At 65.7% G+C, this 56,200-nt stretch carries 52 protein-coding genes and 1 tRNA gene (1 of these 53 cut by a window edge); 36 read left to right on the top strand and 17 right to left on the bottom strand.

Going from position 1 to position 56,200, the window contains the following annotated elements:
• The 6 genes from hisD to ACQR1F_RS22085 all read left to right on the top strand — a co-directional run.
• On the top strand, positions 1–48 hold the 3' portion of the coding sequence (gene hisD / locus ACQR1F_RS22110; protein WP_315801486.1) for a histidinol dehydrogenase. The gene continues 1,248 nt to the left of window position 1, outside the view; the window shows 48 of its 1,296 coding nt (coding positions 1,249–1,296); the start codon falls outside the window, past its left edge; its stop codon occupies positions 46–48.
• Entirely contained in the window at positions 45–551 is a 507-nt protein-coding gene (locus ACQR1F_RS22105) for a UPF0262 family protein (protein WP_015663966.1), read from the top strand. Before hisD ends, ACQR1F_RS22105 begins: the two co-directional genes overlap by 4 nt.
• Positions 552–605: 54 nt before the next feature.
• A complete protein-coding gene (locus ACQR1F_RS22100; protein WP_316182256.1) occupies positions 606–1,076 on the top strand; it encodes a low molecular weight phosphatase family protein in 471 nt (156 codons plus the stop codon).
• A 181-nt stretch (positions 1,077–1,257) separates the two neighbouring features.
• Positions 1,258–1,887 (top strand): Maf-like protein, encoded by a 630-nt coding sequence (locus ACQR1F_RS22095; protein ID WP_006613056.1) that lies wholly within the window; start codon positions 1,258–1,260, stop codon positions 1,885–1,887.
• Positions 1,888–1,935: 48 nt separating this feature from the next.
• Entirely contained in the window at positions 1,936–2,133 is a 198-nt protein-coding gene (gene yacG / locus ACQR1F_RS22090; protein WP_434838069.1) for a DNA gyrase inhibitor YacG, read from the top strand.
• 174 nt (positions 2,134–2,307) lie between these two features.
• A tRNA-Phe gene (locus tag ACQR1F_RS22085) sits at positions 2,308–2,383 on the top strand.
• 811 nt (positions 2,384–3,194) lie between these two features.
• Here the strand turns inward: ACQR1F_RS22085 and ACQR1F_RS22080 are convergent.
• Together ACQR1F_RS22080 and ACQR1F_RS22075 are read right to left on the bottom strand one after the other, a co-directional pair.
• Positions 3,195–6,338, bottom strand: a complete 3,144-nt coding sequence (locus ACQR1F_RS22080) for a tetratricopeptide repeat-containing protein (protein ID WP_434913859.1) — start codon at positions 6,336–6,338, stop codon at positions 3,195–3,197.
• Between the two features lie 50 nt (positions 6,339–6,388).
• Complete coding sequence (locus tag ACQR1F_RS22075; protein ID WP_434913858.1) at positions 6,389–7,621, bottom strand: TIR domain-containing protein; 1,233 nt, start codon at positions 7,619–7,621, stop codon at positions 6,389–6,391.
• A 1,181-nt stretch (positions 7,622–8,802) separates the two neighbouring features.
• Here ACQR1F_RS22075 and aqpZ point away from each other — a divergent pair.
• On the top strand, positions 8,803–9,555 hold the full coding sequence (aqpZ, locus tag ACQR1F_RS22070) for an aquaporin Z (RefSeq protein ID WP_434913857.1): 753 nt from the start codon (positions 8,803–8,805) through the stop codon (positions 9,553–9,555).
• Between the two features lie 24 nt (positions 9,556–9,579).
• Here the strand turns inward: aqpZ and ACQR1F_RS22065 are convergent, their stop codons facing one another.
• Complete coding sequence (locus tag ACQR1F_RS22065; protein ID WP_434848452.1) at positions 9,580–9,990, bottom strand: flagellar basal body rod protein FlgC; 411 nt, start codon at positions 9,988–9,990, stop codon at positions 9,580–9,582.
• 116 nt (positions 9,991–10,106) lie between these two features.
• Positions 10,107–10,430, bottom strand: a complete 324-nt coding sequence (locus ACQR1F_RS22060) for a hypothetical protein (RefSeq protein WP_434913856.1) — start codon at positions 10,428–10,430, stop codon at positions 10,107–10,109.
• A 286-nt stretch (positions 10,431–10,716) separates the two neighbouring features.
• Between ACQR1F_RS22060 and ACQR1F_RS22055 the strand changes: the two genes are divergently transcribed.
• The 10 genes from ACQR1F_RS22055 to glgA all read left to right on the top strand — a co-directional run bounded on the left by ACQR1F_RS22055 (position 10,717) and on the right by glgA (position 22,706).
• Complete coding sequence (locus ACQR1F_RS22055; protein WP_434847105.1) at positions 10,717–11,664, top strand: sugar-binding transcriptional regulator; 948 nt, start codon at positions 10,717–10,719, stop codon at positions 11,662–11,664.
• 200 nt (positions 11,665–11,864) lie between these two features.
• The gene (locus ACQR1F_RS22050) at positions 11,865–13,154 is read left to right on the top strand and encodes an ABC transporter substrate-binding protein (protein WP_434913867.1); all 1,290 of its coding nucleotides are present in this window, start codon (positions 11,865–11,867) and stop codon (positions 13,152–13,154) included.
• 502 nt (positions 13,155–13,656) lie between these two features.
• Positions 13,657–14,529, top strand: coding sequence for a carbohydrate ABC transporter permease (locus ACQR1F_RS22045; RefSeq protein WP_434913855.1), 873 nt, complete (start codon positions 13,657–13,659; stop codon positions 14,527–14,529).
• 4 nt (positions 14,530–14,533) lie between these two features.
• The gene (locus tag ACQR1F_RS22040) at positions 14,534–15,364 is read left to right on the top strand and encodes a carbohydrate ABC transporter permease (RefSeq protein ID WP_316218065.1); all 831 of its coding nucleotides are present in this window, start codon (positions 14,534–14,536) and stop codon (positions 15,362–15,364) included.
• Between the two features lie 15 nt (positions 15,365–15,379).
• Positions 15,380–16,387: an ABC transporter ATP-binding protein gene (locus tag ACQR1F_RS22035; RefSeq protein ID WP_316237196.1), complete on the top strand. Its 1,008-nt coding sequence runs from the start codon at positions 15,380–15,382 to the stop codon at positions 16,385–16,387.
• A 47-nt stretch (positions 16,388–16,434) separates the two neighbouring features.
• A complete protein-coding gene (locus ACQR1F_RS22030) occupies positions 16,435–17,208 on the top strand; it encodes an SDR family NAD(P)-dependent oxidoreductase (protein ID WP_434838060.1) in 774 nt (257 codons plus the stop codon).
• Positions 17,209–17,236: 28 nt separating this feature from the next.
• Complete coding sequence (locus tag ACQR1F_RS22025; RefSeq protein WP_434838059.1) at positions 17,237–18,883, top strand: FGGY-family carbohydrate kinase; 1,647 nt, start codon at positions 17,237–17,239, stop codon at positions 18,881–18,883.
• Between the two features lie 2 nt (positions 18,884–18,885).
• Positions 18,886–19,833 carry a carbohydrate kinase family protein gene (locus ACQR1F_RS22020; protein WP_434838205.1) on the top strand — a complete coding sequence of 316 codons (948 nt, stop codon included), beginning with the start codon at positions 18,886–18,888 and terminating at the stop codon, positions 19,831–19,833.
• A gap of 144 nt (positions 19,834–19,977) precedes the next feature.
• Positions 19,978–21,243 carry a glucose-1-phosphate adenylyltransferase gene (gene glgC / locus ACQR1F_RS22015; RefSeq protein WP_434838058.1) on the top strand — a complete coding sequence of 422 codons (1,266 nt, stop codon included), beginning with the start codon at positions 19,978–19,980 and terminating at the stop codon, positions 21,241–21,243.
• A complete protein-coding gene (gene glgA, locus ACQR1F_RS22010) occupies positions 21,240–22,706 on the top strand; it encodes a glycogen synthase GlgA (RefSeq protein ID WP_434838057.1) in 1,467 nt (488 codons plus the stop codon). The genes glgC and glgA overlap by 4 nt, the downstream gene beginning before the upstream one ends.
• A 26-nt stretch (positions 22,707–22,732) precedes the next feature.
• Here the strand turns inward: glgA and ACQR1F_RS22005 are convergent, their stop codons facing one another.
• On the bottom strand, positions 22,733–23,770 hold the full coding sequence (locus ACQR1F_RS22005) for a zinc-dependent alcohol dehydrogenase family protein (protein ID WP_434838056.1): 1,038 nt from the start codon (positions 23,768–23,770) through the stop codon (positions 22,733–22,735).
• A gap of 256 nt (positions 23,771–24,026) precedes the next feature.
• Here ACQR1F_RS22005 and ACQR1F_RS22000 point away from each other — a divergent pair, with 256 nt between their 5' ends.
• Positions 24,027–25,499, top strand: coding sequence for an N-acyl-D-amino-acid deacylase family protein (locus tag ACQR1F_RS22000; protein WP_434913854.1), 1,473 nt, complete (start codon positions 24,027–24,029; stop codon positions 25,497–25,499).
• A gap of 1 nt (position 25,500) precedes the next feature.
• Here the strand turns inward: ACQR1F_RS22000 and ACQR1F_RS21995 are convergent, their stop codons facing one another.
• Genes ACQR1F_RS21995 through ACQR1F_RS21985 form a run of 3 tightly spaced genes read right to left on the bottom strand, consistent with a single transcriptional unit; the run spans position 25,501 to position 28,178 of the window.
• The gene (locus ACQR1F_RS21995) at positions 25,501–26,244 is read right to left on the bottom strand and encodes a CoA-transferase (protein WP_434913853.1); all 744 of its coding nucleotides are present in this window, start codon (positions 26,242–26,244) and stop codon (positions 25,501–25,503) included.
• A complete protein-coding gene (locus tag ACQR1F_RS21990; protein WP_434913852.1) occupies positions 26,241–27,059 on the bottom strand; it encodes a CoA transferase subunit A in 819 nt (272 codons plus the stop codon). Before ACQR1F_RS21990 ends, ACQR1F_RS21995 begins: the two co-directional genes overlap by 4 nt.
• A gap of 57 nt (positions 27,060–27,116) precedes the next feature.
• Positions 27,117–28,178 (bottom strand): LacI family DNA-binding transcriptional regulator, encoded by a 1,062-nt coding sequence (locus ACQR1F_RS21985; protein ID WP_434913851.1) that lies wholly within the window; start codon positions 28,176–28,178, stop codon positions 27,117–27,119.
• Between the two features lie 122 nt (positions 28,179–28,300).
• On the opposite strand from ACQR1F_RS21985, the gene ACQR1F_RS21980 reads away from it, so the two are divergent.
• Positions 28,301–29,602: a M24 family metallopeptidase gene (locus ACQR1F_RS21980; protein ID WP_315758877.1), complete on the top strand. Its 1,302-nt coding sequence runs from the start codon at positions 28,301–28,303 to the stop codon at positions 29,600–29,602.
• A gap of 154 nt (positions 29,603–29,756) precedes the next feature.
• Positions 29,757–30,722 carry an NAD(P)-dependent oxidoreductase gene (locus tag ACQR1F_RS21975; protein WP_434913850.1) on the top strand — a complete coding sequence of 322 codons (966 nt, stop codon included), beginning with the start codon at positions 29,757–29,759 and terminating at the stop codon, positions 30,720–30,722.
• Here ACQR1F_RS21975 and ACQR1F_RS21970 read toward each other — a convergent pair.
• From ACQR1F_RS21970 to ACQR1F_RS21960, 3 genes are all read right to left on the bottom strand, one after another.
• Entirely contained in the window at positions 30,719–32,041 is a 1,323-nt protein-coding gene (locus ACQR1F_RS21970; RefSeq protein WP_316237191.1) for a tetratricopeptide repeat protein, read from the bottom strand. The two genes, ACQR1F_RS21975 and ACQR1F_RS21970, sit on opposite strands and share 4 nt — an antisense overlap.
• A gap of 1 nt (position 32,042) precedes the next feature.
• Positions 32,043–33,053 carry an aldo/keto reductase gene (locus tag ACQR1F_RS21965; RefSeq protein ID WP_434913849.1) on the bottom strand — a complete coding sequence of 337 codons (1,011 nt, stop codon included), beginning with the start codon at positions 33,051–33,053 and terminating at the stop codon, positions 32,043–32,045.
• Between the two features lie 232 nt (positions 33,054–33,285).
• Positions 33,286–33,708, bottom strand: coding sequence for a PaaI family thioesterase (locus ACQR1F_RS21960; RefSeq protein WP_315804635.1), 423 nt, complete (start codon positions 33,706–33,708; stop codon positions 33,286–33,288).
• 81 nt (positions 33,709–33,789) lie between these two features.
• Between ACQR1F_RS21960 and ACQR1F_RS21955 the strand changes: the two genes are divergently transcribed.
• Positions 33,790–34,419: an NUDIX hydrolase gene (locus ACQR1F_RS21955; protein ID WP_316181086.1), complete on the top strand. Its 630-nt coding sequence runs from the start codon at positions 33,790–33,792 to the stop codon at positions 34,417–34,419.
• A 25-nt stretch (positions 34,420–34,444) separates the two neighbouring features.
• A complete protein-coding gene (locus ACQR1F_RS21950; RefSeq protein ID WP_316218053.1) occupies positions 34,445–35,626 on the top strand; it encodes a hypothetical protein in 1,182 nt (393 codons plus the stop codon).
• An 18-nt stretch (positions 35,627–35,644) separates the two neighbouring features.
• Here the strand turns inward: ACQR1F_RS21950 and ACQR1F_RS21945 are convergent, their stop codons facing one another.
• On the bottom strand, positions 35,645–35,947 hold the full coding sequence (locus ACQR1F_RS21945) for a hypothetical protein (protein WP_315804632.1): 303 nt from the start codon (positions 35,945–35,947) through the stop codon (positions 35,645–35,647).
• Positions 35,948–36,116: 169 nt separating this feature from the next.
• On the opposite strand from ACQR1F_RS21945, the gene ACQR1F_RS21940 reads away from it, so the two are divergent.
• The 5 genes from ACQR1F_RS21940 to ACQR1F_RS21920 all read left to right on the top strand — a co-directional run bounded on the left by ACQR1F_RS21940 (position 36,117) and on the right by ACQR1F_RS21920 (position 41,210).
• Positions 36,117–36,593, top strand: a complete 477-nt coding sequence (locus ACQR1F_RS21940; RefSeq protein ID WP_315804631.1) for a hypothetical protein — start codon at positions 36,117–36,119, stop codon at positions 36,591–36,593.
• Between the two features lie 209 nt (positions 36,594–36,802).
• Positions 36,803–37,765: a TAXI family TRAP transporter solute-binding subunit gene (locus tag ACQR1F_RS21935; RefSeq protein ID WP_315804630.1), complete on the top strand. Its 963-nt coding sequence runs from the start codon at positions 36,803–36,805 to the stop codon at positions 37,763–37,765.
• A gap of 156 nt (positions 37,766–37,921) precedes the next feature.
• The gene (locus ACQR1F_RS21930) at positions 37,922–40,015 is read left to right on the top strand and encodes a TRAP transporter permease (protein ID WP_434913866.1); all 2,094 of its coding nucleotides are present in this window, start codon (positions 37,922–37,924) and stop codon (positions 40,013–40,015) included.
• A complete protein-coding gene (locus tag ACQR1F_RS21925; protein ID WP_315804629.1) occupies positions 40,012–40,386 on the top strand; it encodes a DUF1850 domain-containing protein in 375 nt (124 codons plus the stop codon). The genes ACQR1F_RS21930 and ACQR1F_RS21925 overlap by 4 nt, the downstream gene beginning before the upstream one ends.
• Positions 40,387–40,409: 23 nt before the next feature.
• Complete coding sequence (locus ACQR1F_RS21920; protein ID WP_434913848.1) at positions 40,410–41,210, top strand: SDR family NAD(P)-dependent oxidoreductase; 801 nt, start codon at positions 40,410–40,412, stop codon at positions 41,208–41,210.
• Positions 41,211–41,322: 112 nt separating this feature from the next.
• On the opposite strand, the gene ACQR1F_RS21915 is transcribed toward ACQR1F_RS21920, so the two are convergent.
• Positions 41,323–42,093 carry a hypothetical protein gene (locus tag ACQR1F_RS21915; protein WP_434913847.1) on the bottom strand — a complete coding sequence of 257 codons (771 nt, stop codon included), beginning with the start codon at positions 42,091–42,093 and terminating at the stop codon, positions 41,323–41,325.
• A 34-nt stretch (positions 42,094–42,127) separates the two neighbouring features.
• Between ACQR1F_RS21915 and ACQR1F_RS21910 the strand changes: the two genes are divergently transcribed.
• The 6 genes from ACQR1F_RS21910 to ACQR1F_RS21885 all read left to right on the top strand — a co-directional run bounded on the left by ACQR1F_RS21910 (position 42,128) and on the right by ACQR1F_RS21885 (position 48,212).
• Positions 42,128–42,298, top strand: coding sequence for a hypothetical protein (locus ACQR1F_RS21910; protein WP_434893171.1), 171 nt, complete (start codon positions 42,128–42,130; stop codon positions 42,296–42,298).
• A gap of 118 nt (positions 42,299–42,416) precedes the next feature.
• Positions 42,417–43,166 carry a tetratricopeptide repeat protein gene (locus tag ACQR1F_RS21905; protein WP_315804685.1) on the top strand — a complete coding sequence of 250 codons (750 nt, stop codon included), beginning with the start codon at positions 42,417–42,419 and terminating at the stop codon, positions 43,164–43,166.
• A 98-nt stretch (positions 43,167–43,264) separates the two neighbouring features.
• Entirely contained in the window at positions 43,265–44,647 is a 1,383-nt protein-coding gene (locus ACQR1F_RS21900; RefSeq protein ID WP_434913846.1) for a tetratricopeptide repeat protein, read from the top strand.
• A 122-nt stretch (positions 44,648–44,769) separates the two neighbouring features.
• Complete coding sequence (locus ACQR1F_RS21895; protein WP_315804624.1) at positions 44,770–46,674, top strand: propionyl-CoA synthetase; 1,905 nt, start codon at positions 44,770–44,772, stop codon at positions 46,672–46,674.
• A 350-nt stretch (positions 46,675–47,024) separates the two neighbouring features.
• On the top strand, positions 47,025–47,297 hold the full coding sequence (locus ACQR1F_RS21890) for a hypothetical protein (RefSeq protein WP_315804623.1): 273 nt from the start codon (positions 47,025–47,027) through the stop codon (positions 47,295–47,297).
• Between the two features lie 183 nt (positions 47,298–47,480).
• The gene (locus ACQR1F_RS21885; RefSeq protein ID WP_315804622.1) at positions 47,481–48,212 is read left to right on the top strand and encodes an OmpW/AlkL family protein; all 732 of its coding nucleotides are present in this window, start codon (positions 47,481–47,483) and stop codon (positions 48,210–48,212) included.
• A 299-nt stretch (positions 48,213–48,511) separates the two neighbouring features.
• Here the strand turns inward: ACQR1F_RS21885 and ACQR1F_RS21880 are convergent, their stop codons facing one another.
• Entirely contained in the window at positions 48,512–49,207 is a 696-nt protein-coding gene (locus ACQR1F_RS21880) for a DUF1013 domain-containing protein (protein ID WP_434913845.1), read from the bottom strand.
• A 268-nt stretch (positions 49,208–49,475) separates the two neighbouring features.
• On the opposite strand from ACQR1F_RS21880, the gene ispH reads away from it, so the two are divergent.
• The 3 genes from ispH to rnhA all read left to right on the top strand — a co-directional run bounded on the left by ispH (position 49,476) and on the right by rnhA (position 52,027).
• On the top strand, positions 49,476–50,444 hold the full coding sequence (ispH, locus tag ACQR1F_RS21875) for a 4-hydroxy-3-methylbut-2-enyl diphosphate reductase (protein ID WP_315716301.1): 969 nt from the start codon (positions 49,476–49,478) through the stop codon (positions 50,442–50,444).
• A 147-nt stretch (positions 50,445–50,591) separates the two neighbouring features.
• Complete coding sequence (locus tag ACQR1F_RS21870) at positions 50,592–51,566, top strand: homoserine kinase (protein WP_434913844.1); 975 nt, start codon at positions 50,592–50,594, stop codon at positions 51,564–51,566.
• Positions 51,563–52,027 (top strand): ribonuclease HI, encoded by a 465-nt coding sequence (gene rnhA, locus ACQR1F_RS21865; RefSeq protein WP_315736125.1) that lies wholly within the window; start codon positions 51,563–51,565, stop codon positions 52,025–52,027. The genes ACQR1F_RS21870 and rnhA overlap by 4 nt, the downstream gene beginning before the upstream one ends.
• Before the next feature lie 181 nt (positions 52,028–52,208).
• Here rnhA and ACQR1F_RS21860 read toward each other — a convergent pair whose 3' ends face one another.
• From ACQR1F_RS21860 to ACQR1F_RS21850, 3 genes are all read right to left on the bottom strand, one after another.
• Positions 52,209–52,694 (bottom strand): peroxiredoxin, encoded by a 486-nt coding sequence (locus tag ACQR1F_RS21860; RefSeq protein ID WP_315758853.1) that lies wholly within the window; start codon positions 52,692–52,694, stop codon positions 52,209–52,211.
• A 154-nt stretch (positions 52,695–52,848) separates the two neighbouring features.
• On the bottom strand, positions 52,849–54,540 hold the full coding sequence (locus ACQR1F_RS21855; protein ID WP_434913843.1) for a long-chain fatty acid--CoA ligase: 1,692 nt from the start codon (positions 54,538–54,540) through the stop codon (positions 52,849–52,851).
• Between the two features lie 187 nt (positions 54,541–54,727).
• Positions 54,728–56,146, bottom strand: coding sequence for a serine hydrolase (locus tag ACQR1F_RS21850; RefSeq protein ID WP_434913842.1), 1,419 nt, complete (start codon positions 56,144–56,146; stop codon positions 54,728–54,730).
• Between the last annotated feature and the right edge of the window lie 54 nt (positions 56,147–56,200).

Genomic DNA, 56,200 nt, shown 5'->3' with positions numbered 1-56,200 from the left:
CTCGACGCCCATTCACGCTCCGTGGGAATACGCCTCAATCTGCCATGACCCAGCACCCGCCAGGCGACGACCGGACCAATCGCATCGTGGCGGTGACGCTCGACGAGGAGTCGATCGGCCGCTCCGGTCCGGACATCGAGCATGAGCGGGCGATCGCGATCTACGACCTCGTCGAGGAGAATTTGTTCGCGCCCGAGGGCGCCGACGGCGCCGGCCCCTTCACCCTGCATCTCGGCATCACCGCCAACCGGCTGATGTTCGACATCCGCAGGGAGGACGGCACGCCGGTGGTGACGCACCTGTTGTCGCTGTCGCCGTTCCGGCGGATCGTGAAGGACTACTTCATGATCTGCGACAGCTACTACCAAGCGATCCGCACTGCGACGCCCGACAAGATCGAGGCGATCGACATGGGCCGCCGCGGCATCCATGACGAGGGCTCGCGCACCCTGCAGGAGCGGCTCAAGGGCAAGGTGCGGGTCGACTTCGAGACCTCGCGCCGGCTGTTCACTTTGATCACGGTGCTGCACTGGAAGGGCGAGGGCCAGTGATGCCGCCGGCCGCGATGCGCGCCTCCCAGCTTTCGGCCAAGGGCGCGTAGGCGCATGGCCGAGGGGCCGCCGCGCGCGCGCCAGCCGCAGGCGGTGCTGTTCGCCTGCGGCCAGAACAGCGTGCGCTCGCCGATGGCCGAGAGCCTGCTGCGCCAGATGTTTCCGCAGGCGCTGTACGTCCGCTCCGCCGGGGTCAAGAAGGGCGAGCTCGACCCATTCGCGGTGTCGGTGATGGCCGAGCTCGGCCAGGACATCTCGCAGCACAAGCCCACCACCTTCGAGGAGCTCGAGGACTGGGAGGGCCTGAACTTCGACCTCATCATCACCCTCTCGCCCGAGGCGCATCACAAGGCGCTGGAGCTGACCCGCACCATCGCCGCCGACGTCGAATATTGGCCGACGCCGGACCCGACCGGCGCCGACGGCAACCGCGAGCAGAAGCTGTCAGCCTATCGCGAGGTCTGCGACGGGCTGTTCACGCGGATCCGCAAGCGCTTCGGCAAGCCCGGGCCCGCCGGTCTGTAGATTTTCGGTTCCAGCACAGGTGTCATCGAACCGAAATACCAACGTCGTCCCCCGCTCAAATTCGCGCCGTAGAGCAGGCCTGTCGCAGCCTTGTCGCAGCCTTCGGGTTGTGGAATGACAGCCCTTCCGATAGGTTCCGCGCGCCCGCCCCGCCGCTTCCGAATCCCTCAGCGAAATCAGCATGCTCGGCCGTCCCAAAATCGTTCTTGCATCCGGTTCGCCCAGGCGTCTGGCGCTGCTCAACCAGGCCGGCATCGAGCCCGACGCGCTCCGCCCCGCCGATGTCGACGAGACGCCGAAGCGCGGCGAGCTGCCGCGCGCCTGCGCCAACCGTCTCGCCCGCGCCAAGGCCGATGCGGCGCTGAAATCGGTCCAGCTCGACGATGAGCTGCGCGGCGCCTTCATCATCTCCGCCGATACCGTGGTCGCCGTCGGCCGCCGCATCCTGCCGAAGGCTAACCTGGTCGACGAGGCCTCGCAGTGCCTGCGGCTGCTGTCGGGCCGCAACCATCGCGTCTACACCGCGATCACCCTGGTGACGCCGAAGGAGGCGTTTCGCCAGCGCCTGGTCGAGACCCGCGTCCGCTTCAAGCGGCTCAGCGAGGACGACATCCAGGCCTATATCGGCTCCGGCGAATGGCGGGGGAAGGCCGGCGGCTACGCCGTCCAGGGCATCGCCGGCTCGTTCGTGGTGAAGATGGTCGGCTCCTACACCAATGTCGTCGGCCTGCCGCTGTACGAGACCACGACGCTGCTCGCCGGCGAGGGCTTCCCGATCCGCTTCGGCTGGCTGAACACGGTCGGCGTCTGACGCGAACGAGGGGATGCATCGGTCGCCGCGCGCGCCTAGATAGCGGCCATGCCCGACGAATCGACCAGCCCGAAGACCGCCACCCCGGCCAAGCCCGTCCGCCGCTGCCCGATCTGCAACCGGCCGGCCGCCGAAGGCTCGCGCCCGTTCTGCTCGCCCCGCTGCCGCGACGTCGACCTGCATCGCTGGCTGAGCGGCTCCTATGTCATTCCGGCCGCCGAAGGCGACGAGGACGACGTCGAATAGATCAATATTCTCATGCTGTTGCGGCGGCGGTGCCGGGCGGCATCGGCGCGCACTCGGCGTGGCTGCGCAACCGCAAAAGGAATGTGAAAACTTCGCCTCAGGGCGGTAGACAGCGCCGCCCGCTCTGACTATAACCCGCCGGCTCGCCGGGCTTTTCTGCCCTTCACGAGACCTGCCCAGGTAGCTCAGTTGGTAGAGCATGCGACTGAAAATCGCAGTGTCGGTGGTTCGATTCCGCCCCTGGGCACCACGCTTCGCCCTTCGGGCTACGCGTGGCGCAGCCGCGCAGTAGTCCGCAGGGCGAAGCGTGCCCGGCGTAGCGCCTTCGCGAAGCCGGGCGTTTGAGCCCCCAGCTCTTGCTTGAGCCCCCCGCTCTCTGATCTCCGATCAACCCTGTCAAACAGCCCGCTACTCGCCGCAGCCGTAGCTCGCGCCCATGCCGCCGCGATCTCGCGGCCAAATCAGCCCGAGCTCTGCTGCAGTTGGCGTCCTCTTGAAAAGAGAGGGCGCAGGGAAGGCCGAGTGCCGACTGGCACCCATGGCCCCCGTGCGAAAGAAGTGCACGGGGCAGGAACCACAGGCTCAGCCGGAATCCACCCGGCCTTCCCTGCGCAATGGGTTTACGGCTGCTCCGTGCTCTCCCAGGGGACCGGGCTTGTTGCCCCCGTCATCGGGATGTCGCCGACCAAGACACCAGCATCGGGGTGTCGGGACCACACGGCTTGACCGTCCGCGCAACGACGTTCGTCCGCACCTCCATGAGATGCTGCGTCGCCCCGCGGCCATCGCCCCCCGCCGCAACGTCCCGTGACGATCGCGATACGCCCCTCTCAGTGCGGGCGGGATGGCCAGAAATGTGGAGGTGATTTGCCCGACGGCGCAAGCGGAATCACTGCGGCAGAGTGGCACGACGGGCAGTTTGTGCAGACCGGGAATGCGTTGGCCGATGGAATCCGAGTCTGGAAGAAATGTGCACTGTTACGGCGATTCGAGCTCGAAGATGAAAGGTCCCCTTGATTGCAACAACTTCTCCATCGACGGAGCGCGCAGAAACTCGGATTCTATTGCAACCTATTTAGCCGACCCATCCTTAGGAAAATTTGATCAGTCACCCTGAGATGGAATTGCGCGGGGATCCAGAGGACGAGGCTGAGAATGCCCATCGAGATTCGACCCGCGTGCTCGCGAACTGAAGGTGATGCGAGCGGAATCACGAGAACAACAAGCAGGGGAATCACCCATCCGTTCACCGAGATGTTTATTGTGGCGGGTCCGCCGTTATGGATTAGCCAAGCGGCTGCCAGCACAATTCCTGCAGCGGCAGTAAGAGAGATGATCAGAGGTAGAACACGGCACAGCGAGCAGATTCTAGACATCCGGCTGCCTGCACTTCCGAGCAGTCGCAATAGGTATCTGTAGTTTTTGTCCGAGGTCATGGAATCTCGTAGCACTGACTCAATGGCCAGAAAGTCCCATTCGACACTTTCTTGAGTGTGGATGGGGAGGACCTGAACTTGAGGTAAGTAGTACTCGGTCATGCGATAGCCGCTGGCCATCAGGGCGTACGCCTCGACCTCGGAGAAGCTGTCAAGGTCAGTGCGAATCCCTGCAAGAAGTTCCTGAACTCGCTTCCGAATACCGTATTCGGTCACCGGTTCGTCTGTTTGGTTTGAATCATCGCGCGGCTCTTCGCATCCCAACCAGTCGATCGGTACGACATCGAGATCCTTTTTAAGGTGAATGAACATCATTCCCTTGAGCAGGCCGCCTCTTTCCATGGTCTCTAAGCGGGCATATTGCTCCTGTCGAACGCGTTCCATAAGAATGGAATTGCTCCGCGTTAGCGACGCTAGCGTGCCCCCACCAGGATCTGGCGCAAATGCGGTTTGTCCCGAGGCGTCGCTCACGAGAACAACGCTGCAGCCTTGTTCGAAGAGGCTCGCGATCCCCTGGTTATCGTGCACTCCGCCGTCGACCTGTCTCAGTATAAGTGGCTCGGACTTTTTACCTCGTTCTTCGAGACGATATAGACCATCGATTCTGATTGGCTCGAAGAGGCCGGGCACGCACGCAGAAGCAACAACAGCCTGAGAGAGGCTGGTCGCTCGGTGCTCTGGTGGCGCCTCACTATGGTACATTCTTCGGAGCCGGTTCGTGCCGTCTGCATTGGGATCGATTCCCCAAGGAGACTCACCCATGAAGCTCGTCGTATATTGCCAAGCATGTCCCGTATTCAGCGTCGTGGAATTGAGTATCAATACTGGAACTTTCGTTTGACGACGCCAGTTGTATTTGTTCGGCTCGAAATCCTCTTCTCCTCCGTAAGGCTGGATTTTCAGATCTTTGAGAAGCAACGGGCCCTTCGGCTTGCGCTCACTCACTGCGTTCGTCCACACCCTTGCGAAGAGCTGGGCCTCGAGGAGTTCGCCTAGTCGAACCGTTCGCGTGTAGGCGCGGCTAACGATTGAACGCAGGAGCGGTAGAGGGTTGGCAAATACGCGCATCCGTATATTTGTCTGCACGCCGGCCAAAAAATCCGCCGCTACGCGCCGAATTAGCCTAATGTACGCATCGCGTAGCTCGATGTCGTTCAAATTCTCAAGCCCCTCGGTCTCCATCGTCTCCCGTAGCTGAAGGTAGTAGTGGGCGCCGATGATTGAGCCACCGGAAACACACGAAAGGACCTCCACGCGGCGCAGGACATCGAGCTCGGCCAGTTTTGCAAGCACCCCGATATGAAAGAGCGAAGCACGAAAGCCGCCACCGGACAGGGCCAGGCCGACCTTTCCAATAAAGGCGCTTTCGCGTGCGGCGGCGGAGCCAACAAAAGCGTCGAGCGCCTTCGCAGCCTTCGCTACCACGGGCTCGTTCGGTGATGGGATGCCTCGGTTCTGGAGCTGACAGAGCGTCGCAAGCTGTGTGGCGGTGCTCCGGAATTCCCAATCAGGGACGCTTGGGAGAGCCTTGGCCGCCGAGAGCCAGCGCTCGGCCTCGTCGTACCTTCCTAGTCCAAACAGCGCATCGGAAAGCGTGACAAGATACCACCAGTTGTTGTTGAGCGTGGGATCTGTGGTGCGCAACGGTAACAGCTTCGCCACGACGGCCTCTCGTATCGCTCTGGCCTCCATTCGGCGTCCCTCGACCGATGGCGTCCCTTCAGATGATTCGATGTCGGCAAGTTGGTCCAAAACGAACGCGGCGTTGATCGCGCTGTAGCCATAATCCTGCTCCGGACCAACCTCGAAGCCACGACGGTAGTAGTGATATGAACGTTCCAGTTGGTCCTTTTGCCCGGTGGCCTGCCAGCGGCGCTTGCAGATGGCGCCCACGATGCCGAGAGTCTCCTGGTCGGAGGTGTTCGCGATATCGAAGGTTCCTTTGAGGATCGCAAGCGCTTGATCAAGAGCCTTCAATACGGGCAAATCAGGATCTTTGTAGGTGCACAGCGCGTGCTGCTGGGCAAACCAAACCCGAAGAGCGACTTCAGAGGTCGACTCTTCACGAATTCTCGCGAGGACTTTCCGCGCCACGCCGAACCTGTCCTCGTTCTTCAGGCTGACCACCAAATCCTTCACCCGTTCGGGCGAGAGCTGATGGCCTCGCAGGTACTCCTGTGCTTCATTGGCAGCAGAGCGCGTGAGAATGACCCGCCCCTCAAACCCCGCCTCCGCCGCCAATTTCCGGAATTGACCGGTTATATCGCTTTCGGATCTGGCTGACCCCTCCCAGACAACTGCGGCGACGAGCCGATGCAGAGCACCCTCTCCTGCAAGCGTCCTGGCCTCGCGGATGACGGCTTCGTTCACGGCGGCATAGGCGGCAGCGTCGCTGGTGTGATTGCCGGAGAGCACGATCAGGTCTCCTGCGGCGTCGGCAGCCGAGACGAGACGGTCAAATAGCCGGCCCCAATCGCCCGGTCGGTCGATCACTGAGGTTTGTCGAAATCGCTCCAGCGGAGCCGGCACGACAATTCGACGTCGTAAACCGAGACGCTCCGCCTCCTCGAGTGCAAGGAGGTCAGCGCCGCAGGCGGCGGAGCTGACGATGGTGACGACGCATTCTCTGGTGAGCAGGTCGGCAAGCCGTTGGCGTACAACCGGGATGCTTTCGGGCGCAAAGCGAGAGGGAGCGGTATCAGCGCCATCGATCCGCCGTCCGGCGAGCGCGAGTACCGAGGATTTCTTGCGGAATGTCGAGCTCAGCAACTTGGCACCTTTTGAGTCGCATCGTCCTCGTGGCAGCCTCCTACAGAGAGCTAGCGGGCCTGTTCCTTCCAGCCGCTGTCTGCCAAAGGATCGTCGATATATGCATCTTGTACATTGTCGAAGATCTGACAGTTCTTCGCCTGCCCGCTCCCTCTTAAGAAGCTGAACGCCAAACATCGCCGGTCGCCGGCGCAAGCCACTTGGCACGCCGTCAGGTCGGAGACGTTGGCGGTTGCAATCGGTCGTGCATCAAACCGATGATTATGAACAGTAGCCAATTGTACTGGCAGCGTTGAACGGGTCGGCAGCGCGAAAGGTTTCTTGATGCCGATTGCGGAGCGCGGCTCAAGTACGGACGTTGAGATTTTCCGCTTTAGAAAGCACATTTTATTCCAGCGATCGAAGCTGAATGCGACGCATGCCGGGTTCGCGTCGCACTGCAAGGCGCAGGCGTTGATTTCCGAATCGCGAATGCCAGCTTGGCCATCAGGTTGCACGATGTCTTGTTTATCAATGTCTTGGTTGTATTGCAGTGTGTAGTTATCGAGGCGACTCGGCGGCGTCTCGTTCGCTGGCGGGACTTCCGGAGCCTGTTTGGCCGTCGTCGCTCCGAGAGGCTCCTTGGGTGTTGTCACTCCGGCAACCTCCTTGGCTGTTGTCACTCCGAAGGGCTCTTTGGCGGCCGTATTCTGGTGACGTGCATCATACGAATTATCGCGATTCGAGCTGTCTTGCGGGCCCAGGAATTGATAGGCAGCTGCGCCCGCTACCACGATCGCTGCGCCAGCAATTGCCAGCGCCCACCGGCCCCGCGGCGCACGAAGTTTCGGGACAGAGGGCAGAATCGGCGGCGGTTTTCCGGGGTGTGCCTCTTCAGGCGTTTTCGACGGGGAGGCGATAAGCTGCGAAATATCATTGATCAGCCTCTGGAACGCTTGGGTCGGCTCCGTGGCCTTCCAATCCGACAGATCCGCAGCTTGAAGACTCCGAAATCCGAGAGGAGCCTCGACAACACCTTCGATAAACACCGGGACCAGTATCCCTCGCCGCTTTGCATCGTCCGCCTCTTCCTGCACCCAGCTGGAGGCGATCGAGGCCTTGGACCAGATGACAACGACACAGCGCGCCTCGTTGAGTTCTCGTCCGATAGTATCGCGAAATGTCTTGCCGATCGGAATAGTCCGATCCCAAAAGATCGACCAGCCGCGGCCTTCAAGTGCGCGCGCAAGCATTTCAGCCCACGCCCGGTCTTCGTTCGCATAGCTGACGAAAACATCGCTCATAGCGGCGTCCGGTAGATTGGCATCAGCGTCGAAGTCGAGATAAATGGCGCAAGGCAACGAGGCCGCTGATGACCAAGGCCTCGAGTAGGAAAGCCAAAAATTTCTGACTGATTGCGGAATGCCGCTTGAGTATGGTCCATACGGACGCTCTCTCTGGAGTTCCAAACGAACAATAGACCAGCCACTCGGTACAACCATTGCGCTAAATCAACATCAGCTGGGTAATGCACCTTGAGATTGTTTGATGGGAGACCCAGACCTTTGGCGGTTTGGGATGCCGGCTGCTTGAGGAGCCGCGTCGGTCGTGCGGCAGCCGACGTTCGAAAGCCTCCGGAGACCTCAGCCGAAATCAATCAAAGGTCTTCGCATGTGAGTTCGCGAGTGCGAAGGCGGAGCACTGCAGAAGCTGGGATACGGTGACAGTCCAGCACTGTCACCGTAATTTTGGGCCTGCACTGCATTCCTCTCCCGGGGCTTGCGGCGTCAGGGATGCGCGCATCCGGTTAGATGTCGATGTGACCTCTCTCACAGCCCGCCACGCGATGGCGCGTCAATGTCGTCCCATGTGGTCCTGGCACGTCGAGCAAGGGAGGTGATGACATGCGCTGGAGCGACTCAGCCAAGGGATTTGCGGTCGTCCTGGTGGTGACCGTCGCCGGAGTTCTGTCCACGACCTATGTCGACCACCGATTTGCCGCGCTCGAAGCATCGTCGGACGCGACAACGAGTCCGTCCCCGGCATCCGCCGCTTGCGTCGGCGACGATGGGCGCTGGCACAATTGGCCATGGGCGAACGTGCCGATGCTCTCGCCGGCGTGCCGGCAAGATCGATAGCGCGTCGGGCGGATGAGCGGAGCGTCATCCGCCCTGCGGGATCATCGATGTCGGCTTTGGACCGTGGGCCGCAAGCTCGATGAGCAGCTCCTCGCCAATCCAGCGGGTCCATGGCACGAACGAGCGAATGAGGGCCGGCGACCGTTGGCATAGCAACGCAAGCCGGCGGCGGATGACGCTGCGCTCATCCGCCCTACGAACTCCGCCATCTGGTGCGGACTCAAAGTTGCAGGCATCCCACGGCCGACCGCGAATCCGCCTTTGACTCCAGGTTGTCGAAGTGATCATCTTCGCCACTGACGGGAGAGGCAGGCTCCAGCCAATCACACGCACCCAGGGAGGCGATGATGAACGGCAACAACAACAAGCTCGTGGCGGAGGCGATCGGGACGTTCTGGCTCACCTTCGGCGGTTGCGGCAGTGCGGTGATCGCGGCCGGGGTGCCCGATGTCGGGATCGGGATGCTCGGCGTGGCGCTGGCGTTCGGGCTCACGGTGGTGACCATGGCCTATGCGATCGGGCACATCTCGGGCTGTCATCTCAATCCGGCCGTGACGGTCGGGCTGGCGTGCGGCGGGCGGTTCCCGACCGGCCTGATCGTGCCCTACATCCTCGCGCAGGTGGTCGGCGCGATCGTCGGTGCGGCCGTGCTGTATGCGATCGCCAGCGGGGCGCCGGACTTCAGCACGGCCGGCGGCTTTGCCGCCAATGGCTACGCGGAGCATTCGCCGGGCAAATATGGGCTGGGGGCCTGCCTGCTCAGCGAATTCGTGCTGACGATGATGTTCCTGTTCGTGATCATGGGCGCGACCCATGGCAAGGCGCCGGCCGGATTTGCGCCGCTGGCGATCGGGCTCGCGCTGACGCTCATTCACCTCATCAGCATCTACGTCACCAACACCTCGGTGAACCCGGCGCGCAGCACCGGGCCGGCGCTGTTCGTCGGCGGCTGGGCGCTGGCGCAGCTCTGGCTGTTCTGGGTGGCGCCGCTGCTCGGCGGCGCGGCCGGCGGCTTCATCTATCGCTGGCTGAGCCCGGAGCCGGCCGGCGAGGTGACCGGCGAGCGCGCCGGGCAGGGCGTGGTCGCGAAGAGCGCCTAGCGAGATTTTCCCACGCGGTCGCGCTCACACCTTCATGTCGATCACGGTGCGGCTCATCTCGTCGCTCGCCTTCAGCACTTTCGCGTTCGCGGCAAAGCTGTATTTGGCGACGAGCTGGCTGATCATCTCCTGCGCGAGATCGACGTTGGGCGCGGCGACCAGGCCGTCCTTGTTGGCGAATGGCGCGGAGGGATCGTAGCTCGCGGACGTGCCCGAGCTTGAACGCGCGATGGTCGTCTGCGTGCCGCCGCCGGCGACGTCGCTCTGCACCAGCGCGAGCGGGTCGTAGGCCTTCGGCGCGCCGGCCGGCAGCGAGCCGTCGGCATTGGGCAGCGCGCCCGTGCTCCGGGCATTGGCGATGTTCGAGGCGGACACCTCGAGCCGGCGCGAGGCGGCCTGCATGCCGGAGACTGCGATGGTGGCGGTGGGGCTCATGGCGGCGCTTGCTGGTGACGTGATGCGTCAGCTAAGCCCGCGGCGCACCAAGCAAGCGTCAAGACCGCCGATGAGACTCGAGCGTCCGGCGTAAGGTCCTGTTCACCATCACGATCTCAACCCGGCCTGTTCGGATCATCGCGCAGCAGCGCCAAGGCGCTGGGCACGTCCTTGGCTGCGGAGACGAGTACATATTCGCCACGCGCCGCGCGGACGCCGCCGGTGACCGCGACCGCCCGCTTCGGGCACAGGCCGAAGCAGCTCGTCATGACGATGCGCGCCGGCTTCTCGCCTGCGCCGTGACCAGGGCTGTCGTGGGATTTCAGCGCGTGCTTGATGGCCTTCCTGATTTCCTTGGGGTCATCGCTGCGCTTCAGGCATTTGCGGCAGACGAGCACCGGAGCGGCGCGGCGGGGGCGGACGAGAGCTGGGAGGGCCATGCCTCCGAGCTAAGCGGCCGGCCGAGGCGCCGCATCCCTCGCGGATGCGCAGCCGTCGTGCGGCGAGCGAGGTTCCGGGGCTTGGGTTGCAACCTTCCGAGCCTGGGCTATTGCCCATGATCGGGGCATATGATCTGGTCTGAATGACCCCGCCGCGTCCGGCTGGGGATGGTGGCGGGCTTCGGTTCCCGGCGCCGTGGCGGCCATGCCATAGTGCCGGCCGATCACCGTCGCGCCCCTGCTCGGCCGGGGGACGACGTGTCTGAGAAGGAGACCGCTCTGCGTCATGGCAGGCGACAGCGAAAAATCCCGGCTCGACGACGCCGCCCGCGCCGGCTGGCTGTATTTCATCGCCGGCCACACCCAGGACGAGATCGCCCGGATGCTGCAGGTGTCGCGCGCCTCGGCGCAGCGGCTGGTGTCGCTGTGCCTCGCCGAGCGGCTGATCACCTTCCGACTCGAACACCCGATCGCGTCCTGCATGGCGCTCGCGGCGCAGCTCAGGGAGCGGTTCGCGCTGGTGCATTGCGAGGTGGTACCGACCGATCCGGCCGCCCCGGCGGGCGCCGCGGGGATCGCCGAGCGCTGCGCCAACCTGCTGGAGACGACCTTGCGCGCCGAGACGCCGGTCATCATTGCGCTCGGAACGGGGCGGGCGGTGCGCGCCGCGGTCGAGCGCGTCTCGCCGGTCGACCGTCCCGAGCACCAGATCGTCTCGCTGGTCGGCAACATCCTGGCCGACGGCTCCGCCAGCTTCTTCGACACCGTCGGCCGGCTCGCCGACCGCACCGGCGCGCGGCATTATCCGATGCCGCTGCCGTTCCTGATGGGCAGCGAGGACGAGCGCGACCGCATGGTCCGGCTGGATGCCATCGCCAAGGTCAAGGCGGTCGCCGACAAGGCCGATCTCAAGCTGGTCGGCATCGGCCAGATGGACCAGAAGGCGCAGATGCATGTCGATGGCTTCGTCACCCGCGACGAGCTCACCGAGATGATGCGGCTCGGGGCCATCGGCGAGATCACCGGCTGGGCCTATGACGCCGGCGGCAAGGTGATCGCTGGCGGCACCAACCGCCGGCTCACCAGCATTCCGCCCGAGGTGCCGGCCCGCGCCATGACCATCGCGGCGGCGCTGGGGCCGGCGAAGATCCCGGCGATCCGCGCCGCACTGACCGGTCGTCTCATCAATGGCCTGATCACCGACGAGGCCACGGCGCGCGCCGTCCTGGGGTGAATGCCCGCGGCGCTGCGCTTCCTTCTATCAACGTCCGATCTCTGTCGCGGCGCACAACCTGTGGGCGCCGGCGCATGCTTGACAAAGCCCGACCAGTGTTGTGAACATCAGCTCAGCCCGTGAGCATATGTTCAAAAGACACGGGAAGGGAGGACACCGTGAAGACCATCTTCACTCGGACGCGCACGCTTGCCGCCCTGATGGGCGCCGCCACGCTGCTGACAGTTACGCCCGCACTGGCGGAGACGAGCCTGACCATCGCCACCGTCAACAACGGCGACATGATCCGGATGCAGGGCCTCACCAGCGAATTCACCAAGGCCAATCCCGACATCTCCGTGAAATGGGTGACCCTGGAAGAGAACGTGCTGCGCCAGCGCGTCACCACCGACATCGCCACCAAGGGCGGCCAGTTCGACATCCTCACCATCGGCACCTACGAGGTGCCGATCTGGGCCAAGAAGAACTGGCTGGTGCCGCTCGACAAGCTCGGCGCCGACTACGACGCGAACGACATCCTGCCGAAGATCAAGGACGCCGTGTCGGTCGACGGCAAGCTCTATGCCGCGCCGTTCTATGGCGAGAGCTCGATGGTGATGTATCGCACCGATTTGTTCGACAAGGCCGGGCTGAAGATGCCGGAGAGCCCGACCTGGGACTTTGTCATCGACGCCGCCAAGAAGCTCACCGACAAGCAGGCCGGCGTGTTCGGCATCTGCCTGCGCGGCAAGGCCGGCTGGGGCGAGAACATGGCGTTCCTGACCGCGATGTCGAACTCGTTCGGCGCGCGCTGGTTCGACGAGAAGTGGCAACCGCAGTTCAACACGCCAGAATGGAAGAAGACGCTCACGACGTATGTCGAGCTGATGAAGGAGGCCGGTCCTCCCGGCGCCAGCTCCAACGGCTTCAACGAGAATCTCGCGCTGTTCAACTCCGGCAAATGCGCGATGTGGATCGACGCCACCGTGGCGGCCTCGTTCGTGACCAATCCGAAGGAGTCCAAGGTCGCCGACAAGGTCGGCTTCGCGCTGGCGCCGAACACCGGCCTCGGCAAGAACGCCAACTGGCTGTGGGCCTGGAGCCTCGCGGTGCCCGCCGGCTCCAAGAAGGTCGAGGCGGCGGAGAAGTTCATCGCCTGGGCGACCAGCAAGGACTATCTCAAGCTCGTCGCCTCGAAGGATGGCTGGGCCAACGTGCCGCCGGGGACGCGCACCTCGCTCTACAAGAACGAGGAGTACCTGAAGGTCGCGCCGTTCGCCAAGCTGACCTTGGCTTCGATCGACGCCGCCGATCCGAACCATCCGACGGTGAAGCCGGTGCCTTATGTCGGCGTGCAATACGCCGCCATTCCTGAATTCCAGGGCATCGGCACCGCGGTCGGGCAGCAGTTTTCTGCCGCGCTCGCCGGATCGATGACAGTGGATGCGGCGCTCGCGGCGGCACAGTCCGCCACCGAACGTGAGATGAAACGCGCCGGCTACATCAAATAGGCGTGCCAAGTCTATCAGCTCGACAAGAAACTCCTCCCGAGCTGATCACTGGCGGCCATCCCTCCCCACAGGGATGGCCGCATTTTCTCTCTGGTCTAACGCGAGATCCGTAGGGTGGGCAAAGCGCAGCTACCGCCGCGCCACGAGGCCGCTGCCGACGAATGCGCCCTCTCCCCTTGCGGGAGAGGGCATCAGCAGCCCATCCGCGCGCTCGGTTGGGTGAGGGGTATGTCTCCGCAAGCGGAGTTCGGCGAGAGAAACCCCTCACCCGACCGAGCTTGCCGCACTTTCCTAAATGCCCTCTCCCGCAAGGGGAGAGGGCGCAGTAACGGGCACCGCGCTCGAGCGCTACGGTGAGAGTTGTTTAGTGCGACAGCAAGCTGTCACCTCGTCATTGCGAGGAGCGAAGCGACGAAGCAATCCAGAGTCCCATCGACGCCCCTAGATTTCGTCGTTTCGCTTGCAATGACGGCAGTGTTCATCGAGCAGAATGGATCGCGACATGGCCACCCGACAAACCCAACTGCTCGCGCGGGCGCTGATGTCGCCGGCCGTGATCCTGCTGTTCATCTGGATGATCGTGCCGCTGGCGCTGACGATCTACTTCTCGACCTTGCATTACAGCCTGCTCGATCCCGGCTCGGAAAGTTTCGTCGGCTTCGAGAACTTTACCTACTTCCTCACCGATCCGGCCTTCCTCGCCTCGCTGCAGAACACGCTGGTGCTGGTCGGCTCGGTGCTGCTGCTGACCGTCGGCCTCGGCATTCCCCTTGCGATCCTGCTCGACCAGCCCGTCATCGGCCGCAACTTCATCCGGCTGATGGTGATCGCGCCGTTCTTCGTGATGCCGACGGTCAGCGCGCTGGTGTGGAAGAACCTGCTGATGCACCCGGTGTCCGGCCTGTTCGCGTGGATCGCGACCTCGCTCGGAATGACACCGGTCGACTGGTTTACCGACGCGCCGCTGCTCGCGGTCATCTTCATCGTGGCCTGGCAGTGGCTGCCGTTCGCCACGCTCATCCTGCTGACCGCGCTGCAGTCGCTCGACGAGGAGCAGAAGGAGGCCGCCGAGATGGACGGCGCCAGCGCGCTGTCGCGCTTCATCTACCTGACTGTGCCGCATCTGGCGCGCCCGATCACCGTGGTGATCCTGATCGAGACCATCTTCCTGCTCACGGTGTTTGCCGAGATCTTCGTCACAACCGGCGGCGGGCCGGGGCTGCAGACCACCAACATCGCCTTCTTGGTCTATTCGCAGGCGCTGATCCAGTTCGACGTCGGCACCGCCTCGGCCGGCGGCCTCGTCGCGGTGGTCATCGCCAACATCGTCGCCTTCTTCCTGGTCCGCATCGTCGGCCGTAACCTCGAGGCGTAACACCATGGCGCGCAAGGTCACCGGACGTCATGTCGCGATCTCCACCGTCGCCGCCTGGCTTGCGGGCTTCGTGATCTTCTTCCCGATCCTGTGGATGGTGCTGGCGAGCTTCAAGACCGAGCTCGAGGCGTTCGCGACGCCGCCGTCGTTCCTGTTCTTCCACTGGACCACCGAGAACTACGTCACCGTGCAGGAGCGCAGCGACTATCTGCACCACGCGCTGAACTCGCTGATCGTCGCCGGCGGCTCGACGCTCATTGCGATGCTGATCGCCATTCCGGCGGCGTGGTCGATGGCGTTTGCGCCGACCAGGCGCACCAAGGACATCCTGCTCTGGATGCTGTCGACCAAGATGATGCCGCCGGTCGGCGTGCTCGTTCCGATCTATCTGATCTACAAGAACATGGGGCTGCTCGATACGCGGACTGGGCTGGTCTTCATCCTGTGCCTCGGCAATCTGCCGATCGTGATCTGGATGCTGTTCACCTACTTCAAGGAGATCCCCAAGGACATTCTCGAGGCAGCGCGAATGGACGGCGCCACGATCGGGCGCGAGCTGATCTACGTGCTGACGCCGATGGCGATCCCGGGCCTCGCCTCGACATTGCTGCTCAACCTGATCCTGGCCTGGAACGAGGCGTTCTGGACCTTGAACCTGTCGACCCTGGAGGCGGCGCCGCTGACGACCTTCATCGCCTCCTATTCGAGCCCCGAAGGCCTGTTCTGGGCGCGGCTGTCGGCGGCTTCGACGCTCGCGATCGCGCCGATCCTGATCATCGGCTGGTTCAGCCAGAAGCAGCTCGTGCGCGGGCTGACCTTCGGCGCAGTGAAGTAATAAAGGGGCTGAATCATGGGACGGATCACGCTTGAGGGTGTGCAGAAATCGTTCGGGCCGGTCCACATCATCAAGGGCGCCGATCTCGACATTCCCGACGGTGCCTTCGTGGTGTTCGTCGGCCCCTCCGGCTGTGGCAAGACCACGCTGCTGCGCCTGATCGCAGGGCTGGAAGATGTCTCCGGCGGCCGCATCCTGATCGACGGCAACAATGTCGTCGACGTGCCGCCGGCCAAGCGCGGCCTGTCGATGGTGTTCCAGTCCTATGCGCTGTATCCGCACATGAGCGTGCGCGGCAACATCGCCTTCGGCCTGAAGATGGCCGGGCTGCCAAAGGCCGAGATCAACAGCAAGGTCGAGGCCGCCGCGGCGACCTTGAACCTCACGCCCTATCTCGACCGCAAGCCGCGCGAGCTCTCCGGCGGCCAGCGCCAGCGCGTCGCGATCGGCCGCGCCATCGTGCGCGAGCCGAAAGCGTTCCTGTTCGACGAGCCGCTATCCAATCTCGATGCCGCGCTGCGCGTGCAGATGCGGCTCGAGGTGACGCGGCTGCAGAAGCAGCTCGGTACGACGGCGATCTACGTGACGCACGACCAGGTCGAGGCCATGACCATGGCCGACAAGATCGTGGTGCTGAACGCCGGCCGCATCGAGCAATATGGCTCGCCGATCGAGCTCTATCAGCGACCCGCCAATCTGTTCGTCGCCGGCTTCATCGGCTCGCCGAAGATGAACTTCATCACCGGCGCGGAAGCGGACAAACACCATGCGACTACGATCGGCGTGCGGCCCGAGCATGTCGCGGTCGTCGATGAGGGCGGCGGGGGCTGGCTCGGCAAGGTCGTGATCGCCGAGCATCTCGGCAGCGACACCTTTCTCTACGTCGACGCCGGCGCGCTGGGCACGCTGACAGTGCGCGTCGTCGGCGAGAAACGGCTCAGTGCCGGCGACGCTGTAACGCTGCGGCCCGAGCCCAGCCGCATCTACCGCTTCGACCAGAGCGGCAATTCGATCTTCGCATGAGAGGTGACGTCCCCTCCGGGCGTCAACGACAACAACGGACCACGACGATGTATCTCGAAAAATTCAAACTGAACGGCAAGACCGCGTTGGTCACCGGCGGCGGGCAGGGCATCGGCCTGGCCTGCGTCGAGGCGCTGGCGGAGGCGGGCGCGCATGTGGTGATCGCCGATCGGGATGCGAAGGCGGCCGCGGACGCGCAGGCGGCGATGAAGGCCAAGGGCTTCACCACCGAGACCGCGCTGATGGACGTGACCAATTCGGCGCAGGTTGCGGCGGTCGCCGACGATCTGGTGGCGCGCTACGGCAAGGTCGACATCCTCGTCAACAATGCCGGCATCGCGCGCAGCGAGACACCGGCCGAGACCGTCACCGACGAGCACTGGCTCAACGTGCTCGATGTCAACCTCAACGGCACCTTCTGGTGCTGCCGCGCCTTCGGCCAGCACATGCTGGCAGCCAAGAGCGGCAGCATCGTCAATATCGGCTCGATGTCCGGATTCATCGTCAACAAGCCGCAGGAGCAGTGCTTCTACAACGCCTCCAAGGCTGCGGTGCACCATCTGACCAAGTCGCTGGCGGCCGAGTGGGGCGCGCGGGGCATCCGCGTCAACGCGGTGGCGCCGACCTATATCGAGACGCCGCTCAACGCCTTCGTGAAGAGCAATCCGCGCATGTACGACGCCTGGATCGGCGGAACCCCAATGGGCCGCATGGGTCAGGTCGAGGAGATCGCCTCGGTGGTGCTGTTCCTGGCCTCCGAGGCGGCAAGTTTGATGACCGGCAGCGTCGTCGTTGTCGATGGCGGCTACACTTGCTGGTAAGCTCTCGTCAAATTGACGGGAGCGAAACATGCGGCAGGCGTTCATCGGTGTCGACGTCGGCACAACCAGTACGCGCGCCGGGATTTTCGACGGTCACGGCCGGCTGCTTGCCGCGGCGCGGCATCCGATCCAGACCTGGCACGAGGCCGGTGATGTCGTCGAACAGTCGTCCGACGACATCTGGCGCGCGTGCTGCGCGTCGGTCAAAGCCGCGCTGGCGGAAGCGGGGATCGCGCCGGATCTGATCAGGGGCATCGGCTTCGATGCGACCTGCTCGCTGGTGGCGCTCGATCCCACGGGCGCGCCGGTCACGGTCAGCAGCTCCGGCGACGCCCGCCGCAACGTCATCGTCTGGATGGATCATCGCGCGCTGACGGAGGCACGCGACATCAATGCGACCGGGGACGACGTGCTGCGCTATGTCGGCGGCTCGATCTCGCCGGAAATGGAGATGCCCAAGCTCTTGTGGCTGAAGCGGCATCTCCGCAAGAGCTTCGACGCCGCCGGCCACTTCTTCGATCTGGCCGACTTCCTGACCTGGCGCGCGTCAGGCTCGCTGGCGCGCTCGATGTGCACCGTCACCTGCAAATGGAATTATCTCGCGCACGAGACGCGCTGGAGCGCGGCCTATTTCCGGCGCATCGGGCTGGACGATTTCGTCGCAGACGACTACGCGCGGATCGGCACCGAGATCGTGGCACCCGGCACGCCGCTCGGCCGCGGGCTGTCGCTCGCTGCGGCGGACGAACTTGGGCTGGCCCCGGGCACGCCGGTCGGAGCCGCGCTGATCGATGCCCATGCCGGCGGCATCGGCGCCATCGGCGGCCGCGCGGCCGACGGCGGTGAGGTGAATGTCGGCGACCGCCTCGCCTACATCATGGGGACCTCGGCTTGCATCATGGCGACGACGCAGGCGCCGTCCTTCGTGCCCGGCGTATGGGGACCTTATTATCAAGGCATGGTGCCCGGGTTCTGGCTCAACGAGGGTGGCCAGTCCGCCGCGGGCGCGGCGATCGACCATCTGCTGCGCTCGCACCCGGCTTCTGTCGAGGCGACCGCTGCGGCGCGCGCAGAAGGGCTCGACCTGATCAGCCTGCTCGAAAAGCGGATCATGGCGCGGGTGCCGAATGCCGGCAGCGCGGCGCTGCTGGCGCGTGATCTCCACATTCTCCCAGAATTTCTCGGCAACCGCTCGCCCTATGCTGACCCAGACTCGCGCGCCATCATCGCCGGCCTCGATCTCGATGCCGATATCGCGGCGCTGGAGCGGCTGTTCGTGGCGGGGTTGTGCGGGCTCGCCTATGGCCTGGCCGACGTCATCGATGCCTTCGCCGCCAACGGTGTCACCAGCCGGACGCTGGTCATGGCGGGCGGCGCCTCGCGCAGCCCGCTGGTGCGCCAGATCATGGCCGATACGACGGGATTGACGGTGGCGCTGCCGGGCACCCAGGAGCCGGTGCTGCTCGGGGCGGCCATGCTGGGCGCGGTCGCCAGCGGCGCCTTCCGCTCGATCGGCGACACGATGGCCTCGATGTCCTCGCTCGGGCGTCTCAGCGATCCGACCGATCCGAACATCGCGGCCTTTCACCGCCGCAAGCGGCGCATCCACGGCATGCTGCGGACGCTTGATCGCGACAGCCGTTCCATGATGCATGGGGGCCACGGGGAGGCATGACCATGATCCTGAGCTGCGGTGATGCGCTGATCGATTTCGTCCCGGCCAGATTGCCCGACGGGCGCGATGCCTTGCGGCCGGTGGTCGGCGGCTCGTGCCTGAACGTCGCCGTCGGCGTGGCCCGGCTCGGCGCGCCGACGGGCTTCGTCGGCGGCATCTCGACCGACCTGTTCGGCAGCATGATCGCAGCGCACGCCCAAGGCTCGAACGTCGACCTCGGCTACGCCACGCGCAGCCCGGACCAGACCACGCTCGCTTTCGTGCGCCATGTCGGCAGCGAGGCGCAGTATGCCTTCTACGACGCCGACACCGCCGCGCGGAAATGGACGTTCAGACCCGGCAGCATCCCTTTTGCTGACATCGACGCCATCCATGTCGGATCGACCACGCTGATCCACGATCTCGGTGCCGCGGAGACCCGTGCGCTGATCGCCGCCACGCAGGGCACGGTGACGATCTCCTTCGACCCGAACTGCCGGCCGAATCTCGTGACCGACAAGGCCGCCTATCGCGCCGGCATGGATGAGTTTGCGGCGAGTGCCGATCTGATCAAGATGTCGGATGTGGATTTCGACTATCTGCATGGGCACGACGACTACGCCGCACGGGCCGACGCGCTGCTTTCGCGCGGCACCAGCCTGGTCGTCCTCACCCGCGGCCCCAACGGGGCGCTTGGCTGGCATGCGCAGGCCGGCGCGGTCGAAGTCGCGGTCCCCCCGGTCGAGGTGGTCGATACGATCGGCGCCGGCGATACGTTCCAGGCGGGGCTCCTGTTCGCGTTGCGCAAGCTCGGGCGCATCGGCCGGGAGGCCCTGAAGGAATTGAGCCAGGGCGAATTGCGCAAGGCGCTCGCCTTTGCCGGGGCGTGTGCGGCCGTCACCTGCACCCGCGAGGGCGCCGACCCGCCGCGCTGGGACGACGTGGCTGCAACCTGGGATCGCCTGGGCTGAAGCTCCCCATTGCACTCGTCATTGGGAACTGGTTGGCTGTTCCCCCGTCATATGTGAGTACCGGACGAGGAAGCGCGATCGCGAGACTCCTCTGCCCGGGCCGCGGAAATCTTGACGCGACAACGAGTTGCAGGGAGGAGAACCATGGCACCCGCCGCACGGACCGAGCCGCTGTCCCGTCACGCGCTGGCCTTCGTGTTGGCTGGCGGGCGCGGCAGCCGGCTGCTGGAGCTGACCGACCGGCGCGCCAAGCCCGCGGTCTATTTCGGCGGCAAGTCGCGCATCATCGATTTCGCGCTGTCGAACGCCGTCAATTCCGGCATCCGGCGCATCGCCGTGGCGACACAGTACAAGGCGCACAGCCTGATCCGCCATCTGCAGATGGGCTGGAATTTCTTCCGCCCCGAGCGCAACGAGAGCTTCGACATCCTGCCGGCGAGCCAGCGCGTCTCCGAGACGATGTGGTACGTCGGCACGGCCGACGCCGTGTACCAGAACATCGACATTCTCGAGACCTACAACACGAAATACATCGTCGTGCTGGCCGGCGACCACATCTACAAGATGGACTACGAGCTGATGCTGCAGCAGCATGTCGACCAGCGCGCCGACGTCACCGTCGGCTGCCTGGAGATGCCGCGCGAGGAATCCTCAGGCTTCGGCGTCATGCACATCAATGAGGACGACACGATCCGCGACTTCATCGAGAAGCCGGCCGATCCGCCGCCGATGCCGGGCAAGCCCGACAAGTCGCTCGCGAGCATGGGCATCTACGTGTTCGACGCCAAATTCCTGTTCGAGGAGCTGAAGCGCGACGCAGCGGACCCCAATTCCAACCATGATTTCGGCCGCGACATCATTCCCTACATCGTCAGGAACGGCCGCGCCGTGGCGCACCAGTTCTCGCGCTCCTGTGTCCGCGCCGCCCACGATCAGGGCAGCTACTGGCGCGACGTTGGAACGGTGGACGCCTATTGGGCGGCCAATCTGGATCTGACGGACGTCGTGCCCGAGCTCGATCTCTACGATCGCTCCTGGCCGCTCTGGACCTATTCCGAGATCACGCCGCCGGCCAAGTTCGTTCACGACACGGATGGCCGCCGCGGCGAGGCGACCTGCTCGCTGGTCTCCGGCGGCTGCATCGTCTCCGGCGCGCAGGTGCAGCGCTCGCTGCTGTTCACCGGCGCGCACCTGCATTCCTACGCCAGAGTGCAGAACGCGGTGCTGCTGCCCTACGTCAACGTCGCCCGCCACGCCCGCCTGACCAACGTCGTGGTCGACCGCGGCGTGCAGATTCCGGAAGGGCTGGTTGTCGGCGAGGATCCGGAGTTCGACGCCAAGCGGTTCAGGACCACGGAGAACGGCGTGACCTTGATTACCCAGCCGATGATCGATGGGCTCAATTCATGACGCCGCTGCGCGTTCTGTCGGTTGCCTCCGAGGTCTATCCCATCATCAAGACAGGCGGCCTCGCCGACGTCGTCGGCGCGCTGCCATGGGCGCTGCTGGCCGAGGACGTCGAGGTCCGCACGCTGATTCCCGGCTATCCCGCGGTCATGACCGCGCTGGAGCAGGCCAGCGAGATCAGCTCGCTGCCAAACTTCTTCGGCGGCAACGCCAGGCTGCTTGGCGGCAGCCATGGCGCGCTCGATCTGTTCGTGCTCGATGCGCCGCATCTCTACGACCGCGAGGGCAACCCCTATCTGGGGCCCGACGGCAAGGACTGGCCGGACAATGCGTTCCGCTTTGCCGCGCTGGCCCGCGCGGCCTCCTATATCGGGCTCGGCGCGGTGCCGGCCTTCGTGCCCGACATCGTCCACGGTCACGATTGGCAGGCCGGGCTGGTGCCGGCCTATCTGCTCTACAGCCACCGGCCGCATCCGGGCACGGTCATGACCGTGCACAATCTGGCGTTCCAGGGCCGCTTTCCGCGCCACTTCCTGCCGCCGCTCGGACTGCCGCCGGAATCGTTCTCGATCTACGGCCTCGAATATTACGGCGACATCAGCTTCCTCAAGGCGGGGTTGCAGTTCGCCGACAAGATCACGACGGTGTCGCCGACCTATGCGCGGGAGATCCAGAGCGACGAGCACGGCATGGGCCTCGGCGGCCTGCTGCGGCAGCGATCGTCCGACCTCGTCGGCATCCTCAACGGGATCGACACGGCGGTGTGGGATCCCGGCAGCGATCCGGCGATCGTCTCGCATTTCGGCATTGACCGGATCGAGGCGCGGGCGCCCAACAAGGCCGCGCTGCAGACGCGCATGGGCCTGCAGGTGGCGCCGGAGACGTTCCTGCTCGGCGTCGTCAGCCGGTTGACCTCGCAGAAGGGGCTCGACCTGCTGCTGTCCTGCCTGCCGACCTTGACCAGTAGCGGCATCCAGCTGGCGCTGCTCGGCGACGGCGAGGCCGAGCTGCGCGACGCGTTCCGCGCAGCGGCTGCGAACGATCCCGGAAAGATCGGCGTCGTCATCGGCTACGACGAGGGCTTGGCGCATCTCGTCCAGGCCGGCTGCGATGCGCTGGTCGTGCCGTCGCGGTTCGAGCCGTGCGGGCTGACACAGCTCTGCGCGTTGCGTTATGGCGCGCTGCCGATCGTCACTGCGGTGGGCGGTCTCGCCGACACCGTCATTGACGAGACGGAGGCCGGCGTCGCCGCAACCGGGTTCAAGTGCGCGTCCGTGACAGCGGAGGCGCTCGACCAGACCCTGCGCCGCGCCGCCGCCGCGTTCTACGCCGCGCGCAGCAACGCCTCGAATTGGACCCGCATGCAGCTCAATGCGATGCTGACCGACGTCTCCTGGCGCCACCGCGCCGGTCGTTATGCCGAACTTTACCGGCAGATCGTCGCGCAGCGGCGTCCGGCAGGCTGAGCGCCGCGGCGTGCGGGTCAGGACGCCTATGTCTCGATGAGAACCTTCAACGCATGGGTCTTGGCCGCGGCGCCGAACGTCTCGTAGGCATCGAGGATCTGATCAAGCCTGAAGCGGTGGGTGATCAGCCGGTTCGGTTCGAGCTTGCGCGACTGCACCGTCTTCAGCAGCATCGGCGTCGTCACCGTATCGACCAGCCGCGTCGTGATCGCGATGTTGCGGTCCCACAGCTTCTCCAGATGCAAGTCGGCCTTGACCCCGTGCACGCCGACATTGGCGATCACGCCGCCGGGGGCGATGATGTCCTCGCAGGTCACGAACGTCGCGGGCATGCCGACCGCCTCGATCGCTGTGTCGACGCCGCGCCCGTTCGTCAGCGCCATGACCTTCTCGACGGCCTTGCCGTCGGCGTTGTTGACGACGCTGGTGGCGCCGAAACGGGTGGCGACCTCGAGGCGGTTGTCGTCGAGGTCGATCATGATGATTTCGGCCGGCGAATAGAATTGTGCCGTCAGCAGCGCCGCCAATCCGATCGGACCGGCGCCAACGATCGCGACCGTCGAACCCGGCTCGACCTTGCCATTGAGGACGCCGCATTCGAAGCCGGTGGGGAGGATGTCGCTCAACATCACCAGCGCCTCCTCCTCGGTGTCGGCGGGCACGTGATAGAGGCTGGTGTCGGCATGAGGCGTGCGAACATACTCCGCCTGCGTGCCGTCGATCCTATGGCCGAGGATCCAGCCGCCATGGCGGCAATGCGAGTACATGCCGCGCCGGCAATAGTCGCAGGTTCCGCAGGCCGAGATGCAGGAGACGATGACGTGGTCACCCGGCTTGAACGCGCGCACGGCGCTGCCGACCGCGTCGACCACGCCGACGCCCTCGTGGCCGAGAATGCGGCCCGGCGTACATGTCGGCACGTCACCCTTGAGAATATGAAGGTCGGTCCCGCAGATCGTCGTCTTCAGGATTTTGACCACCGCGTCGCCCGGCTCGATGATGGTCGGCTTCGGGCGCTCGTCGAGGGATTTCTTGCCGGGACCATGATAGACCAGGGCTTTCATGACTTACCTCCGCAGGTTTCTGCCCGGAGGATGGATGGCGCAAGAGAGGTCGCGCGCCGTTGAGGCGTATCAATCCTGACCAGAGTCCCCATCACTATCGTGTGTCCCGGGTGGCCAGGGCGAAATGCGGACGGCGGACGCGCGTCGCGCCTCCAATGCAGTCCAGCCCGGCTCAGATCACATGCGCATCGCTCTGGACGCATCGGCGCGGCTCGCGGATAGTCTCGCGGCTTCCTACCATTCCGCGCGAGATTTCATGACCGACAACCAGCCTTCGTCCGTGTCCTTCGACCTGATCATCCGCGGCGGCACCGTCATCGACGGCACGCGTGCGCCACGCTTCGAGGCTGATGTCGGCATCAAGGATGGCCGCATCGTCGCCATCGGCGGGCTTGACGGCCGGAAGGCCACGCGCGTGATCGACGCCTCCGGCCTCATCGTTGCGCCGGGCTTCATCGACTCCCACACCCATGACGACAGCGCCGTGCTGGTCGATCCCGACATGACCTGCAAGGTCTCGCAGGGCGTGACCTCCGTCGTGACCGGCAATTGCGGCGTCAGCATCGCGCCGCTGAAGCCGGGCTCGCCGCGGCCGATGCCGCTCGGCCTGCTATCGCCAAGCGAGGGACAGGTGGTCGAGTATGCCGCGTTCGCCGACTACGTCGCCGCGTTGCGCGCGGCGCCGGCTGCGGTCAACGTCGCGCCGATGGTCGGCCACACCGCGCTGCGCGCCTCGGTCGTGAGCGATCTCGGTCGGGCCGCGACGGACGTGGAGATCGCCGAGATGCGCGCGCATGTGCAGGAGGCGCTCGACGCCGGCGCCATCGGCGTCTCGACCGGGACGTTCTATCCGCCGGCGGAGGCGGCGCCGACCGAGGAGATCATCGAGGTCTGCCGTCCGCTCACCGGCAGCGGCGGCGTGTATGCGACGCATATGCGCAACGAGGCGAACGAGGTCATCCAATCGCTGGAGGAAAGCTTCGCCATCGGCAAGGCGCTCGACGTCCAGGTCGTGATCTCGCATCACAAGGTGGTGGGCCCTGCCAATTTCGGCCGCACCAGGGAGACGCTGCCGCTGATCACCAAGGCGATGAGCTGCCAGTGCGTCGCGCTCGACTGCTATCCCTACAACGCCTCCTCGACCATGCTGCATACCGATCCGGCCAAGCTGCAGGTCAAGGTCGTCGTCGCGGCCTCCGGACCCCATCCGGACGTGGCGGGGCGCGATCTCGCCGACATCGCCGCCGATTGGGGCGTCGACCGGCTCGAAGCCGCGAAGCGGCTGCAGCCGGCGTCGGCGATCTACTTCGCGATGGACGAGGCCGACGTGCAGACCATCCTCGCCTACGAGCCGACCATGATCGGCTCCGACGGCCTGCCGTTCGGCGAGCGTCCGCATCCGCGGCTCTGGGGCACGTTCCCGCGTGTGCTCGGCTACTACTGCCGCGAGCTCGAGCTGTTCTCGCTGGAAACCGCGGTGTGGAAGATGAGCGGGCTGACGGCGCGGAATTTCGGCATCAAGGGACGCGGCACGCTCGCGGTCGGCAACCATGCCGACATCACGATCTTCGATGCGGCCAGCGTGCGCGACAGCGCGACCTATGATGCCCCCTGCGTGCCGGCCGCCGGCATCGAGGCCGTCATCGTCAATGGCGCGCTGACCTGGTGGCAGGGCGCGCATCAGAAGGCGCATGCGGGGCAGGTGATCACCCGCGGTACGCTGCAGTGAGCTACGCGGCCATCGCGCGCGCGAATTCCGGATAGCATTCCGCGAGCTCGTCGCGGATCCGGCCGCGGATCAGCTCGACCGTGGCGCGATCAGGGCCGGCCGTCGGCGGTACCATTTCCGGGGAAGCGTAGTCGAACCCGGTTCGGTCGCGGACGTCCTCGGCCGTGTAGCCGGGATGCACCGAGCGCAGCCGGAAGCCGCCGCGCTCGCGGTCGAAATCGAACAGCGCCAGGTTGGTCAGCAGCGCATGCGGGCCGCCGCGCCGCTTCACCTCCGGCGTGGTCGCGGCGGCGCTGACGAAGTCCACCTTCGGCACCAGCACGCGCGGCGAATGCTCCTCGCGAAACAGGATCACCCGCGGGATGAGATGATAGAGATAGGCCGAGCCGAACGAGCCCGGCCAGCGTACGTCCATCCGCGGATAGTCGCCGGTGCCGACCAGGTTGATATTCCCGGCACCGTCGATCTGGCCGCCGCCGAGAAAGAACGCGTCGACGCGGCCCTGCGCGGCGCAGTCGAACAGCTCGACGCCGCCATTGGTGAAGAAATTGTGCCGGCTGGAGCCGAGGATCGAGATGCGGACCGGCGGCTTGCCCCTTTGCGCGTTGCGTGCGCGCAGCAGCATCGCGCCGGCCGCCGGGATCGGCGACGAGGCGCCGACGGCGACGTGGCGGACGCCGTCGAGCAGGTCGGCGATGACGGTGATCAGCAGTTCTTTGCGTGCCTGCTCGTCGTGCATGGTCATGCCACCTCCTTGCTGCGGCTCAGGAAGGCGGAGAGATAGGTGCGAAAGCCTTCGTCCGTACGCGCCATCGCGGCGTAGCGCGAAAGCTCGGCGCCATCGGTCTCGTACTCGTCCCACAGCGGCAGCGGCCAGGCGCCGTTCTCGGCGACCGCGATGGCATCGACATAGAGCGCCGGCAGTACGCCGGCGGCCGAGTCTTCGGTCGCCATCAGATCGCGATCGACGATGCGCTCGACGGTGACCAGCGTGCGCTTCGCCGCATAGGCCATGGTCGCCAGCTCACGGTAGCGGCCGATGCGGACGTTGCCGAAGCGGTCGGCCTCGGGCGCATGAAACAGCGCCACGTCGGGCGTGATCGCCGGCACCACGACGACCTTGCCGGGCTCGCCGACGGGACTGTCGATCACCTTCCAGTCGGGGCGGACCCGCAATAGGTCGCTGCCGATGATGCCGGCGATCGGCATGAACGGCACGCCCTTCTGCCCGGCCAGCAGGCCGGCATGGATCGCAGGGCAGGTGGCATCGCGCAAGGTGATGCTGCCGTCGCGCACGGCCGCGACGAAGCGCGGTGCGCCGCCGGCCTCGCCGAGCGAGACGGCGCTGGTTTCCACCACCGTCGCCACGCCGGCGCCGATCAGCAGATCGGCCTGCAGGCCTGATATCGGCACGCAGACGAGATGCAGGCTGGTGAGGCCGGCCTCGATCATGGCCGCCGTCGCCGCCATCGAGACGCCGGCACGGTCGACCGGGATCGCGATCGATTGCCCCGGTGCGATGGATGCGACGAGCGCCTCCAGGCCGACCATCTCCGTCATCGGCTTATCCTCCCGTTGTTGCTTGGCCGCCGAGTGTAGCGATGGGCCGCAGGTCTGTCAGTGCTCGTATGCGATCGTCGAGCCGCGGATGATGAGCTCCGGCGCCAGGACGATGTGGTCGGTCGCTGCCTCGCGCCCGGCAAGGCGGTCGAGCAGCAGCCGCGCGGCGGCTTCGCCCATGTCGCGCTGGGCGATCCGCACCGTGGTCAGCGGTGGCGCGACCATGTCGACGAACGGCATGTCGTTGTGGCCGACCACGGAGACATCGCCGGGGCAGGCGAGGCCGCGCGCGGCGAGCGCGTCATAGACGCCGAGCGCCAGCAGGTCATTGGCGGCGACGATGGCGGTTGGGCGCGTCCGCCGCGCGAGCAGGCGCAGCGCAGCCTCGCGACCCGCAGCCCGCGTATAGGCTTCGACGGCTTCGACCGGCGCATGGCGGGCGGACAGTCCCGCAGCCGCGATGCTGGCCTCGAAGCCGGCGCGGCGGCGCGCGCCGGTCGAGATGTGCTGCGGGCCCGCGACGTGACCGATGCGGCGGTGGCCGAGCGCGACGAGATGCTGGACGGCGAGACGCATGCCGGCGGCATCGTCGCTGGCGGCCGACGGCAGCAGTCCGGCGGCATCGACGCGATTGACCAGCACAACAGGGAGCGCCGCGTCCATGCAGTGCTTCACGACATCGTCGCGCAGGCTCACCGTCGCCAGCACCAGACCGTCGACGCCGCGGGCAATCAGCCGGTCGACCAGATCCTGCTCCGAGCCCTTGCTGCCGACGTCGACGACGATCGTCGCATAACCCTCGGCGTTGAGATGATCGGCGATGCCGGACAGCACGGGCGGGAAGCCGGGATCGGCGATATCGGGCGCGAGCACACCGATCAGGCCGCTGCGCCCGGTGCGCAGGCCCTTGGCGGCCATGTTCAGCCGATAGCCGAGCGCGTTGGCGGCGGCCTGGATCCGCTCCACGACATCGCCCGCCACCAGATGCTTCATGGCCGGGCTGAGCGCGCGCGACACCGTGGAGGGATGCACGTCGCAGCGCGCCGCGACATCCTTGATCGTCGGACGTGAGGACGCCGCTGCGCGCGGGCTCCTTGTCGATGGCGACGTCCTTTTCATCTCCGCTCCCTGATGCCGCAGCGCAACGACGTTTTGATCGCGCGGTACCTTGACACATTTTGCGTGCATGCAATAAACCCGGCTCTGCAATCGATTGCAATAGCACAATGGGAAACGCCCACATGACAGCCAGCGCGTTGAAGCCGCATCTGGTCAGCCCGGAGCATCTCGATCCGCATTGGCGCTGGGGGCGGGCGATTCCATCGCATGGCCATGTCTCGGTGGATTTCGAGCGCCGCGTCGATTTCGACAGGTTGCGGCGCTACCGGCTGGCGCGGGCGCGCGCGGCGCTGAAGGCGTCGGGCTATGGTGCGCTGCTGCTGTTCGACGTCAACAACATTCGCTACGTGTCCGGCACCAAGATCGGCGAATGGGAGCGCGACAAGCTGTGCCGTTTCGCGCTGCTGGCCGGCGACGGCGAGCCGATCGTGTGGGATTTCGGTTCGGCAGCCGTCCATCATCGTCTGTTCTGCGACTGGCTGGCGCCGGAGAACTGCCGGGCCGGCATGCTCGGCATGCGCGGCACCGTGCCGCCGGCGGTCGGGCTGATGAAGGCGCATGCCGAGGAAGTGATGAGCCTTTTGCGCGCAGCCGGCGTTGCCGACATGCCGGTCGGCGTCGACCTCGCCGAGACCGCGATGTTCTTCGAGTTGCAGAAGGCCGGCATGAAGGTGGTCGACGGCCAGCAGGTCATGCTGGACGCGCGCGAGATCAAGAACATCGACGAGATCATGCTGTTGAATCAGGCCGCGGCCATGGTCGACGGTGTCTATCATTCGATCTACGAGCACCTGAAGCCGGGCGTGCGCGAGAACGACATCGTCGCGCTCGCCAACAAGATGCTCTACGAGATGGGCTCCGACGACGTCGAGGCGATCAATGCCATCTCCGGCGAGCGCTGCAATCCGCATCCGCACAATTTCACCGACCGCATCCTGCGTCCGGGCGACCAGGCGTTCTTCGACATCCTGCAGTCCTATCAGGGCTACCGGACCTGCTACTACCGCACCTTCAACGTCGGCCGCGCCACGCCGGCGCAGCACGATGCCTACAAGCAGTGCCGCGAATGGCTCGACAATGCGATCGCGCTGATCAAGCCGGGCGTCTCGACCGACACCGTCGCCAAGGTCTGGCCAAAGGCCGAGGAGTTCGGCTTTCCCTCGGAGATGGCGGCCTTCGGCTTGCAGTTCGGCCATGGACTTGGACTTGCGCTGCATGAGCGTCCGATCATCTCCCGGCTGGTCTCGCTGGACAATCCGATGGAGATCAAGACCGGCATGGTGTTCGCGCTCGAGACCTACTGTCCGGCGACCGACGGCTTCTCGGCTGCGCGGATCGAGGAGGAGGTCGTGGTCACCGACAAGGGCTGCCAGGTGATCACGCTGTTTCCTGCGGAAGAGCTGCCGATCGCCAACCGCTACTGAGCGGATGGGCAATGCGCCCAATAGAGCGATCTTTGTGATTTTCGTCATTGCGAGCGAAGCGAAGCAATCCAGGGCGGGAGTCGTGACTCTGGATTGCTTCGTCGCTTCGCTCCTCGCAATGACGAAGACTGTGATCAGTAACGAGGAGAGGACGATGACCGCGACGCATTCGCTCGGCTGGATCGGCATGGGGCGCATGGGCTATCCGATGGCTGAGCGCCTGCTCAAGGCCGGCCACAAGGTGTCGATCTACAATCGCACCCGCGCCAAGGCCGAGCCGCTGGCGGCGAAAGGCGGCGTCATCGTCGATCATCCCCGCGATCTCGCCGCGTGCGACATCGTGTTCACGATGGTGTCGACCGGCAAGGATCTCGAGCAGGTGTATTTCGGCGACCACGGCCTGGTGGCCGCAAGTTCTGGATCGCGTCCCCAGATCCTGGTGGACTGCTCCTCGATCGGTATCGAGCAGTCGGAGGCGATCGCCGCCAAGCTGAATCAGCTCGGTTGCGAGTTCGTTCGCGCGCCGGTGTCCGGCAATGGCAAATGCGTCAAGGCCGGCAAGCTGTCGTCGGTCGTCTCCGGCCCCAAGGCCGCGTTCGATACGATCGAGCCGTATCTCGCCAAGATCGCCGTCTCCGGCGTGTCCTATGTCGGCGAGGGCGAGCTCGCGCGCATCTGCAAGATCGCGCACAACGTGTTCCTCGGCGTCGTGATCCAGAACCTCGCCGAGATCACCATCCTGGCGCAGAAGGCCGGCGTGCCGCGCCATGCCTTTCTCAACTTCATGAATGCCAGCGTGATGGGCTCGACCTTCACGAAGTACAAGAGCAACGCGCTGGTCAATCTCGATTGGACCACGACCTTCACGCCGCCGCTCTTGCGCAAGGATCTCGATCTCGGCCTGTCGGCGGCGCGCCAGCTCGACGTCGCCATGCCGGTGACGGCGGCGACGCGCGAGGCGCTGCAGGCCCATGTCGGCGCCGCCTCGCTGCAATCGGACCCGACCGCTTATCTGGAGAAGGATTTTGCGGCGCTGCTGGAGACGGTGGCGCTCGCCGCCGGTCTCAAGCTGCAGCCGGAAAACGTGCCGATGCCGACCGGGCTGGAAACCGAGGGCTAAGCAGGCGCAGGGGTCGTGAGGGCCCGCCAGCGCGTGTCGCGCGCCGACGGCCGGCGGTGCAGGCGGGTGTCGAGCACCTCGCGGGCCTGGGTCAGCGCGCCGCTGCGGATCAGGGACAGGATGTAGGTGTCCTCGATCACCTCGCGCTGGGCGTGGCTGCCGCCGATGCGGGCGAGGTCGCCGATGACAGGGGTGAGCTCACGCGCGCAGGCGCGCCAATTCTCTTCGGCGAAGGCGCGCAGCGCCCGCAGCATGTGCGGCACGATGCGGCCCGCCGGCAGCGTGCCTTCGGTCTGCCGCCGCTCGATCGCGGCGAGACGGCCCTTGAGCGCCGCGGTATCATCGGTGGCCGCAGCGATCATCACCAGGTGCATCTCGATGAAGGCGAGCGTCGAGCCCGTGAAACGGGGGCTGGCATAGGCCGCCACCTCGGCCCAAGCGCCACCCGGCACGGTGTAGTTCTCCGCCAGCAGTCGCCACAGCAGCGAGGCGCAGTCCGACAGCGTGTTGAGCGGCGGCGCGGTGTCCATCGTCGGGACCAGCACGTCGGTGTAGACTTTGAGCGCCCCGGCGGCATCGCCGCGGTCCAGGGCGCCGAGCGCCTGGTGCCAGCAGATATGACCGTGCAGCATTCCGGTGCGATCGTAGTCGCCGATCCACCCCTCGACGAGCGCATCGGCCTCGTCCAGCGCACCAGCCTCGAACATCGCATGAAGCAGCGCATGCACGGCATAAGCGTTGTGCCGGCGCAACGCGAAGCTGCGCTCGGTGACGGCGCGTCCCTGCGCGATATCACCGGCCTCGGTGAGCGCCCAGCCGTGGTTCGATAGGAACCACCAGTCCTCGCCATAGGCGGCGGCAAACCGGTCGCACAGCTCGCGTCGGGCGGCGTCGTGATCTCTGCGACCGGAAAAGGCCAGCAGGCCGAAGGCGCCGAGCGGCAGCGCCATGATCATGGCGTCACGCGGCCAGCTTTCCAGATGGGCCAAGGTCGCGTCGAGCGCGTCGGTGCCGCGGCCCTCGATGGCGAGCACCAGGGTCGCGACATGGCTCTGCTCGCGCGGCGTGCCGCGCCTGGCGACGAGGTCGCGGGCGCGCTTGATGGTCTGCAGCGCCGCCTCGCGCTGCATATAGATGGCATGAATGCGCGCGCGGGCGGCGTGCGCCAGCGCGAAATCCGGATCGAGCATGATCGCCCGCTCGAACGCATCTGCCGCGCTGGGCCAGAAGGCGAGCAGCAGGTCGACGCCCTCGCGATAGGCCGCGGCCGCATCAGTGGAGGCGGTCGACAGGGGCAGGCCGTAGCGATCCTCCTCCATCTCAGCCCACCCGCGGCCTGCGGCCCTCGATCGGATAGGCCGGATCGTTGTAGCCGGGCGTCGAAGCGTGACCGGTCACGACCAGCCGGTCGATCAGCGCCTCGTCGTCGGCGGCGAAGGGATAGTCGAGCGCGCGGATGTAGTCGTCCCATTGCGCCTCGGTGCGCGGACCCGCGATCACCGAGCTGATGAAGGCGGAGTTGAGCACCCAGGACACGGCGAACTGCCCCGGCGTGAAGCCCTTCGTCTCGGCGTGGCGCTTGATCTCCTGCGCCAGCTTCAGCGATTCGGGCCGCCACTCGGTCTGCATCATCCTGGTGTCGTTGCGGCCGGCGCGGGTCTCCTTGTCCGGCGGCGCATCGGGGCTGTACTTGCCGGTGAGCACGCCGCGCGCCAGCGGGCTGTAAGGCACGACGCCGAGGCCGTAATAGCCGCAGGCCGGCAAGTGCTCGACCTCGGGCATCCGGTTCATCGCGTTGTAGTAGGGCTGGCTGACGACAGGACGGTCAATGCCCATGCCGTCGCAGAGATTGCAGATCTCGGCGAGCCGCCAGGCGCGGTAGTTGGAGACGCCGAAATACCGGATCTTGCCGGCGCGCATGAGGTCGCCAATCGCGCGGACCGTTTCCTCCAGCGGCGTCGCGTGATCCTCCTTGTGCAAATAGTAGATGTCGATCTGCCCGGTGCAGAGCCGCCGCAGGCTTTCGTCCGCGGCCTGCATTACCCAGCGCCGCGACAGGCCGGCGCGGTTCGGATCGTCGCCCATCGGGTTGGCGAGCTTGGTGGCGACGATCCAGCGGTCGCGCTCGCGCGCGATGGTGCGGCCGACCACCTCCTCCGACGCGCCCTTGTTGTAGGCATCCGCAGTGTCGATGAAGTTGACGCCGGCGTCACGCGCCTTGGCGATGATGCGGGCCGATGTCGGCTCGTCGGTGGGACCTCCGAACATCATCGTGCCCAGGCAGATCGGCGACACTTTCAGGCCGGAACGGCCGAGCTGGCGATATTGCATTCTTGCCTCATTTCCAAACCATCACCGCCCGCGGACGGAGTGGATACGATAGCTCTCTCTGCGCGTCATTGCGAGCCACCGGGTCCGCGCGGATGCGCGGCCCGATGACAGGCTCCGCGAAGCAATCCAGAGCCGGGGCGGGACTCTGGATTGCTTCCGCCTTCGCCCGATCGGCTTCGGCGGACGCGTCGTCGCTGCGCTCCTCGCAATGACGGCGGAGAGAGTAGGGCTCTCACTCGCTTTTCAGGATCTTGAACACGCCCGACGCCATCGCGATCACGCGATGCCCGGCCGTCACCTCGGTGGTGATGAACACCAGGCTGCGGGTGATCCGCACCACATGCGGCCGCGACACCAGGGTCTCGCCGATCTTGCCGGACTCGACGAAATGCGTGTCGAACTGGATCGTCGCCATGTGCTCCTTGCCCGCGGCATGGCGGGCCATCATGCCGCAACTGCGGTCCGCCAGCGTCATGATCACGCCGCCCTGGACCAGGCCGCGGCGGTTGTGATGCTTGTCCTCGGTGACGATGGCGTATTCATGGGCGCCGTCGACGACGCGCTGCCACAGCGGGCCGATCAGGTGCAGGAAGCCCGAGGTGTCGACGATCTCCCAGCCGTCGGACGTCATCCTGGCCGCGGCTGATTTCGTCATCGCTGAAGACCTTTCCTGTCGCGCCCGAAATCCGGCTCGCAGATCGTTTCATCCGTCGCTGGCCTGGTGTAGTCAAGCTGCATGCCCATGCCGTTCGACGATGCCACGAGGCGGAAAATCGCAGGCTGCTGTGCCGGTTTCGTGCGGCTGGAGGCGACTGCGGGGGCGGCCTCGCTGAAGCGCGCGGCGGTGGTGATCGCGCTGGCGCCCCACCACGAGACCGGCAACACGGCGCTGCTGCTCACGCTGCGTGCTGCAGGGCTGCGCAGCCATGGCGGGCAATGGGCGCTGCCGGGCGGACGCTGCGATGCCGGCGAGACGACGGTCGAGGCCGCCCTCCGCGAGCTCGCGGAAGAGCTTGGGCTGAGCCTGGCGCCGGATGCGGTGCTGGGCATGCTCGACGACTATCCGACACGGTCGGGCTATCTGATTACCCCCGTCGTCGTATGGGCGGCCAATGGCCGCACGCTGCGGCCGAATCCGGACGAGGTCGCGTCGGTGCACCGGATCGGCCTCGACGCGATCACGGCGGATGACGCGTTCGATTTCACCGCGATCCCCGAGAGCACGCGGCGCGTCATCCGGTTTCACGCCCGCGAGGGCCTCATTCACGCACCCACCGCGGCGCTGATCTATCAGTTCCGGGAGGTGCTGTCCGGCCGCGACACCCGGGTGCATGAGCTGGAACAGCCGGTGTTTGCCTGGAAGTAGCCGCCGTTTCGGCTACAAGGGCGGCATGCTTCATCAGCCGATTCGCACGCTTGTCCTGATTGTCGCCTGCGCCGGGTCCGGCGCGCCGCCTCTGCTGGCCGCGGAACCCGGCGCACCGGTCGCCCCGCGCGAAGCTTTGGCGCAGATGGCATCGCCCGCCGCGATTGCGGAGTATCGGCGCAAACTCGCCGAATATCAGCAGGCGCGCGCGGAGTTCGACCAGGAGGCGGGCGCCTATTGGAAGGCGATCGCCGACAAGCGCCGTGCGCGCAATGCCAAGCGCCGCGATCGTCAGCCGATCGGGCTCGACGACTATGTGCTGGAGCAGCCGCCGGTCTACACCGGGCCGAAGCGGCCGGTGAATCCCGAGCCGGAACCTGAGGGCGAGCCGCGCGAGCGCAAATACATCCCGGTGGTCGCCGACCTCGTGAAGGCGGCACAGGAGCATTTCCAATGGTCGCCGCAGCGCCCCGCCAGCGACATCGATTTCAAGCGCGCCTATGCGCGCTTCGCCGCGGCGTCGGGACTGACTCGCGAGCAGGCGGTGCGCGTCTATGCCTTCGAGACCGGCGGCAACGGCAAGCACGATTCGCAATCGGGCTTCAAGGGCAACCGCGCGATCTCGACGGCGATCGGCTACAATCAGCTCTTGACCACCAACAGCGTCGAGCTGCTGGCCGAGCAGGGCCCGCTGTTCATCCGCCTGCTCGGTGAACGCGTGGCGCGGACGTCCGGGCCGGCACGCGGCGCGATGGAGCACAAGCTCGCGGTCCTGAAGAAGATGGTCGCAATCGCGCGCTCCGTACCGGACGACTGGTCGGCGCATGAGAAGATCGGCAACACGCCGCAGGGCTGGGCCATGCACGCGATGGTGCTCGACATCGACGTCGGGCCGATGCTGCAGACGCACAAGCTCCTGACGTCGGTGCTGTTCGCACGCGCCAAGGGCTACACGAGGCCGCTTTCGGCCGCCGAGCTCGAAATGATGAATCTCACCGGCGACGGCACGGGCTTCGACATGGTGACGATGCCGCTCGAGATGCGCGATCAGGTTCCGACCGCCAACTTCTTCCAGCGCGGCGGCTATGAGCGCAATCCGGTCGCCGTTCGCCACAACACCGTGGCGAAGCTGCTTGCGGTGACGGATTCCAGGATGGACTCGCTCAGCAGCCTGCCCGGCGCCAAGGAGCTGGCGGCCGCGTTCTGAGGCTGCGCGCGCTCGCCTCTACTCATCCGCGCCGAACGAGAAGCTGCCGTCGCCGTCGAGATAGGGGGCGGTCCGCATGTAGAGCTGACCGTTCTGGCCGACGAAGAACAGCGTGCCCTTCGGCACCTTCTTGGCACCCTTGAGCAGCATGTCGGCGTTCTTGGTGCCCATCTTGTAGGCGAGCGTCTTGCCGTCCTTGCCATAGGCGTAACCCATGTCGGGCTTCAGCTCCCACGGCTCCGGCGGTGCGGCACAGCTCACGCTGGTCAGTGCGCCGAGCGCCCCCAGGGCGATCAGGGCTTTCAGAAACGGGCTCTTCATGTCCTCCTCCAATCGATGTCGTCTCGAACAAATCGCGAACGCGTTGGCATCATCGTGGCCCCGTCGCAGCGCGGTGATCGTTGGCGGATTTTCCATTCGCCGATCTCGCGATTATCCTGCAGCGTGGTTTAGAAACATAGGCCAAGAAAACACTTTGGGGATGATTCGGATGAGCCTCGTCACGAAGATCGGTTGGGTTGCGGCGTTGTCGCTGGTGACGTTGGCATCCGCCCGGGCCGACGACTTCAAGCTGTCCAACAACCAGCGCATCGCCTGCAGCCGCGGTCTCTCCGCCGGCAAGCTCAATACGGCCGTTTGCAAGTCCTACGCCTACCTCTTCAACGTGAAGACCTCGGAATATTTCCGCTGCCAGGTCTCACTGTCGCTGACCCGGGACAACAAGGAGGTCATCAACGTCCAGACCGACGGCGGCTGCACCAGGAAGCCGCGCGTGTTCGACACCGATTCCAAATACGAGTTCGATGCCACCGAGACCGAGCCGGCGAACACCAACTCCTTCTTCGGCAATGGCGGCTATTCGATCTGGGTGGCGGATACGACCCAGCAGAAAGTGCGCGGCTGCATGACGATCTCGTCCGGGCTCGGCTCGGACATCTCCAAGTGCGTCGACATGACGTTCCAATGAGCGGCGGCCTTGCGAGGGAGGCAGCTCGCCGCTCTGGGCTGCACCTGCGGTTCAAGCTGGTGTTACTGTCAATGTAAGATTGAACGCGGGGGCGCATCGGTCCCGGCCTCGCGCCGTGGGAGCGGGAGAGGCTGGTGCGCCAGTCTTTCGGATGGGTTGACCCCGCGCCCGCAGCCGTCCAATTTGCGGCAAAATCAATGGGAGGATCCATGCGTTTCTCGAAAATCTCTGGCACTGCAACCGGTTTCATTCTGGCGGCCGCCTGCATGCTCGCGGCGCCGGCGGCGCAGGCACAGAGCTTCATCAACGTGCTCACCGGCGGCACGTCGGGCGTCTACTATCCGCTCGGCGTCGCCATCGGGAAGATCTACGGCGACAAGATCCCCAATGTGAAAACCCAGGTGCAGGCGACCAAGGCCTCGGTCGAGAACCTGATCCTGCTGCAGCAGGGACGCGGCGAGCTCGCCTTCGCGCTCGGCGACTCCCTGAAGGCCGCCTGGAACGGCGAGGAGGAGGCCGGTTTCAAGACCAAGCTGGACAAGCTGCGCACCATCGGCGCGATCTATCCGAACTACATCCAGATCGTCGCGACGGCCGAATCCGGCATCAAGACGCTGGCGGACCTCAAGGGCAAGAGCCTGTCGGTCGGCGCGCCGAAGTCCGGCACCGAGCTCAACTCGCGCGCGATCCTCGCCGCTGCCGGCATGAGCTACAAGGATCTCGGCAAGGTGGAGTATCTGCCCTTCGCTGAATCCGTCGACCTGATGAAGAACCGGCAGCTCGGCGCCACCTTGCAGTCGGCTGGCCTCGGCGTCGCATCGTTGAAGGATCTGTCGACCTCGTCGCCGATCACCGTGGTGTCGGTGCCGAAGGAGGTCGTCGACAAGATCGGGCCCCCGTTCGTCGCGGCGACCATCCCGGCCAACACCTATACCGGCCAGGACAAGGACGTGCCGACCGCGGCCGTGATCAACTATCTCGTCACCAGCTCGGCGGTATCAGACGATCTCGCCTATCAGATGACCAAGCTGATCTTCGAGTCGCTGCCGGAGCTCGCCAATGCGCACGCCGCCGGCAAGGAGATCAAGCTGGAGACGGCGGCGCAGGACAGCCCGGTGCCGCTGCACCCGGGCGCGATCCGTTACTACAAGGAAAAGGGCATCCTGAAATAAGGACGCTGCTCGCCCGGCGTGCCTTGCAGGCCGGGTCATTCGCAACCGGCTGCGCGGGAAACCTTCCGCGCAGTCTTGTCGTTCAGGTGATTGCGGCCATGGTCAGCAGCGCCTGATGGGCGCGTTGGGGGGATCATGACGATCGAAGCCGTGAACATGGAAACGCCGGTCAAGGTCGAGTTCGACAATTTCGAGCACGGCTTTCCGGAGGGCTTCGGTCCCGGCCGCTGGGGCTATCTGGCCTACGGCATCGGTCTCGCGTTCGCCCTGTTCCAGCTTTATGTCGCCGCCTTTAACTATCTGCCGAGCCAGGTCGTGCGCGGCGTCCATGTCGGCTTCCTGCTGCTGCTCACCTTCGGCCTGATCGGCAACTTCACCGCCAGGACCGATGCGGGACGGATCGCGGGCTGGACCATCGGCGCCATCGGTTTCCTTTGCGGCCTCTATCAGTGGATCTTCTACGCCGACCTGATCGCGCGTGACGGCGATCCGACCCGCGTCGATCTCGTGGTCGGAACCCTGCTGGCGGTCCTGATCTTCGAGGGCACGCGCCGGCTGATGGGACTCGCGCTGCCGCTGATGTGCGGCGCCTGCCTGTTGTACTGGTTCTTCGGCCAGTATCTGCCGGCGCCGCTCAACCATCGCGGCTATGATTTCGATCAGATCGTGACGCATCTGTCGTTTGGCACCGAGGGCTTCTACGGCGTGCCGATCTACGTCTCGGCGACCTACATCTTCCTGTTCATCCTGTTCGGCTCGTTCCTCGAGCATGCCGGCATGATCCAGCTGTTCACCGACGTCTCGCTCGGCCTGTTCGGTCGCACCCGCGGCGGTCCGGCCAAGGTCGCGGTATTCGCCTCGGGCATGATGGGCACGATCTCGGGCTCGGGCGTCGCCAATGTCGTCACCGTCGGCCAGTTCACGATTCCGCTGATGATCCGGTTCGGCTACCGCCGCGCCTTTGCGGCCGGCGTCGAAGCCACCGCGTCGATGGGCGGCCAGATCATGCCGCCCGTGATGGGCGCGGTCGCCTTCATCATGGCCGAGACGCTGGGCGTCGATTACTCGGTGGTGGTCAAGGCCGCCGTGATCCCGGCGATCCTGTATTTCGCCTCGGCGTTCTGGATGGTGCACCTGGAGGCCGGCAAGCACGGCCTGACCGGCATGAAGACGTCGGAGATCCCGAGCGCCTGGAAGGCGCTGGTGGCGCGCTGGTATCTCGTGCTGCCGCTCGCCGCGCTGGTCTACATGCTGTTCGAGGGCTTCACGCCGCTGTATGCGGGCTCGATGGGACTCGCGCTGACGGTGGCGCTGATCCTGGGCACCTCGATCACCATGGGCTTCTCCAACCAGGTGCTGCGCTACGTATTCTGGATCGGGCTCGCGCTCGTCGTCGGCGCGCTGTCGCGCAACGGCCTGCAGATCATACCCGTCGCCTCCGTCGTCGTCGCGCTCATCGTCATCACCGGCTTCGTGCGCGGCGGCATGGGCACCTTGCACGCCTGCCGCGATTCTCTGGCGGAAAGTGCGAAGTCGGCGCTGACCGTCGGCATGGCCTGCGCCATCGTCGGCGTCATCATCGGCATGATGACCCAGACCGGCGTCGGCTCGATCTTCGGCAGCTGGGTGATCGGCCTCGGCAAGACCAGCCTGTTCGCGGCGCTGATCATGACCATGCTGCTGTCGATCCTGCTCGGCACCGGCATCCCGACCATCCCGACCTACATCATCACCGCAGCGCTCGCAGCCCCCGCGCTCGCCAAGCTGGGCGTGCCGCTGATCGCGAGCCACATGTTCGCGTTCTACTACGGCATCATGGCCGATCTTTCACCACCGGTCGCGCTGGCCGCGCTGGCCGCCGCCCCGATCGCCAAGGAGAATCCCGACAAGATCGGGTGGGAGGCGATGCGGATCGCGCTCGCCGGCTATGTCATTCCGTTTCTGTTTGTCTACTCGCCCGCGCTGATGCTGCAGCCAGGCGACCCGATGGAGGCGCAACTCGGCTTCATCGGCGCGGTCGCCTATGCTTCCGTCAAGGCGCTGATCTCGATCGGCCTGTTCGGCATGGTGGCGATCGGCTTCCTGTACGTGCGCATGACCCTGGTCGAGCGCCTGCTGGCGTTTGTCGCGTCGGTCTGCCTGCTCGGCGAATTTCCCTACAGCGACATGCTGGGATTTGCACTGGCGGTGGTGATCGTGGCGTGGCAGTGGCGGCAGCGGCCGCCGGCTGCCGTGGCGGCCTCCGCTTGAGCCTCTGCCTCGCGTCATCGGGGGTGGTGAAGGCGCTGGCCCTCGCCGGCTTCACCTTGGCCTGGACCCACTCGGTCGAGAAGACCGCGTGGCAGGAGGACTGGCGCGTCACACCTGACGGTCTCGAACTGGTGCAGGCCCGCGTCAAGGGCTCCGGCGCCGGCATGGAGCCGCCGCCGGAGGCACGGCTGGTCGATGGCTGGTTCCAATGGCAGGCCCAGCGGGGTCCGCTGTCGCGGATCGTGCTCGCCAATTCCGGCGCGGCCGGCGAGTGGCGCATCTGCGCGGACGGGCAATGCCGGACGCTGTCGGACATCTTCGGCCATGACATCGGCGCCGCGACGATCACGATGAGCGCCTGTACCGAATAACGAACAAACGACGGGAGAACGCGATGGATCGTCTCAGGGGCAAGGTGGCGCTGGTGGTCGGTGCGGGCTCGATCGGGCCGGGCTGGGGCAACGGCAAGGCCACGGCCGTGACCTTTGCGCGGCAGGGCGCCAAGGTGTTCTGCGTCGACCGCAACAAGGACGCCGCCGCGGAGACGGCCTCGATCATTTCAGGCGAAGGCGGGCAGGCCGAGGCGTTCACCGCCGATGTCTCGAAGGCCGTCGAGGTCGAGGCGATGGTGAAGGCTTGCGTTGCCGCCTATGGCCGCATCGACGTGCTCGACAACAATGTCGGCATTGCCGAGATGGGCAGCGTGGTCGATGTCGATGAAGCGGAATGGGACCGCGTGTTCGCGGTCAACCTGAAGAGCGCCTATCTCGCCATGAAGCACGTCATTCCAGTGATGATCGGGCAGGGCGGCGGCTCCATCATCAACATCTCCTCAGTGGCCTCGATCCGCCAGGTCGGCATTTCCTATGTCAGCTATGGCGCCAGCAAGGCGGCGATGAACCAGATGACACGCACGACCGCGGTCGAGTTCGCGCCGAAGCACGTCCGCGTCAATGCGATCCTGCCTGGGCTGATGAAGACGCCGATGGTCGAGCACTCCGCGGGGCTGGCCGCGAGCTACGCCAAGGGCGATATCGAGGAGATGTGGAAGAAGCGGGATGCGCAGGTGCCGATGGGACATATGGGCGACGCCTTCGACGTCGCCAATGCCGCCTTGTTCCTCGCCTCCGACGAGTCGCGCTATGTCACCGGCACCATGCTTGTGGTCGATGGCGGGCTGACCTGCAGAAGCTAACTCTCTCTGCGTCATTGCGAGCGAAGCGAAGCAATCCAGGGCCGAGCAAGGACTCTGGATTGCCTCGTCGCCTGCGGCTCCTCGCAATGACGAGGTGCGATACACTGCGCGATTATTGCGCCATTGCCAGCATGCTGCCGCCGATCGCGTGCCACGCCGACGTCATGCTGATCGGCCAGTTCAGCAGCTTCACGGCGATCAGCGCGAGTCCGCCATAGACGTAGACCGGGTGGACCCGTCCGAACGTGCGGCGGTCGTGGATGATCGCGACGACGAGCAGCAGGTAGGCGACGAAGGCCGGGGGGATCGTCACGAACACCGGCGGCGGGCCGAGCGGGCCGGGCGGTGCCAGGAATGTCAGGAACCAGCGCGCCACGGCGGCGTCCAGCAGCGAGATGCCGGCGAGCAGCATCAGCCGCTTGTGCGTCTCCGGCCGGCGCAGATGGACGACCGCGAGCGTAAAGACCACGGCAAAGAAGGCGATGCCGCTGAGCGGCACGATGGCGAAGGCGATGCCCTCGTTGGCCTGCCCCATCGCCGCGGAACGCTTCATCGCCTCGATAGCAACGAGGAAGCCAAAGATCGTCATCGCCGTGGCGAGCGATACGCCGAAGATGCCGAACGAGCGGTGCCACGCCGTGCGTCCGGATGCGGCAAGCCAGCTCTGCAGCGCGAAATACAAGGTCCAGGTGAAGAACAGGAAGCCGTGGAAATGAATCACGGGCGCGCCGGAGAATGAGCCGCGGGCCAGTGGCAGCCAGTAGGTCGGCGCGAAGCCGATGATCGCAATGGCCATGCAGGCCAGAGCCATGTTGAAATAGAAATAGCGCGCAGGGGACGCAACGACGCCGCGTGCGCGCGAATTGTCGGTCAGAATAGTCATGCGGTTGTGTCTGCGGGAACCGCAACAGGTTCAAATGACGATCGAGGACGTCGCCGGGGCGCGCATCCACAACATCTTGAAGGGAATGCGCGGCACGATCACGCGCATTTCAGCCGGGGGCCGCGATCGGCTCGCGAGCCCCATTCGCAAGGGTTGCCTTCTGCAGGAAAGGACTGTCGCACCGCTGCTGCCGCTGTATAGTTGAAGTCGCCGCAGAGGCGGTTACGCCCCGCGCGCCGTGCCGGACCGCCCACGACCTGAGAGAGCCATCTGCCTTGACCTCATCCGCCTCCTCATGGGCTGCAGCCGGTCGCCGGGATGGGCTGCTGCGCCTTGCCGCGCTGGTCACGCTCGGATGGCTGGCTTCGACCCAGGCCCATGCGGTCGGCGCGGCCGAGCCTGGCAAGGAGCCGGCGGTGGATGCCGGTGCCTGCATGGCGGCCTCGGAGGCGCGCGATGGCGACAAGGTGCTCACCGAATGCGGTGCCGTGATCGACAATCCCAAGGCCGCGAGGGCCGATCGCATCAACGCACTGATCGCGCGCGCCTCGATCTTCATCACCAGGGGTGAGATCGATCGCGCCATCGCCGATTACGGCGTCACCTTGCAGCTCAACCCGACGCTCGCCAGCATCTTCAATGCACGCGGCGAACTGCATCGCAAGAAGGGCGACCGTCCGAAGGCGCTGGCCGATTTCGCCGCGGCGCTGCGGCTCAATCCGGATCACGCCAGCGCCCGCAGCAACTATCACGCGCTCGCAGTGGAGCTCGAGCGCATGGGCGCGCAGATGGCCGTCGCGGGCCGGCCGAGCTTCAATTGCGCCGCGGCGCGGCGCGCCGTGGAAAAGGCGATCTGCGCCGATCCGGAGCTCGCCAATCTCGATCGCGAGATCGACGGCGCGCAGGCCCGCGTCGTTCGCGAGGCGGCCGGCCCCGCCGCGGCACGCGCCCTGCAGCGCGAGCAGGACGCGTTCATCGCGCGGCGCAACGCCGGCTTTGGCAGACCCGGCTACGATCTCAAGAAGGCGATGCAGGACCGCCTGCGGCGGCTGAACGGCGTCGACGGCTATTGATCATCGGCGTGGCCGCTTGAACCGGGTTCCGGCCGGAGACGACAACGGGGGAGATCAGCGTCTCAACCCGCAACAGTCGAAATTCCGAGCCCACGCCGATGCACGCTTTCATCCATTCGATTTCATCCCGCTCATCCTACCTCGCGCTGCGTCTTGCGGCCGGCCTCGTCCTTGGCCTCGGGGCCCAGCCTGCATTCGCTGCGGACCCCGAATGCGCTTTGGGCGGCAAGGCGCCACCGTCCGAACTCATTGCCGCCTGCTCGACCGCAATCGAGCAGGCATCGAGTTCGCCCAAGGATCAATCCATCGCCCTGGTCGCCCGCGCCGACGCCCGCGCCCGCACCTCGGGCGGCATGACCCAGGCCCTGAAGGACCTCGACCGTGCCATCGCGCTCGACGGCAAGAATGCGCGCGCCTACCGGCTGCGTGGCGACCTGATGCGCGAGGCCGGTGGCGATGCCGGCAAGGCGGCGGCCGATCTGAGCATGGCGATCTCGCTCGATCCGAATGACGCCGAGGCCTATGAGTTGCGTGGCGTTGTCTATACCGAGCAGCGCCGTCTTGATCGCGCTCTGGCCGACTATGACCAGGCGATCCGCCTGAAGCGCGACTTCGCGCAGGCCTATGCCGACCGCGGCGTCGCCTTCTACCTGCGCGGCGACAATGAGAAGGCGGTGCGCGACTATGACGAGGCGATCCGGCTCGACCCCGAACGTCCCCGCACTTTCACCAACCGTGCCGCCGCCTACAAGAAGCTCGGCCAGATGGACAAGGCGCTGGCCGATGACGACGAGGCGATCCGGCGCGATCCGAAGGTGTCGGAATATTACGACAATCGCGGCCTCACCTACGCCGCCATGAAGGAGTACGACAAGGCGATCGCCGATTATAACCAGGCGATCCGGATGGAGCAGCGGGCGAATTTCCTCACCAATCGCGGCGATTCCCATCAGTTCAAGAACGAGCTCGGCGCGGCCCTCGGCGACTACGACGCTGCGCTGCGGATCGATCCGACTTTCGCGCTCGCCTACAACAACCGTGCGGTGCTGTACAAGAAGATGGGCGAACGCGCCAAGGCGCTGGCGGATTACGAGGCGGCGCTGCGGCTGGATCCCGGCAACGACAATGCCATCGCCGGCCGGCGCGTCATGCTGGCCGAGATCAAGACGTTCGGCGCCGAGCCGCCGCGCCCGTTGAATGCGCCTTCGGAGCGCAGCGGGCCGTCGTTCGAATGCACCACCGCCGTGCGCGAGGTCGAGAAGGTCATCTGTGCCGACCCGCAGCTGTCGGTGCTGGACCTCGGCATCGCCGAGAGCTACGCTCGCCGGCTCAAATCGTCCCGTGGTCGCCTTGCGGCCGAACTGCGCAGCGCACAGCGTGACTTCATCGCCGAACGGAATGCCCGGTTCGGCAAGCCCGGCTACGACCTTCGTCTAGCCCTGCAGCGACGTTTGGACATGCTGCGCGACGCAGGGCATTGATCCGCCCGGGAAAGTGACCGGACTCCAGGTTGCGCCTGATCTGGATCAATTCATGACGGCTTGAACTGTCGCTTTGTCCCGTGACAATACTCGGGAATAAACACAGATCTTGGGGAAACGTCATGAGCGCTGCGAGCCGCTATCACGAGGTCCATGCACGGTCGCTGCAGGACCCGGAAGGGTTCTGGGCCGAGGCCGCCCGCGCGATCGACTGGATCGAGCCGGCCAAGACCATCTTCGATCCCGCGATGGGCGCCTATGGCCGCTGGTTTGCCGGGGCCGTCGTCAACACCTGCTACAATGCGCTCGACCGTCACGTCGCCGCCGGCCGCGGCGATCAGCTGGCGCTGATCCACGATTCGCCGCTCACCGGCTCGGTCACGAAGCTCACTTATGCCGAGATGCTGAAGGAGGTGCAGACGCTCGCCGCGATCATGCAGGATTTCGGCGTGGCCAAGGGCGACCGCGTCATCCTCTATATGCCGATGGTGCCGGAGGCCATGGTGGCGATGCTCGCCTGCGCGCGCATCGGCGCGGTGCATTCGGTGGTGTTCGGCGGCTTCGCCGCCAAGGAGCTCGCCACCCGCATCGACGACGCCACGCCGAAGCTCGTGCTGTCGGCGAGCTGCGGCATCGAGCCCGGCCGCATCGTGCAGTACAAGCCGCTGCTCGACCAGGCGATCGAGCTCGCCGACAACAGGCCCAAGGCCTGCATCGTCCTGCAGCGTCCCGAGCATGTCTGCGAGCTCAAGCCCGGCCGCGACTACGACTGGGCGGCGCTGCGCAAATCCGCGCTCGCCAATGGCAAGCTGGCACCATGCGTGCCGGTGCTGGCGACCGATCCGCTCTACATCCTCTACACGTCCGGCACGACCGGCAAGCCGAAGGGCGTGGTGCGGGACAATGGCGGGCACCTCGTCGCGCTGAAATGGTCGATGGAGAATCTCTACGGCATCAAGCCGGGTGAGGTCTGGTGGTGCGCCTCCGACATCGGCTGGGTGGTCGGCCACAGCTACATCATCTACGGCCCGCTGATCCATGGCGCGACCTCGGTGATGTATGAGGGCAAGCCGGTCGGAACGCCCGATGCCGGCGCGTTCTGGCGCGTCATCAGCGATCACAAGACGGTCGCTCTGTTCACCGCGCCCACGGCATTCCGCGCCATCCGCAAGGAGGATCCGGAAGGCACTTTCCTGCGCAAATATGATCTATCGCATTTCCGCACCCTGTTCCTGGCCGGCGAGCGCGCCGATCCGCCGACGGTGGAATGGGCCGAGCAGCAATTGAAGGTGCCGGTGATCGACCACTGGTGGCAGACCGAGACCGGCTGGTGCATCGCCGGCAATCCGGTGGGCATCGGGCTATTGCCGGTCAAGCACGGCTCGCCGACGGTTCCTATGCCGGGCTACCAGGTCGACATCGTCGACGAAGCCGCCAAGCCCGTGCCCGCCAACACGATGGGCTCGATCGTGATCAAGCTGCCGATGCCGCCGGGCTGCCTGCCGACCTTGTGGCAGCAGGAGGAGCGCTTCAAGGAATCCTATCTCAGCGAATTCCCCGGCTACTACAAGACCTCCGATGCCGGCTACAAGGACGAGGACGGCTATATCTTCGTGATGGGCCGCACCGACGACATCATCAATGTCGCCGGCCACAGGCTGTCGACCGGCGGCATGGAAGAGATATTGGCGTCGCATCCCGACGTCGCGGAATGCGCCGTGCTCGGCATCAAGGATGCGATCAAGGGCGAGGTGCCCTGCGGCTTCATCGTGCTCAAGGCCGGCGTCTCGCGCAGCCCGTCGCAGATCGAAAAGGAGATCGTGGCGCTGGTGCGCGACAAGCTCGGACCGGTCGCCGCGTTCAAGCTCGCCATCACCGTCGGCCGGCTGCCGAAGACGCGCTCCGGCAAGATCCTGCGCGGCACGATCAAGAAGATCGCCGACGGCGAGCAATGGAGCATGCCGGCCACGATCGAGGATCCCAAGGTGCTCGAGGAAATCGGCGAGGCACTGAAGAGCCGGGTGTAGCGTCACGCTGCTCAGGTCACCGGGCGGCGCGGGTCACTCTCAAGCCTCTCCATGAACACGCAAACAGCGTGTTCATGGTCCCGTATGCAGCGGCCGCTCCGTCGCTTGCCCCTCATGGTGAGGAGCGCCGACAGGCGCGTCTCGAACCATGAGGCTGCAGTGGGGGCCTCGCCTTCGAGACGCCCGCCTCTGGCGGGCTCCTCAGGGTGACGAGCACAAGTTGCACTCGAACACGGCTCTGCCCTGGAGCATCATGAGGCGTCGACATCCGCGCCCTCGGGCTTGACCCGGGCGCCCATTGTCGTCAAGCAACGGGCCGGACCGCCCAATTGACGAGAATGGAACGTTCGATGCGACAGACCTCCGCCCGCCTGGCCCTGGTGCTGATGGCCGTGCTTTCGCTCTCGGCCTGCGCCTCGCGCAACCAGGGTCCTGCGGTGGCGCTCGGCAATGACGATGATGATGCGGTCTGTCAGGCCGGCGGCAAGGTCGCGCCGGGCTCCGCCGAATATGTCGCCTGCCGCAAGGATCGCGACGTGCAGCGGCAGCGCGCCGAGGCGCGTGCCGACCGCCGGCAGCGCGATCTCGGCGAATACATGATGAACCATCCCGACCGGCCCTGAGCGCCAGTGCAAGCGCCTCTCATGGCCCGTGACTTCGATGCAACAGTTGCGTGACATCGGCGCTGCAACAATGCCGATTGATTGAGATCAAATCCAAGCCCATGGCGTCCCTGCCACACCTGTGACCGCAAGGCGCGGCCGTGCCCGCGCAAACGTTGCTCAAGGGTGGTTATGGGGACCTCGATGAACAGAATCTTGAAACTCTCGTCATCGCTGCTGGTGCTGGCGGCGATCTGCGGAGCCATGGGCTCGGCGCAAGCAGCCGACCTGCAGGCGGCGCCGGTCTATACCAAGGCGCCGGTGGTCGAGGCGTGGAATCCGTGGATGCTCCGTGTCCGCGCGCTGGGTGTGCTGCCGGATGCTGGCGGCTCCACCGTGAACGTGACCGGCGTGCCGGCCCTGTCGTCGCCGAACTCCGGCCTGTCGATCTCCAACTCGGTCGTGCCCGAGCTCGACATCAGCTACTTCTTCACCAGGAACATCGCGGCCGAGCTGATTCTCGGCGTCACCCGGCATTCCATCGGCGGCACCGGCTCGCTCGACGGCCTCAACATGGGCAAGGCCTGGCTGCTGCCGCCGACGCTGACCCTGCAATATCACTTCACCGATTTCGGCGCGTTCAAGCCGTATGTCGGCGCGGGCGTGAACTACACGGTCTTCTTCAACCAGAGCGCCGCGAACCAGGTCTGGAACGGCCTTGCCGTCACCAACCTGCACATCTCCAACCAGTGGGGCGCCGCGGTCCAGTTCGGCTTCGATTACATGCTCGACAGGCACTGGGGCCTGAACGTCGACGTCAAGAAGCTGTGGCTGCAGCCGAACTACTCGGCGACCGTCAACGGCGCAATTCCGGTCACCGGCCGCGCCAACATCGATCCGTGGCTGGTCGGCGTCGGCGTCACCTACAAGTTCTGATTTGTCGCGTTCCTCCCAAGACTGCATGGCGCCGGCATCCCCGGCGCCATTTTTTTGGGGGAGAATTGCTGCTGGCTAGTTTTGAGTTTGGCTGGAGCTCGCGCCTCCCCCACCGCTGTCGTCCCGGCCTTGAGCCGGGACCCATACGCCGCGGCGGGAATGAAGGACGAGGCGCTGAGCCACGACCGGCTTGGGCCGTTCCGCAAGCCTGTGGTTATGGGTCCCCGCGTTCGCGGGGACGACACCGATGATTGTGGCAGGCGCTGTTGATGGCCGATAGAGATGGACGCCCGCGCGTCCTACTCTTCGTCCTCGTCCTGCTTCTTGCCGCCGATGGTCTTGAGCTTGGCGAACACGGCGTCGACGTTGAGATCGTCCTCGTCGCGGCCCGCCGGCTCGTACTCATCCTTGCGGGTGGTCTCGGAGGCCGGCAGCAGGGTGGCGCCGCTGTAATTGGCGTCGAGCGGCTTCTCCTTGGCCGCGCGCTGGACCTCGAAGTCGAGCTCGATCTGCGAGCACAGGCCGAGCGTCACCGGATCCATCGGTGTCAAGGTCTGCGCGTTCCAATGGGTGCGGTCGCGCACGCTGGCGATCGTTGTCTTGGTGGTGCCGACCAGGCGCATGATCTGGGCGTCCTTGAGCTCGGGATGGTTCCGCACCAGCCAGAGAATGGCGCTCGGGCGCTCGTGGCGGCGCGACACCGGGGTGTAACGGGGGCCCTTGCGCTTGGGCTGCGGGGGCAGCACCACCTTGCTCTCCTGCAACCGCAGGCGGTAGTTCGGGTCGCGCTCGGCCTTCTCGATCTCCTCGCGGGTGAGCTGTCCGGTCGAGATCGGATCCATGCCCTTGATGCCCTGGGCGGCGTCCCCGTCGGCGATGGCGCGCACCTCGAGCGGGTGCATCTTGGTAAAATCGGCGATCTGGTCGAAGGTCAAGGCGGTATTGTCGACCAGCCACACGGCAGTTGCCTTCGGCATCAGCGGGGCGTTGCTCATGGCAAATCTCCTTTGTGCTCCGCCCCGGCCCTGGGAGGCGAAACCTGTGGTCATCGGCGATGACGGGAATTGGCCCTATATAAGCCGTCCCGGGGGCATGGCGCAATGGCCTGGAGAAAACGGCCTTGACAGCGCTCGAAAGCAGTCCCAAGTCCTACCCAAACGAGTGTCAGACCCAAGCTCTTCGCGTATCGACCGCCCCCGCTTGCCGGCCCGGGGGTCCCTTGTCGCCGAAACCAGCCCGCAAAGATCAGCTCAGACCAGCCCCATGGCAGCCAAACCAGACCTCAAAATCGTGCTTTGCTCGCCCCGCGGCTTCTGCGCCGGCGTGGTGCGCGCTATCGACACCGTGGAACGGGCGCTCGCCATCTATGGCGCCCCGGTCTATGTCCGCCACGAGATCGTGCACAACAAATACGTCGTCGACAGCCTCAAGACCAAGGGCGCCATCTTCGTCGAGGAACTGGCCGAGATTCCCGACAGTACCAACGCACCGGTGGTATTTTCGGCCCATGGCGTGCCGAAATCGGTTCCGGCCGAGGCCCAGGCGCGCAATTTCTTCTCCCTGGACGCGACCTGTCCGCTGGTGACCAAGGTCCACCGCGAGGCGGCGATCCACTTCAAGCGCGGCCGCGAGATCCTGCTGATCGGGCATTCGCACCATCCGGAGGTGGTCGGCACCGTCGGCCAGCTTCCGGCCGGCGCCGTCACGCTGATCGAGACCGCCGAGGACGCAGCGACCTTCACGCCGAAAGATCCCAACAACCTCGCTTTCGTTACCCAGACCACGCTGTCGATCGACGACACCAAGGATATCGTCGCGATCCTCAAGGGCCGGTTCCCGAACATCTCGGGCCCGCACAAGGAAGACATCTGCTACGCCACCACCAACCGCCAGCTGGCGGTGAAGAAGGTGGCGCCGGTGGTCGACGCGCTGATCGTGGTCGGCGCGCCGAACTCCTCGAACTCGCAGCGCCTGCGCGAGGTCGCCGAGCGCGAGGGCTGCCCGATTGCCGTGTTGGCGCAGCGCGCCTCGGACATCGACTGGGCGCGCTTCGAGGGCATCAAGAGCCTTGGCATCACCGCCGGTGCCTCGGCGCCGGAGGTGATCGTCGAGGAGATCATGGGCGCCTTTGCCGAGCGCTACGTGCTGCATGTCGAGACGGTGTCGGCGGCCGAGGAGAACGAGTTCTTCCCGCTGCCGCGCTCGCTGCGGCCGGAAGCGGCCGCCGAGTAGGTCGGACGCTTCTTTTCCACCCTCGGCGGCGTCTCGGCCTTGAACCCGGCGCCGGCATGCGCGATGAAGGGCGCAACGGGCCTGTCCGGTGACGAAGTTCGCATCGGAGAGGCGGGGGCAGGCGAACTTCGATCACTGGGATAGCGCATGGCGGTCTATACCGACGTCGCCGCCGACGAGCTTGCGGATTTCCTCAAGACCTACGACATCGGCGAGCTGCTGTCCTACAAGGGCATCGCCGAGGGCGTCGAGAACTCCAACTTCCTGCTCCACACCACCAAAGGCTCCTTCATCCTCACGCTTTACGAGAAGCGCGTGGCGGTGGACGATCTGCCGTACTTCCTGGGACTGATGGCGCATCTGGCCGAGCGCGGCGTGAGCTGTCCGCAGCCGGCGCGCAACCGTGACGGCGCGGTGTATTCCAGTCTGTCCGGCCGGCCCGCGGCGATCATCAACTTCCTGGAAGGCATGTGGCCGCGCAAGCCGAACGTCACCCACTGTGCCGGCGTCGGGGCGGCGCTGGCGCAGATGCACCTCGCCGGGCGCGACTTTCCGCTGGTTCGCAAGAATCCGCTGTCGGTTGCCGGCTGGCGGTCATTGTTCGCCCAGGCCGCTGATCGCGCCGACACCGTGCAGGCCGGCCTCGCCGCGCTGCTCTCCACCGAGCTCGATCATCTCGCGCGCGCCTGGCCGACGCATCTGCCGGAGGGCGTCATCCATGCCGACCTGTTTCCGGACAACGTGTTCTTCCTCGGTGACAAGCTCTCGGGGCTGATCGACTTCCCGTTCTCCTGCAACGACATTTTGGCGTATGACGTCGCGATCTGCCTCAACGCCTGGTGCTTCGAGGCCGATCATTCGCTCAACGTCACCAAGGCGCGCGCCTTCTTCAACGCCTATGGCCGCGTCCGGCCGCTGTCCGAGGCCGAGCTGCAAGCGCTGCCGCTGCTGGCGCGCGGCGCCGCCATCCGCTTCCTGCTGACGCGGCTGGTCGACTGGCTCAACGTGCCCGCGGGCGCGCTGGTCAAGCCGAAGGACCCGCTGGAATATGTCCGCAAGCTGCGCTTCCACCAGAATGTCGCCAGCGTACGCGACTACGGCATCGGCGGAGCCACGGCATGAGCGAGCATCCGGTCGTCAGCATCTACACCGACGGCGCCTGCTCGGGGAATCCGGGGCCGGGCGGCTGGGGCGCGATCCTGCGCTTCGGCGACAAGGAAAAAGAGCTGAAGGGCGGCGAGCCGCACACCACCAACAACCGCATGGAGCTGATGGCCGCGATCTCGGCGCTGGAAGCGCTGAAGAAATCGTGCCAGGTCGAGCTCTACACCGACAGCCAATATGTCCGGCAGGGCATCACCGGCTGGATCCACGGCTGGAAGCGCAATGGCTGGAAGACCGCCGACAAGAAGCCGGTCAAGAACGCCGAGCTGTGGCAGCGGCTCGACGCGGCGCTGAAGCCGCACAAGGTCAACTGGCACTGGGTCAAGGGCCATGCCGGGCACGCCGAGAACGAGCGCGCCGACCAGCTCGCGCGCGACGGCGTGGCGATGGCCAGGATGCAGAAGAACGTGCGGGGCTGAGGAATTAGTTGGTCGAGGGCATCGCCCTACACTCCACTGTCATCGCCCGGCTTGACCGGGCGATCCAGTAGTCATTGAAAGTCGTGCTCAACCGAGAGGTCGCGGTGCTGGATTCCCCGCCTTCGCGGGGAATGACCGTTGTTGGGAAGGGCCGTGTTCCCCAAATTGAGAAGTCAGCGACTCACAGCTGCCCGAGCAGCGTGTCGCCGCCGGAGACCTCGACCTTGCCCGGGGCGGCTTCGAGGTTCAGCTTGGTGACCTTGCCGTCCTCGACCAGCATCGAATAGCGCTTGGAGCGGATGCCAAGGCCGGCGCCGGAGGCGTCGAGCTCCATGCCGATCGCCTTGGTGAACTCGGCATTGCCGTCGGCCAGGAACACGGCCTCGTCGCGCTGGTCGGTGTCGCGCTTCCAGGCGTTCATGACGAAGGCGTCGTTGACCGAGACGATGGCGATGGTATCGACGCCCTTGTCCTTCAGCGCATAGGCGTTGAGGAAGATGCTGGGCAGATGCATCTTGTGGCAGGTGCCGGTGTAGGCGCCGGGCACCGCGAACAGCGCGACCTTCTTGCCCTTGAAGATGTCGTCGGTGGTTTTGACCTGCGGGCCTTCGCCGGTCATCACGCGGAACTGGGCCTGCGGCAGCTTATCGCCAACCTGGATCGTCATATCAAAACTCCTTCCCCTGGATGTGTCTTGCAAGCGTGTCTTTGCGAACGCGTCTTGCGCGGTGCGCGCTACACTATTCGGCAGGCCGGAAACGGCAACGGCCCGCCGCGATCACGACTCCGTCATCGCACAACGCTGCCGCCCCGCCAACGGATCAGGCCGCCGCTGCCGGCTTCTTCTTCTCGTCGCGCAGCTCCCGGCGCAGGATCTTGCCGACATTGGTCTTCGGCAGCTCGGTCCTGAACTCGATCTGCTTCGGCACCTTGTAGTTCGTGAGCTGCTCGTGGCAGTGCTTGATGATGTCCTCGGAGGTGAGGTTGGGGTCCTTCTTCACCACGAACGCCTTGACGACCTCGCCGGTCTTCTCGTCCGGCAACCCGATCACGGCGGTCTCCAGCACGCCCGGATGGGTCGCGATGACCTCCTCGACCTCGTTCGGATAGACGTTGAAGCCGGAGACGAGGATCATGTCCTTCTTGCGGTCCACGATCTTGACCGAGCCGTCCGTGGCCATGACGCCGACGTCTCCGGTGCGGAAGAAGCCGTCCGCCGTCATCACCTTGGCGGTCTCGTCGGGACGATTCCAGTAGCCGGCCATCACCTGCGGGCCCTTGGCGCAGATCTCGCCGGCCTGGCCGAGCGGCACTTCGTTGCCGTCATCGTCGCGGATCGACAGCCAGGTCGACGGCAACGGCAGGCCGATGGTGCCGGTGAACTCGGTCGAGGTCGGCACGTTGCAGGTCAGCACCGGCGCGGTCTCCGACAGGCCGTAGCCCTCGGCGATGCTGCAGCCCGTCACCTGCTTCCACTGCTCGGCGACCGGGCGCTGCACGGCCATGCCGCCGCCGTTGGAGACCTTGAGCTTGGAGAAGTCGATCTTCTTGAAGTCAGGATGATGCAGCAGGCCGTTGTAGAGCGTGTTGACGGCCGGGAAGGTGTTGACCTGATACTTCATCAGCTCCTTGATGAAGCCGGGAATGTCGCGGGGATTGGGAATCAGCAGATTGGCGCCGCCGGCGCGCACTGCGAGCAGGAAGCAGCAGGTCAGCGCGAAGATGTGGTAGAGCGGCAGCGCGCAGACGATCAGCAGCTGATCGACATGCGGCGGCCGGTCCATGACCGGCTGCAGCCAGGCGTCGTTCTGCAGCACGTTGGCGACGACGTTGCGGTGGAGCAAGGTGGCGCCCTTGGAGACGCCGGTGGTGCCGCCGGTATATTGCAGGAAGGCGACCTCGTCGGGGCCGATGGTGGGCTTCTGGAAGCGCTTGCCTCGGCCGGCGGCGAGCGCATCGTTGAACGGCACGGCGCCCGGCAGCGAGAACGCCGGCACCATCTTCTTCAGGCGGCGGACGACGAGGTTGACGATCACGCCCTTGAAGCCGAGCAGGTCGCCCATGCTGGCGACGACGATGTGTTTGACCTGGGTGTGTCCCACCACCTGCTGCACGGTGTGGGCGAAATTCTCCAACACGATGATCGCCTCGGCGCCGGAATCCTTGAGCTGGTGCTCGAGCTCGCGCGGCGTGTAGAGCGGGTTGACGTTGACGACGGCGTAGCCCGCGCGCAGCACCGCGGAGATCGCGATCGGATATTGCAGCACGTTCGGCATCATCAGTGCGACGCGCGCCCCCTTCGCCAGACCCAGGCCCTGCAGATAGGCGCCCATCGCGACCGACGTCTCGTCGAGCTCGCGATAGCTGATCGCCTTGTCCATGCAGATGAAGGCGCGGCGATCGGCGAATTTCTTGAAGCTCTCTTCCAGCAGGTCGACGAGCGACGGGTATTTGCCCGGATCGATATCGGCGGGAACGCCGGCCGGATAGTGCTTGAGCCAGATGCGCTCCATGACCCTTCCTCTCTGATCGTCTCTTGTTCGTATATCGGCAGCCGCCTCTCTGGGGCCGGCGGCGCCAATATCGAATTTCCGGCCGTTCAAGGCAAGCGGCCGGCGCGTCGATGAAAGGGGAGGTACAGGCAGTCCGGGCCGAGGGCCCGCGCCAGTTGCTGGCTGCGTCAGTATGCGCCGCGCGGGATCAGCCGTCCTTCGGCGCGGGCTTGCCGTCCGTCTTCGGCTTTGCGGCGGCCTTGGGCTTGGTGGGCTTGGGCGCGTCGGAGCCGGCTTTTTCCGCCGGTTTTCCGCCGGCTTCGTGCTTGGCGGCGACGTGGCGTGCCGCGCCCGGCTTGGCGTTCGACGGCTTGGCATCCGACGGCTTGGCCGCGGCCTTCGCATCCGCATCGGTCTTGGCGGCGGTCCGGGTCGCCGGCTTGGCATCCTTGCGGGCGGCGGCATGCGCCTTCTTGCCGCGGTGCCTGGCCGGGGTCTGCGCGTCGGCATCGGCGGCGACAGCTGCGATCAGCGCCGCGCCGGTGCGCGTCGGGCCGGTGTAGACCACGACCGGCTCGGACGGAGCGGGGGCCGCCGCCAGCAGTTCGGACGGCTTCATGGACGGCGCCTGCAGGCCGGCGAGCAGGGTGCCGCCGGTCGCTTCGCCGTCCGCACCGGCAACGGTGTCCTCGTCCTCATCGCTGGCCGGCCGGTGGCGGCGGCCGTTGCACATGTCGTCGCGCAGGTTGGGCGGCGTCGCGTCGACCGGGGCCAACTGATCGACCGTGCCGAGCGGCGACTTCAGCCAGCTCAGCTGGTTGCCGTTGAAGCCGCGGTCGAGCATCTGGATCGCGCGCACGGCGCGCATCTGTCCCGAGGAGGCGCCGAGCACCACCGCGATCAGGCGCTTGCCGTTGCGGGTCGCCGACGCCACCAGATTGTAGCCCGAGGCGCAGATGAAACCGGTCTTGAAACCGTCGGCGCCGGGATAGCGCCCGATCAGCTTGTTGAAGTTCTGCACCACGCGGCGGCCGTAGCGGATCGACGGGATGTGGACGAAGTATTCGTACTCGGGAAGATCGCGGATGATGGCGCGCGCCAGGATCGCGAGATCACGCGCCGAAGTGATCTGGCCGTCGGCGGGCAGTCCGTTCGGATTGACGTAGCTGGTCTGCGTCATGCCGAGCTTGCGGGCGGTGTCGTTCATCATCGCCGAGAAGCCGTCGATGGAGCCGCCGACGCCCTCGGCGAGCACCACCGCCATGTCATTGGCGGACTTCACCAGCATCATCTTGAGCGCGTTGTCGACGGTGAGCTGCGTGCCCGGCCGGTAGCCCATCTTCGACGGCGACTGCGAAGCCGCGGTCGGCGAGACCGTGAACAGCGTGTCGAGCGTAATCCTGCCGTCCTTGACCGCCTTCAAGGTGACATAGGCGGTCATCAGCTTGGTGACCGATGCTGGGTACCAGGGATAGGTCGCGTTCTGCGCTTCCAGCACCTTGCCGGTGTCGGCTTCGACGAGCAGCAGCGCCTCGGCATGGGCCCAGCGCGGCGCGAGCACGAGAGCGGCAGCGAGAACGATGATCTTGATCGGGGAATAGCGGAACAACAGGCGAAGCGTCTGCACTGGTCAGATCCGGTCCTTTGAGACCCGCCTCGCGCGGCGAGGTGGGCAAACGGG

The organism is Bradyrhizobium sp. HKCCYLS3013 (assembly GCF_051167615.1).
Taxonomy (GTDB): Bacteria; Pseudomonadota; Alphaproteobacteria; order Rhizobiales; family Xanthobacteraceae; genus Bradyrhizobium.
Note: the sequence above shows the minus strand (reverse complement) of the source record. Positions and strands in the feature narration are given on the sequence as shown.

Excerpts from the sequence above, each read along its gene's own strand:
- ACQR1F_RS22105 (WP_015663966.1), top strand. The coding sequence starts at position 45 with ATGACCCAGCACCCGCCAGGCGACGACCGGACCAATCGCATCGTGGCG.
- ACQR1F_RS22100 (WP_316182256.1), top strand. The coding sequence starts at position 606 with ATGGCCGAGGGGCCGCCGCGCGCGCGCCAGCCGCAGGCGGTGCTGTTC.
- ACQR1F_RS22095 (WP_006613056.1), top strand. The coding sequence starts at position 1,258 with ATGCTCGGCCGTCCCAAAATCGTTCTTGCATCCGGTTCGCCCAGGCGT.
- yacG (WP_434838069.1), top strand. The coding sequence starts at position 1,936 with ATGCCCGACGAATCGACCAGCCCGAAGACCGCCACCCCGGCCAAGCCC.
- ACQR1F_RS22075 (WP_434913858.1), bottom strand. The coding sequence starts at position 7,621 with ATGAGCGATGTTTTCGTCAGCTATGCGAACGAAGACCGGGCGTGGGCT.
- aqpZ (WP_434913857.1), top strand. The coding sequence starts at position 8,803 with ATGAACGGCAACAACAACAAGCTCGTGGCGGAGGCGATCGGGACGTTC.
- ACQR1F_RS22065 (WP_434848452.1), bottom strand. The coding sequence starts at position 9,990 with ATGAGCCCCACCGCCACCATCGCAGTCTCCGGCATGCAGGCCGCCTCG.
- ACQR1F_RS22060 (WP_434913856.1), bottom strand. The coding sequence starts at position 10,430 with ATGGCCCTCCCAGCTCTCGTCCGCCCCCGCCGCGCCGCTCCGGTGCTC.
- ACQR1F_RS22055 (WP_434847105.1), top strand. The coding sequence starts at position 10,717 with ATGGCAGGCGACAGCGAAAAATCCCGGCTCGACGACGCCGCCCGCGCC.
- ACQR1F_RS22050 (WP_434913867.1), top strand. The coding sequence starts at position 11,865 with ATGGGCGCCGCCACGCTGCTGACAGTTACGCCCGCACTGGCGGAGACG.
- ACQR1F_RS22045 (WP_434913855.1), top strand. The coding sequence starts at position 13,657 with ATGGCCACCCGACAAACCCAACTGCTCGCGCGGGCGCTGATGTCGCCG.
- ACQR1F_RS22040 (WP_316218065.1), top strand. The coding sequence starts at position 14,534 with ATGGCGCGCAAGGTCACCGGACGTCATGTCGCGATCTCCACCGTCGCC.
- ACQR1F_RS22035 (WP_316237196.1), top strand. The coding sequence starts at position 15,380 with ATGGGACGGATCACGCTTGAGGGTGTGCAGAAATCGTTCGGGCCGGTC.
- ACQR1F_RS22030 (WP_434838060.1), top strand. The coding sequence starts at position 16,435 with ATGTATCTCGAAAAATTCAAACTGAACGGCAAGACCGCGTTGGTCACC.
- ACQR1F_RS22025 (WP_434838059.1), top strand. The coding sequence starts at position 17,237 with ATGCGGCAGGCGTTCATCGGTGTCGACGTCGGCACAACCAGTACGCGC.
- ACQR1F_RS22020 (WP_434838205.1), top strand. The coding sequence starts at position 18,886 with ATGATCCTGAGCTGCGGTGATGCGCTGATCGATTTCGTCCCGGCCAGA.
- glgC (WP_434838058.1), top strand. The coding sequence starts at position 19,978 with ATGGCACCCGCCGCACGGACCGAGCCGCTGTCCCGTCACGCGCTGGCC.
- glgA (WP_434838057.1), top strand. The coding sequence starts at position 21,240 with ATGACGCCGCTGCGCGTTCTGTCGGTTGCCTCCGAGGTCTATCCCATC.
- ACQR1F_RS22005 (WP_434838056.1), bottom strand. The coding sequence starts at position 23,770 with ATGAAAGCCCTGGTCTATCATGGTCCCGGCAAGAAATCCCTCGACGAG.
- ACQR1F_RS22000 (WP_434913854.1), top strand. The coding sequence starts at position 24,027 with ATGACCGACAACCAGCCTTCGTCCGTGTCCTTCGACCTGATCATCCGC.
- ACQR1F_RS21995 (WP_434913853.1), bottom strand. The coding sequence starts at position 26,244 with ATGACCATGCACGACGAGCAGGCACGCAAAGAACTGCTGATCACCGTC.
- ACQR1F_RS21990 (WP_434913852.1), bottom strand. The coding sequence starts at position 27,059 with ATGACGGAGATGGTCGGCCTGGAGGCGCTCGTCGCATCCATCGCACCG.
- ACQR1F_RS21985 (WP_434913851.1), bottom strand. The coding sequence starts at position 28,178 with ATGAAAAGGACGTCGCCATCGACAAGGAGCCCGCGCGCAGCGGCGTCC.
- ACQR1F_RS21980 (WP_315758877.1), top strand. The coding sequence starts at position 28,301 with ATGACAGCCAGCGCGTTGAAGCCGCATCTGGTCAGCCCGGAGCATCTC.
- ACQR1F_RS21975 (WP_434913850.1), top strand. The coding sequence starts at position 29,757 with ATGACCGCGACGCATTCGCTCGGCTGGATCGGCATGGGGCGCATGGGC.
- ACQR1F_RS21970 (WP_316237191.1), bottom strand. The coding sequence starts at position 32,041 with ATGGAGGAGGATCGCTACGGCCTGCCCCTGTCGACCGCCTCCACTGAT.
- ACQR1F_RS21965 (WP_434913849.1), bottom strand. The coding sequence starts at position 33,053 with ATGCAATATCGCCAGCTCGGCCGTTCCGGCCTGAAAGTGTCGCCGATC.
- ACQR1F_RS21960 (WP_315804635.1), bottom strand. The coding sequence starts at position 33,708 with ATGACGAAATCAGCCGCGGCCAGGATGACGTCCGACGGCTGGGAGATC.
- ACQR1F_RS21955 (WP_316181086.1), top strand. The coding sequence starts at position 33,790 with ATGCCCATGCCGTTCGACGATGCCACGAGGCGGAAAATCGCAGGCTGC.
- ACQR1F_RS21950 (WP_316218053.1), top strand. The coding sequence starts at position 34,445 with ATGCTTCATCAGCCGATTCGCACGCTTGTCCTGATTGTCGCCTGCGCC.
- ACQR1F_RS21945 (WP_315804632.1), bottom strand. The coding sequence starts at position 35,947 with ATGAAGAGCCCGTTTCTGAAAGCCCTGATCGCCCTGGGGGCGCTCGGC.
- ACQR1F_RS21940 (WP_315804631.1), top strand. The coding sequence starts at position 36,117 with ATGAGCCTCGTCACGAAGATCGGTTGGGTTGCGGCGTTGTCGCTGGTG.
- ACQR1F_RS21935 (WP_315804630.1), top strand. The coding sequence starts at position 36,803 with ATGCGTTTCTCGAAAATCTCTGGCACTGCAACCGGTTTCATTCTGGCG.
- ACQR1F_RS21930 (WP_434913866.1), top strand. The coding sequence starts at position 37,922 with ATGGAAACGCCGGTCAAGGTCGAGTTCGACAATTTCGAGCACGGCTTT.
- ACQR1F_RS21920 (WP_434913848.1), top strand. The coding sequence starts at position 40,410 with ATGGATCGTCTCAGGGGCAAGGTGGCGCTGGTGGTCGGTGCGGGCTCG.
- ACQR1F_RS21915 (WP_434913847.1), bottom strand. The coding sequence starts at position 42,093 with ATGACTATTCTGACCGACAATTCGCGCGCACGCGGCGTCGTTGCGTCC.
- ACQR1F_RS21910 (WP_434893171.1), top strand. The coding sequence starts at position 42,128 with ATGACGATCGAGGACGTCGCCGGGGCGCGCATCCACAACATCTTGAAG.
- ACQR1F_RS21900 (WP_434913846.1), top strand. The coding sequence starts at position 43,265 with ATGCACGCTTTCATCCATTCGATTTCATCCCGCTCATCCTACCTCGCG.
- ACQR1F_RS21895 (WP_315804624.1), top strand. The coding sequence starts at position 44,770 with ATGAGCGCTGCGAGCCGCTATCACGAGGTCCATGCACGGTCGCTGCAG.
- ACQR1F_RS21890 (WP_315804623.1), top strand. The coding sequence starts at position 47,025 with ATGCGACAGACCTCCGCCCGCCTGGCCCTGGTGCTGATGGCCGTGCTT.
- ACQR1F_RS21885 (WP_315804622.1), top strand. The coding sequence starts at position 47,481 with ATGAACAGAATCTTGAAACTCTCGTCATCGCTGCTGGTGCTGGCGGCG.
- ACQR1F_RS21880 (WP_434913845.1), bottom strand. The coding sequence starts at position 49,207 with ATGAGCAACGCCCCGCTGATGCCGAAGGCAACTGCCGTGTGGCTGGTC.
- ispH (WP_315716301.1), top strand. The coding sequence starts at position 49,476 with ATGGCAGCCAAACCAGACCTCAAAATCGTGCTTTGCTCGCCCCGCGGC.
- ACQR1F_RS21870 (WP_434913844.1), top strand. The coding sequence starts at position 50,592 with ATGGCGGTCTATACCGACGTCGCCGCCGACGAGCTTGCGGATTTCCTC.
- rnhA (WP_315736125.1), top strand. The coding sequence starts at position 51,563 with ATGAGCGAGCATCCGGTCGTCAGCATCTACACCGACGGCGCCTGCTCG.
- ACQR1F_RS21860 (WP_315758853.1), bottom strand. The coding sequence starts at position 52,694 with ATGACGATCCAGGTTGGCGATAAGCTGCCGCAGGCCCAGTTCCGCGTG.
- ACQR1F_RS21855 (WP_434913843.1), bottom strand. The coding sequence starts at position 54,540 with ATGGAGCGCATCTGGCTCAAGCACTATCCGGCCGGCGTTCCCGCCGAT.